The following is a 54,753-nucleotide window of genomic DNA, read 5'->3' as shown; positions in this document are numbered from 1 at the left end:
CTAGGTAATGGGGACCAGCAAACGGGAGGAGACCCATGAAGGGCATGATGATGCAGCGTCCGCTGCGGATCGCTGACATTTTGGAATTCGGGGCGGAGCAGTATCCGCGTGGCGAAATCATCTCGGTCCGGACCGAGGGCGACCTGCACCGCTACACCTATCCGCAGGCCGCGGCCCGGACCCGGCAGCTGGCGAACGGCCTGCTGGCCAAAGGCGTCGAAATGGGCGACCGGATCGCGACGCTGGCGTGGAACGGCTACCGCCATTTCGAGCTCTACTACGCGATCCAGGGCATCGGCGCGATCTGCCACACGATCAACCCGCGCCTTTCGCCGGAACAGCTGATCTACATCATCAACCATGCCGAGGACAAAATGCTGTGCCTCGACACGACGTTCATCCCGCTGATCGCGGCGGTGAAGGATCATCTGCCCAAGGACCTGACCTACGTGATCATGGTCGACAAGGACAAGATGCCCGCCGACCTGCCGTTCGAGGCGCTGTGCTACGAGGACCTGCTGGACGGCCAGCCCGACACGATCGAATGGCCCGAGTTCGACGAGAACACCGCCTGCGGCCTGTGCTACACCTCCGGCACCACCGGGAACCCCAAGGGCGCGCTCTACACGCACCGCTCGACCGTGCTGCATGCGATGATGATCGTGGTGATGCAGACCTCCAGCTTCGTCGAGGGCGGCAAGGTGCTGCCCGTGGTGCCGCTGTTCCACGTCAATGCGTGGGGCCTGCCCTATTCTGCCCCGCTCGCGGGCCTGTCGATCGTCTTCCCCGGCGCGGCGCTGGACGGTGAGAACCTGTTCAAGCTGATGGACAGCGAAGGCGTCTATTCCGCCTGGGGCGTGCCCACGATCTGGATGGGGCTGATGGCCGAGATCCAGAAGCAGGGCCGCATGCCGAACGGCTTCAAGGACGTGGTCGTCGGCGGGTCGGCCTGCCCGCGTTCGCTGATGAAGGCCTTCGAGGAACGCGGCGCGTCCGTCAGCCACGCCTGGGGCATGACCGAAATGAGCCCCGTCGGCTCGCACGGGGTCATCCCGGCCTGGATGAACGATGCCCCGCTGGAAGAGCGGCTGGACATGAAGCAGCGTCAGGGCCGCCGTTGCTTCGGGGTCGAGTTCAAGATCGTCGACGAGGATGGCAAGCGCCAGCCGCATGACGGCAAGCACTCGGGCGAGCTGTTCGTGCGCGGGAATACCGTCGTGTCGGGCTACTTCAAGAACGAGGAAGCAACCAAGAAGGCGCTGGATGCCGAGGGCTGGTTCGGGACGGGCGACGTCGCCTCAATCGACCACAACGGTATCCTGACGATCTCGGACCGGGCCAAGGACCTCGTGAAGTCGGGCGGGGAGTGGATTTCCTCGATCGACCTCGAGAACCTCGCCATGGCCCATCCGGCCGTCGCCAACGCCGCCGTCATCGCGGTGCCGCACAAGAAGTGGGACGAGCGCCCGGTTCTGGTCGCCGTGGCGCGGGGCGAGGAGAAGCCGTCGCTGGAGGCGATGCAGGAGCACATGTCCGAGCATTTCGCCAAGTGGCAGTTGCCGGACGACATCCTGTGGGTCGACCAGCTGCCGCTGACGGCGACGGGCAAGGTGTCCAAGCTGACTTTGCGGCAGACGTTCAAGGATTATGTCCACCCGGACGAACGCTGAGACGTTGCGCGGCGGGGGGCCAGCCCCCCGCACCCCCCGGCATATTTCGGGCAAGATGAAGCCAGGGAGCCGGGACATCGTTCGACCCCGTGCGGGGCGAATTGATGGGGCGTAAGGTGCTGTGGTTCTGAGCCGATGGTGTCCGGTGGGGACCCCGGGGGCGCTGCCCCCGGACCCCCGGAGTTTATTTGGCCAGATGAAGCAGGGGATCCGCTTGCGGGTCCCCTTTCTTTTGGCGAGTGTCCGGGCGTGACTTCACGGGGAACATGACATGAGCACCGACGATCTGGCCGCGCGCCTGCTTCACCTTCATTCCGAGGGCCTCGCCAAGGGTGCGCCGGTGGCGCCGCAGGTCGAGATGGCCTCGATGTTCCACCTGCCGGGCGATCCCGCCGGGGTGCCGGGCTATGGCCGGATGGACAACCGCACGTGGTCCGCGCTGGAAGAGGCGCTGGCGGCATTGGAGGATGCGCCCTGCCTGTCGTTCCCGTCTGGCATGGGGGCGATATCGGCGGCGCTGTTTTCCTGCCTGAAGGCCGGGGACCGGATCCTCGTGCCGACTGACGGCTATTACACCACGCGGGTGCTGTCGGACCGGTTCCTCAAGGCGCTCGGCGTCGAGATGGTGCTGCGCGAGACGGCGCGGTTCGCCGAGGGCGGGTTCGAGGGCTTTGCGCTGGTGTTCCTGGAAACGCCGTCCAATCCGGGGCTGGACCTGTGCGACATCCGGTCCGTGGCGGATGCGGTGCATGCGGCGGGCGGGCTGCTCGTGGTCGACAATACGACGATGACGCCCTACGGGCAGCGGCCGCTGGACCTGGGGGCGGATATCGTGGTGGCCTCGGACACCAAGGCGCCGAACGGGCATTCGGACCTGCTTATGGGGCATGTGGCGACACGCAACGCCGATCTGCTGGCGGCGATGCGCGACTGGCGCAAGCTGGCAGGCGGGATACCGGGGCCGTTCGAGGCCTGGCTGACCCTGCGCGGGCTGGCCACGCTGGAACTGCGGCTGAGCCGGATGGTCGCCAGTGCGGAGGTGATCGCAGGGCGGCTGGCGGAGCATCCGGGTGTCACGGACCTGCGCTATCCGGGCCTGTCGAACCATCCGGCACGGGCGCAGATGGCGACGCCGGGGTTCCTGATGAGCTTTACGCTGAAGGACGAGGCCACGGCGGAGCGGTTCATCAACGACTGTCCGCTGATCCAGCCCGCGACCTCGTTCGGCGGCGTCCACACCAGCGCCGAGCGCCGCGCCCGTTGGGGCGATGCGGTGGCGCCGGGCTTTGTCCGTCTGTCGGTGGGGATCGAGCCGGTCGAGACCCTTTGGGCCGCGATGGCGAAGGTGCTGCCGTAGGGCGAAGAGCCCCTCACCCTCAGAGACCACCGCAAACGAAAACCCCCGCCGATGGCGGGGGTTTCCATTTGGTCCGTCAGGTGCGGCTTATTCGCGGTTGCCGAACAGCTGCAGCAGGAACATGAACATGTTGATGAAGTCGAGGTAGAGGTTCAGCGCGCCCATGATGGCGGCCTTGCCCAGCCACTCCGTATCCCCGTGCGCGGCATGCGCGAGGTAGGTGTTCTTGATGTTCTGCGTGTCGTAGGCGGTCAGGCCCGCGAAGATCAGCACGCCGAGGATCGAGATCGCGAACATCAGCGCCGGCGAGCCGAGGAAGATGTTGACGATCGACGCCACGAGGATGCCGATCACGCCCATGATCAGGAACGCGCCCCAGCCGGAGATGTCCTTTTTCGTGGTGTAGCCCCAGAGCGACAGGCCTGCGAAGGCGATGGCGGTCACGAGGAACACCTGAGCGATCGAGAAGCCGGTGAAGGCCACGAAGATCCAGGACAGCGACAGGCCCATCACCGCCGCGAAGGCGTAGAAGAACAGCTGTGCGCCGGCGGCGGAAAGGCGGTTGATCGCCGCGCCGAAGCCGAAGACCATGGCGAGCGGGGCGAACATCACGATCCAGCCGAGGATGTTCGGCTGCAGCGTGGCCGGGTCGCGGAAGATGGACAGCAGCGCATCATTCGACCCGACGGCCCATGCGACGAGGAACGTCAGCAGCATGCCGACGGACATCGTCCCGTAGACCTTGTTCATGTGGGCGCGCAGGCCCTCGTCGATCGCAGCGGTCCGTGCACCGGCCCCCTGACGGATCGTGTCGAATTGTGCCATTCCTTCCTCCGTTTGGACTATCCACACCCCGGACGTGGGGCGTCGGATCGAATATCGGGAACGCCAGTCATCTTTTCAAGAGTTTCCCAAAGCAAAACCGCGCCCGGATGGGGCGCGGTTCAGTTTGTTTCCAGATCGGGCCCTTTTCGGGGTCCCTGTGGTCCGGGCTCGGCGGTCATGCGCGCCAGTTGGTCGGCACGTCCCAGATCGGGCGGCGGGCTTCTTTGTGCGCGTCTTCGCGGCTGATGCCGATGTCGCGCAGCAGCGCATCGTCGAGGCGCGACAGGCACTGGCGGCTCTGGTGCAGGCCGAGCAGCGAGAGGGCGCGTCCAATCAGCGAGGCGGGGCGCTGTCCGGCGGGAGCGTAACCGGAGCGGCGAGACGTGAGGGTGGTCATGTTCTCATCCTTTCCTGAATTTGATGAACATTTTGGTCTTCATGATTTCTGTTGATGCATATGGACCTATGTGATCATAATTGAAAATGAATGTTTTTGGCCGATCACATCAACAACGGTGATGATATGCGAAATCTCGACATGACCGCCCTCCGCTCTTTCGTGGCCGTTGCCGACCATGGCGGCGTGACCCGTGCCGCGGGGCTTCTGAATTTCACCCAGTCTGCCGTCTCGATGCAGTTGAAACGGCTGGAGGAAACGCTGGACGTCGCGCTGTTCGACCGGACCAACCGGCGTATTGCCCTGACCCCGTCCGGTGAACAGTTGCTCGGCTATGCCCGCCGGATCGTCGAACTCAATGACGAGGCGATGTCGCGCCTGACCAGCCGCGTGTTCGAGGGCGAGGTCACGATCGGGGTGCCGCATGACATCGTCTATCCGGTGATCCCCCGCGTGCTCCAGCGCTTCAACGCGGAGTTTCCGCGCATGAAGGTGCATCTGGTGTCGTCCTATACCTCCGGGCTCAAGGCGGACTTCGGGCGGGGCGAGATCGACGTCATCCTGACGACCGAAAGCAACCCGGACCCCGAGGCCGAAGTGCTGGACGAACGCCCGCTCTGCTGGATCGGCGCGCCGTCGGGCAATGCCTGGCGGCAGAGGCCGATCCGCTATGCCTCGGCCAAGACCTGTATCTTCCGCGCCGGGGCGATCCGGGCGCTCGAGGCCGCAGGCATCGACTGGGAAAGCGCGGTCGAGACCCAGCAGGACCGGACGGTCGAGGCGACGATCTCGGCCGATCTCGCCATCGGGGCGATGATCGAAGGGACGGAGCCGCTGCAGCTGGAGCGCATTCACCACAACGGCGATCTGCCGGAACTCGGCAGCCAGAAGATCTGCCTCTATCACCAGGATCGCGGCGCAGGCGAGGTGGTGGAGCGGCTGACCGAGATCCTGCGCAACGCCTACACCGGCATCGACGGCAACATCCTGCCCCTGACCGACAGCCGCCGCCTCAGGGGGTGATGACCACCTTTCCGGTTGATTTGCGGTCGCGCAGCAGGGCCAGCCCTTCGGCCGCGCGGTCGAGGGGCAGGACGTTGCTGATATGCGGCTTGATCCGGCCCTCGGCGTGCCAGGCCAGAAGCTGGGCGAGCGAGCGGGTCACGACCTCGGGCCGGAACTTCAGGTAGCCGCCCCAGTAGAAGCCCAGCACGTCGACGTTCTTGACCAGCATGTGATTGGCGCGCACCTCGGGCACGGTGCCGCTGGCGAAGCCGATCACCAGCATCCGCCCCTCGGGCCGCAGCGCGCGGAAGGCCGCGTCGAACTGCTCGCCCCCCACCGGGTCATAGACCACGTCGGCGCCGCCGAGCGCCTTGACCGTCTCGCGGATGTCCTCGGTACGGGCGTCGATCAGGTGGTCCGCCCCGGCGGCCTTCGCGGCCTCCAGCTTGTCCGCGCCGCGTGCGCAGGCGATGACACGGGCCCCCATCAGCTTGCCGATCTCGACCGCCGTCAGGCCGACACCACCCGCAGCCCCCAGGACCAGCAGCGTCTCACCGGGCATCAGCCGCGCCTTGTGGTCCAGTGCCACGTGACTGGTGCCGTAAGCGATCTGCAGGGCGGCGGCGTCTTCGTGGCTCATGCCCTCGGGCAGTTCCACGAGCCGGTCGGTCGGAAAGGCCCCGAACTCGGCCAGACCGCCATACCCGCCATACGCGGCGACGCGGGTGCCGACGGCGGGGCCACCCGCCGGGTCCGCTTCCTTGACCACGCCCGAGATTTCCATGCCGAGCGTGAAGGGCGGTTCGGGTGTCTCCTGGTACTTGCCTTCGGTCATCAGCAGATCGGCAAAGTTCAGGCCGCAGGCATGAACCCGCACCAGCGTGCGGCCCGCCACCGGGCGCGGCACCGGAACCTCGATCAGCTCCGCCGCCCGGCCGATTTCATTCACAACCATGGCGCGCATCGCGTTCCCCCTGCCCGTCGGTCCGAGCGTCTTGGATAGTCGCCCGTCCATTCACCTGTCAAACACAGCGAGCCGGGGACGGGACTGTGGCAAGCGAATGGCGAAATGCGGAAAATCCGTGACGTTGCGTAAAGTCATCGTTTACGGCCGTTTCAAACGTCCGGCCGGTCGGAACCCATTGGCGACAGCCTTGATCCAATAGGAATAACTGCTATCGTGGCTGAGCGCTGTAGGGATGCGCGGCGTTACAAAAACAATGTTTGGACCAGCCTGCACTCATTGCCGGGGGCAGACTGTGTCTTATGAGAATGAGATTTGAAGGAGCCGCGCGAATGACCCACCCGGTAGACGTGCATGTCGGAAAGAGAGTCCGGCACCGTCGTTGGCTTGTAGGCATGACCCAGCAGCAATTGGCAGAGCGAGTGGGTATTAAGTTTCAGCAGATCCAGAAGTACGAAACCGGTGCGAACCGGATAAGTGCTTCCAGACTCTGGGATATTGCCGATGCCCTGGATGTTCCGATCAGCTTTTTCTTTGAAGGGCTGGACAGCGATGCCGAGGCGCGGGAAACCGTGAATGTCCCGGCTGACCTGATGGGCGACAAGGAAGCGCTGGACCTGATCCGCTCTTACTATGCGATCCCGGAAAACCAGCGGCGCCGGCTCTTTGAACTGGCACGGGTCCTCAGCGACGTCGCTTGAGTAAGGGGTCAGCCTGCGGTAGCCCTCGGTCATTCTGGAAGAGGTGCCGCACATGCCCGGTCAAGACGAGATTCGCGACATCATGGCCACCGCGAACGCCCTGGCGGACGCGGCGGGTGCCCAGATTCTGCCACATTTTCGCACAACCGGGGGTTTGACTGCTGAAAGCAAAGAAACAGAGCGTTTCGACCCTGTGACCGTGGCCGACCGCGCCGCCGAGCGTGCGATGCGGGAGGTTCTGGCGGCCCGCAGACCCCAGGACGCTATACTTGGGGAAGAGTACGGCCGCAGCGAAGGCACCAGCGGACTGACCTGGGTGCTGGACCCGATCGACGGCACGCGCGGCTTCATGTCGGGCACGCCGACGTGGGGTGTGCTGATCGCCGTGGGGCCCGACAGCGGCCCGGCCTTCGGCATCATCGACCAGCCTTATACCGGCGAACGGTTCTGGGGCGGCTACGGCGAAGCGGCGATGACCGGCCCGCTCGGCAAGCGCGCGCTTGCGACCCGCCGGACCGAGCGGCTGGAGGATGCGATCCTCTTCACCACCTTCCCCGAGATCGGCAGCTGCCGCGAAGCCGCCGCGTTCCGGGCCGTCGCCGACCGCGTCCGCCTCGTGCGCTACGGGACCGACTGCTATGCCTACGCCCTCGTCGCCGCCGGTCAGATCGACCTCGTGATCGAGGCCGGGCTGCATGCCTATGACGTTCAGGCCCCGATCGCAGTGATCGAGGCGGCGGGCGGCGTCGCCACCGACTGGACCGGCGGCCCTGCGCATCAGGGCGGCCGCATCATCGCCGCCGCGAATCCGGCGATCCACCGCGCGGCGCTCGACCTGCTGGCGCCGATCATCGCGGAGGAGGCATGACCGAGCTCCTCATTCGCGGCGCCGACCACATCCTGACGATGGATGACGGCCGCCGCGAACTGGCCGGGGCCGACATCCTGATACAGAACGGCCAGATCGCCGAGATCGGCGTGGCCCTGTCGACCATGGGCGAGGTCGTGAACGCGTCGGGCTGCGTGGTCACGCCCGGTCTCGTGAACACCCACCACCACCTCTACCAGACGCTGACCCGCGCGGTGCCTGGCGGTCAGGACGCGCTGCTGTTCGGCTGGCTGCGGACGCTCTATCCGATCTGGGAGCGCTTCGGCCCCGAGGAACACTTCAGCTCGGCCCAGACCGGGTTGGCCGAACTGGCGCTGTCGGGCTGCTCGCTGACCTCGGATCATTGCTATGTCTTCCCGAACGGCGCCCGGCTGGACGACACCATCGCGGCGGCCATGGAAATCGGCCTGCGTTTTCACCCCACGCGCGGCGCGATGAGCATCGGCGAAAGCGCGGGCGGCCTGCCCCCGGACAGCCTTGTCGAGCCCGAGGCGGCGATCCTCGAGGACTGCATCCGGGTCATCGACGCCCATCACGACCCGCGCCCCGGCGCGATGGTCCGTGTCGGCGTCGCGCCCTGCTCGCCCTTCTCGGTCAGCCGCGACCTGATGCGCGAGGCGGCGGCGCTGGCCCGTGACAAGGGCGTGATGCTGCACACCCATCTGGCCGAGAACGACGAGGACGTCGCCTATTCGCTGGCCAATTTCGGCTGCCGCCCCGGCCAGTATGCCGAAGACCTCGGCTGGACCGGCGCGGACGTCTGGCATGCGCACTGCGTCCGGCTGGACGGGCAGGAAATCGACCTGTTCGCCCGCACCCGGACCGGCATCGCGCACTGCCCCTGCTCCAACTGCCGCCTCGGGTCCGGCATCGCGCCGGTTCGCGCCATGCGGGACGCCGGCGCGCGGGTCGGGCTGGGCGTCGACGGTTCGGCCTCGAACGACGCGGGCAACCTGATCGCCGAGGCCCGGCAGGCGATGCTGCTGCAACGGGTGTCGCACGGGGCCGATGCCATGTCCGCCCGCGAGGCGCTGGAAATCGCGACACGCGGCGGGGCCGAGGTGCTAGGCCGCCCGGACTGCGGCCGGATCGAAACAGGCGCCCGCGCGGACGTCGCGGTCTGGGATGTCTCCGGCATCGAAAGCGCGGGAAGCTGGGATCCGGCCGCCCTGCTGCTTACGGGGCCGACCAAGGTGCGGGACCTGTTCGTCGAAGGGCGGCAGGTGGTGCGCGATGGCCAGATCACGACGGTCGACCTGCCCCGCGTCGTCGAGCGTCAGAACGCCCTCGCCCGCGCGCTGGCCGGCTAGGCCCGCTCCGCCGCGCCAAGCGCCAGCGTGTGGCCGCGCAGCCAGTTCATGAACCCGCGCGGATCCTTGTCCAGCAGGCGCAGCCGCTCCTCAGGGATCGGAGCACCGATCACAGGGGCCTGCGGCTTGTTCACGGCATGCACGATCTCGTGCAGCAGCAGACCCTGCCGCAGCGTGGCCGAGATCTGGTTGGCGATCTGATACCAGCGCGAATTCGACCCGCGGAAACAGATCGGCACCACCTGCGCACCGGACCGGCGGATCAGCTGGGCAGTAAAGACGTTCCACTCCGCCTCAACCGCGGGCCCGAACATCGTCTCGGACGATGCGACCACGCCCGAGGGGAACAGCCCGACGACGCCCCCGGCCTTGAGATGGGTCATCGCCCGCGCCCGCATCTCGACCGACTTGCGCTGCGAGTCGGCCTCGTGCGGGAAGGGCACCGGAATCAGAAACCCCGACGCGACCTCGTCGATGCCGGTCAGCACGGTGCGGGTCAGGATGCGGTAGTCCAGACGGCGGCGGCGGATCAGGTCACCCAGCACCATGCCGTCGACCATGCCGTGCGGGTGGTTGGCCACGACCACCACCGGACCCTTTTCGGGAATGTTGGCGATCTGCTCGGCCGGGGTCTGGATCTCGATCCCCATGACGTCCAGGCATTCCGCCCAGAACCGTTCCCCGCCCGGCGAGCCGCGGCGCTCGAATTCCCGGATCAGTCGCAGGATGGTCAGCTTGCCGGTCATCCACTCCATCGCGCGGATGACGTTGCGCTTGAACGGATCATCGAAGCTGTTGGAATAGGTCAGGCTGCGGCGGTCGTATTTGACAGCGCCACCCGCTTGCGAGGCCGCCGTCATGTGCTCCTGCTGCGTGCCGTCCACCAAATCCGTTCCCGTTTCCGCGCGCCCCTCGGGGCGGTGCTACATGTCTTCGCCGAAGCGGTCGGCCACCAGCGCCTGAAGCGCATCGGCGAGCGGCTCCGCATCGGGGCCCGAGGTTTCGACCTCGATCATTGAACCTTTCGAGGCCGCCAACATCAAGAGCCCCATGATGCTGTCGCCCGGTGCCGTCTCGCCGTTGCAGCGCACCTCGGCACGGGCATCGAAGCCTTCGACCACCTCGACCAGCTTGGCCGAGGCCCGCGCGTGCAGGCCCTTCTCATTCACGATCTTGAGCGTGCGGGTGATCCTGTCCCCCATCGGTCCCTGCCCCTTCTTCAGCCGTGCCGGCTTACGTTCTGGCTGTCGATATACTTGCGTCCCGCATCTGTCGCAGCCCGGACCGCATCGGACAAGGCCATGTGGCGCGACTTCGCCAGTTTGATGAGCAGGGGCAGGTTGGCCCCGTAGAGGATCCGCCGGTTGTCCGGCTGGCAGGCCAGCAGCGACAGGTTGGAGGGCGACCCGCCGAACATGTCGGTCACGACCACAACGCCGTCGCCGGTGTCGACGGAATCGGCCGCCGCGCAGATCTCGCGCTGCTTGCCCAGACGGTCATGGGTCGGTTCGATGGCAATCGCACGGACACCGTCCTGCGTTCCCACGACGTGTTCCATCGCGGCCAGGTATTCCCTGGCAAGCCCCCCGTGGGCGACGATGACGATGCCGATCAAGCCCGGATGTCCTTCCTTATGGGGCGGCACTAGGTGCCTGTGGCGCCTTGGCGGCGCTCCAGCTCCCGGTGTCTAATTGACACTTGCCAGCCATGCTGTGCAAGAGCCTTGGCCAGCTCTTCCGTCAGGGTAACAGAACGGTGTTGCCCGCCGGTGCAGCCGAACCCGATTGCCAGATGCGCCTTGCCCTCGGCCACGTAGGCCGGCAGCAGCATGTCGCACAGGTCGAGGATCTTGTCGAAGAATGCCGTGAACCGGGGGTCCGCGCGGACATAGTCCTGAACCTGCGCATCGGTCCCGTCCGCCCCGCGCAGTGTCGGGTCCCAGTAGGGATTGCGCAGGAACCGGGTGTCGAACATCAGGTCCAGCCCCCGCGGCACCCCGCGCTTGTAGCTGAAGCTGTGCACCGAAACCGCGAGCCGCTGCCCCTTGGAGGTCGAGAACCAGCGGTCCAGTTCCGCCCGCAGGTCATGCGGCGTCAGGTCAGAGGTGTCGATCAGCATGTCGGCGCGCACGCGGATCGGCTGCAGCAGGTCGTTTTCCCGGTCGATCCCCAGCCCCGGGCTTTCCTCGCGCGCCAGCGGATGGCGGCGGCGGGTTTCGGAAAAGCGCTGCAGCAGCACGTCGGGGCGGCAGTCGAGATACAGCACCTCGAGCGGGGGATCGCCCCGCACGCCATAGGTGTCGATCAACTCGATCAGCGCATTGGCAGAGAAGTCGCGATTCCGCACGTCGATCCCGAGCGCCATGGGCCGCCCGGTCTGCGGCCCTTCGATCAGGCGCGGCACCAGCGAGAGGGGCAGGTTGTCGATCGCCTCGTAGCCCTGATCCTCGAGCGCCCGTATCGCCGTCGAGCGTCCGGCGCCGGACGGGCCGGTGACCAGGACGAGGCGGGGGTTGGGGTGCATGTCGGACATCAGCGGCGCGGGCAAAGGGTTCGGGTCAATCGGCTCTGCCAGCCTTCAGATATTGAAGAATCGAGGCCGGGAAATGGGGTCTGTCGACATTGTGAAGCAACGGAACCGGGCATCCCAGCAGAATCGTGCTGCGGCGCGGCGGGAGCCGCTGTGCTTCCGTCACGTCAAGGTCAACCACCAGCGCGATCAGGGTCGGGCCGGCCGCCTCGGCATGCAGAATGCCCACGTGGCGCGCTTCTATCCGGCCCCGGATTGCCTCGGGCGCGGTGGCGATCACCGTGTCGCCCTGCCGCGCCAGCTCGGTCTGGTCGTCGCTGACCAGCCGCGCGCCCCGCGCCATCAGCTCCAGCGCCAGCGCGGATTTCCCCGCGCCGGAGCGGCCGAGGATCAGGACGCCGCGGCCTTCGTAGGCGACGGCGCTGGCATGCAGCCTGAGCGGTCTGTCGTCTGAAGAGGCAGGGTCGGGGTCGTCCACCGGATCAGACCGGCAGACCGACCACGAAACGGGCGCCGAGCGGTTCGGACGTGATGTCGGCGTCGGTGGGGCGGATGTTCTCGGCCCAGATCACGCCGCCATGCGCCTCGACGATCTGCTTGGAGATCGCAAGCCCGAGGCCCGAGTTGTTGCCGAAATCGTTTTCGGGACGGTGCGAGTAGAACCGTTTGAAAACCTTGGTCAGCGACTGGTCGGGGATGCCCGGCCCGGTGTCCTCGACCACGATCAGCACGCGGTTCTCGCGGCGGCGGGCCCAGACCCGGATCGCGTCGCCATCCTCGCAAAACGAGATGGCGTTGGTGATCAGGTTCACGAAGACCTGCGCCAGCCGCGCCTCGAGCCCGCGCATCTCGATCCGGCCCTTGGGCAGGTCCGAGATGAAGTCGATACCCTTCTCGGACGCCTGCTGGCCGAGGTATTCGTTCAGGTTCGTCAGCATGTTGAGCAGATCGAACTGCTCTTCCTCTTCCTTTACCAGCTCGGAATCGAGCCGCGAGGCGTTGGAGATGTCGCTGACCAGCCGATCCAGCCGCCGCACATCGTGTTCGATGACGTCCAGCAGCTTTTCGCGATGTTCTTCCTTCTTCACCATGCGCAGCGAGCCGACGGCGGAACGCAGCGAGGCGAGCGGGTTCTTGATCTCATGCGCCACGTCGGCGGCGAACTGTTCGTTCGCGTCGATCCGTTCGTAGAGCGCCGAAACCATGCCCCGGAGTGCGCCGGACAGGCGCCCGATCTCGTCCGGGCGGGCGGTCAGGTCGGGAATACGCACGCGGGACGGCGACACCTTGCCCCGGTCGCGGTCGCGCCCGATCTCGGCGGCGGCGGCCAGGTCGGCCAGCGGGTTCGCGATGGTCGAGGCCAGCACGAGGCTGAGGCCGATCGAGACGAGCGTCGCGATGACGAACATCTGCAGCACGCGTTCCCGCTCGCTGCGGACCATCGCGTCGATCTCGCCCGAGCCGGAGACCAGCGCGACGGTGGCGATGGCCTGGCCGTTCTGCAGGACCGGAGAAGTGACCGCAAAGAACGCGCCGTCCTCGCCCTTGCCCTGGGTGATCTGGCTGGGAGTCGCGGGGTTGTCGGCCGCGATGCTGCGCAGCTGGTCCACCACCGGAACCGGCGTGACCTCGCGCCGGCCCGACGAGAACAGGGCAGCCGCCCCGTTCCACAGGCCCGACAGGAAATCGGTGATGATCGTGCGTCCGGCCGGTTCCGCCTGCGCCGCGGCGCCCTCGAACCCGGTGCCGGTCGCCTTGCCGACCAGACCGCCCGTATTGTCGAAAACGTAGAGCTCCAGCCCCTCGCGCAGGTCCAGACCGGCAAGGGTGGTGCCGACGTTGACGCCGTCACCGGTCGCCACGTTGACCGAGCCGCGCGCGGGCAACTGCGCCTCGAACACGTCCGAGACCAGTTCGGCCTGTGCGGCCAGCGCATTCGCGCGCTGCAGCGCGAGACTGTCACGCGACGCATTGAGATAGAGGATACCGGCGACGAGGACGTTCAGCGCGATCAGGTTGAAGATGATGATCTTGCGCGTCAGCGGCGACTGTTTGAGCGAGAAGAAGCCGCGACGCTCACGGTGAGCGCGCAGCTCTTCCTCGACGATGGCATTCGGCGCGACGAAGTCGTCGCCGAGGACGACATCGCCGCTCCTGTCAGGCGCATTGTCGCGCAAGCTGATCCCCTCGACGAGAGCCATTTACTCTTCGTTGTATCTGTAGCCGATGCCGTAAAGCGTCTCAATCGCGGAGAATTCCGGATCCACGCTCCGCATCTTCTTGCGCAGTCGCTTGATGTGGCTGTCGATGGTGCGGTCGTCGACATAGACCTGGTCGTCATAGGCCACGTCCATCAGCTGGTCCCGGCTCTTCACGAAACCGGGGCGCTGCGCGAGCGCCTGCAGAAGCAGGAACTCGGTCACGGTCAGCGACACGTCCTTGCCCTTCCACGCCACGGAATGGCGCAGCGGGTCCATGCGCAGCTGCCCGCGCTCCATCACCTTGGTGTCCTCGGTGTCGCCGACGACCTCGCCCGCGACCGCGTCCTGACGGCGCAGCAGGGCGCGAATCCGCTCCACCAGCAGGCGCTGGCTGAACGGCTTTTTCACATAGTCGTCCGCCCCCATCCGCAGGCCGAGGACCTCGTCGATCTCGTCGTCCTTGGAGGTCAGGAAGATGACCGGCATCGAGGTCTTCTGCCGCAGGCGCTGGAGCAGGTCCATGCCGTCCATGCGGGGCATCTTGATGTCCAGAACCGCCATGTCCGGCAGCTTCTTGTTGAATGCGTCAAGGGCGGCCTGACCGTCGTTATACGTCTCGACATCGAAGCCTTCGGCCTCAAGCGTCATCGCGACCGACGTCAGGATATTCCTGTCATCGTCCACAAGGGCGATCTTCGACATGTCCCGAATTCCTTCGTGCTGCTCTATATTTGTTATGTTTTTCCAAGACTATCCGCACATTTGTCCTTGCCGATCAATACCCAAACGCGAATCAGCGCCGGAAAGCTGGCCAAAATGTGGCGAAAATGTCTTACCGCGCGTTTAAATCGGAACGCCGCCGACGCCGCGTCGGCGGGTGTTTGCGTTAAACCCGACTTGGTTGCGCTAACTGTGTAAAACCGTCCTGTTACATCCCGCGGGCGACGTGCTAAGACGCGCCCACTCGGCCCGGCAGACCCTTTTACTGCTGGCCGATCAAGGACCAACGACGCGCCCCCGGCGCGGACATGAGGAGCATTGGTATATGGCATTTGGACGGGTGAACCCGAAGTTCAAGCTGGAAGATCAGGGGATCGAAGGGCTTGGCCATGTCTATTACAACCTCAAGGAGCCCGCGCTCGTCGAAGCCGCGCTCAAGAAGGGCGAAGGCACGCTCGGCAAGGGCGGCGCGTTCCTCGTGACCACCGGCAAGTACACCGGCCGTTCGCCCAAGGACAAACACGTCGTGCGCACTGCCTCGGTCGAAGACAAGATCTGGTGGGACAACAACGCCGCCATGTCGCCCGAGGGCTTTGACGCGCTCTACGAGGACATGCTCGCCCACATGAAGGGCGGCGACTATTACGTCCAGGACCTGATCGGCGGTGCCGACCCGGCCTACGCCATCAACGTCCGCGTCGTGTCGGAACTGGCCTGGCACAACCTGTTCATCCGCCACCTGCTGCGCCGGCCCGAGGCCGAGGCGCTGGCCGACTACGTGGCCGATTTCACGATCATCAACTGCCCGTCCTTCAAGGCCAACCCGGAGCGTCACAACTGCCGCACCGACACGGTCATCGCGCTGAACTTCGACCGCAAGCTGATCCTGATCGGCGGCACCGAATACGCGGGCGAGAACAAGAAATCCGTGTTCACCCTGCTGAACTACCTGCTGCCGGAACAGGGCATCATGCCGATGCACTGCTCGGCCAACCATGCGCACGGCAACCCGGTCGACACCGCGATCTTCTTCGGCCTGTCGGGCACCGGCAAGACGACCCTGTCCGCCGACCCGAACCGCACGCTGATCGGCGACGACGAGCATGGCTGGTCCGACCGCGGCACCTTCAACTTCGAAGGCGGCTGCTATGCCAAGACGATCAACCTGAGCGCCGAGGCAGAGCCGGAAATCTACGCCACCTGCTCGATGTTCGGCACCGTGATCGAGAACATGGTCTACGACCCCGAGACCTTCGAACTGGACTTCAAGGACAGCTCGCTGACCGAGAACATGCGCTGCGCCTACCCGCTCGAGGCGATCTCGAACGCGTCGGACACCGCGCTCGGCGGGCACCCCAAGAACGTGGTGCTGCTGACCTGCGACGCCTACGGCGTTCTGCCCCCGATCGCGCGGCTGACGCCGGCTCAGGCGATGTACCACTTCCTTTCGGGCTTCACCTCCAAGACCCCCGGCACCGAGCGTGGCGTGGTCGAGCCGGAGCCGACCTTCTCGACCTGCTTCGGCGCGCCCTTCATGCCCCGCCGCCCCGAGGTCTACGGCAAGCTGCTGCAGGAAAAGATCGCCAAGCACGGGGCGACCTGCTGGCTGGTGAACACCGGCTGGACCGGCGGTGCCTACGGCACCGGCAAGCGGATGCCGATCAAGGCCACCCGCGCCCTGCTGACCGCAGCGCTCGACGGTTCGCTGAACGAGGCCGAGTTCCGCAAGGATCCGAACTTCGGCTTCGACGTGCCGGTCGCGGTGAACGGCGTCGACACCCAGCTTCTGGACCCGCGCCAGACCTGGGCGGACCCGGCGGCCTACGACAAGCAGGCGCAGAAGCTGGTGCAGATGTTCTCGGCCAACTTCGAGAAATACGTCCCCTATATCGACGAGGACGTGAAAGCGGCCGCCATCGGCTGATGCTGCGTTCCGCGCTCCTGATACTCCTGATTGCCGGCCCGCTGCCAAGCGCGGCCGGCAATCTCGTCAAATCGCCGATGATCCTCGAGGAATTCGGCGTCTACTGTCCTGACGAGGCCACCGGCCGGGTCGAGGCACCGGATACCGAACGCGGCTTCATCGACCTGATCCAGGGCGATCCGCGCGTCGATTTCCAGACCGATGTGGTGCCCGGCGAACTGGGCCTCGGCTTCGGCATGCGGTTCCGGTTCGAGGACGGGCATGGCGTCCGGATGGGCCGGGTCATCATCACCCATCCGCCCTTCGGCAATCCGCCGGTGACGCGCGAGAGCTATTCCATCACCGTGGAAAGCGACGTCTCGTCGATGACGCAGTTCGATTTCGACGACGACTACGAGATCCAGTACGGCACATGGACGCTGGCGATCGAGGTGGACGGGGAAATCCTGCTCAGCCGCGACTTCCACGTGGTGCCCAAGGAACAGAGTCCGATCTCGACCAAGCTCTGCGAAGGGCCGTCACTGCTCAGCTAGGGGCCGCTCTTCCCGCCTGACGGCGCACCTCGCGAGGCGCGCGCGTCAGGGCGCGATGAGCGCGGGTCAGGCGAAGATCGCCCGGCGCAACAGGTTCACGCCCGCCACCGCCAGCACCATCAGCGTCAGCTTGCGGAAGGTCGCCTGATCGGCCCGGTCATGCAGCTTCAGCCCGATCCACATCCCGACCATCGCCGGAACCAGAAGCGCGAAGGAAAACGGCAGCGTCTCGGTCCGGACCACGCCCGACGCGATATGTGCGAAGAACAGCGCCACCGCGCCAAGGCCATAGATCACGCCCTGTATGCGCAGCTGCTCCGTCTTGCCCGTGTCGAGCGCGGTCAGGTAGGCCACCGTCGGCGGCCCCCAGACGCCCGAGAATCCGCCGATGAAACCGGCGAAGGCCGCCACGCTGAACTCCACCCTACGCGACGCGCTCGGCACCCGGAGCGGCACGCCCGCAAGCTGCATCGCCGCGAAGATCGTGATCGGCACCCCGATCAGCGCCAGCATCAGCCGTTCCGGCATCACCCGCACCAGCTGGGCCGAGATCATCAGCGCCACGAAGCCCACGATCAGGAACAGGCGGAACCGTTTCACGCTGTCCCACGCCGCGCGCCAGCCCTGCCGCATCGCCTGCCAGCCGTTGGTCAGCAGCGTCGGCAGGATCAGCCCCGCCAGCGCAAGTTCCGGCCCGACGATGGAGCCGAGGCCGGACACGAGGATCATCGGCATGGCGAAGCCCACCATCCCCTTGATCACGCCGGCAAAGACCGCGATTCCCAGACAGAGCGCGAAGACGCCCGGCGACATCAGCGAAAAGATCGTATCCATTCCCTGCCTCTACGCCCGGCACCCGCTCTCTGCCAGCGAAATTTGTGACGCAACAAACGGCAAGCGGGCCCTGTGTCGCGGGCATATTCGTTGCGCTGCACCTGCGAAATGGCTATGCCCGATCCGAACAGTGAAAGGTGAGATTCATGGCCCACGACGGACAGGACCTGACGACGCGCCCGGCGCTTCTTCCCGATCTTCTCGCGCTGACCGGCGCCGCCATCGCCCCCGCCGAGGCGGTGCTGGACCGCGCCATCGCCGTGCTCAAGGACGCGCTCAGCGAAAACGGCCGCATCTCGGCCCGCGCGGTCGAGGCGAACCAGACCGCGACGCACGGCCTCGCGTGGCTGGCCACCTATGTCGAATCCCTGCGCCAGATGCAGAAATGGGCCGAGAAGCTCGACGCCGCCGGCAGTTTCGGCGAGCTGGAACAGCTGCTCCACCAGATCGCCTTCGGCGAATACCTCTGGCAGATGTATGGCGGCATCCAGATGTCGCAGAACGAGATCGTCCGCCTGCAGGACCTCGGCCTGTCGCAGGACGACCAGCGCGCCCTGATGACCGACGCGGTGATGACCCTGACCCAGGGCGGCAACACCCAGTCCGCCCGCTCGCGCCTGGCCGAGCTGATGGTCGACCAGCAGGGCGCGACGATGTTCGGCGCCTCGGGCCTCGACGAAGAGCTCGAGATGATCCGCGACCAGTTCCGCCGCTACGCGGTCGACAAGGTCGAACCCTATGCGCATGAATGGCACCTCAAGGACGAACTGATCCCGCTGTCGGTGATCGGTGAGCTGTCCGAGATGGGCGTCTTCGGCCTGACGATCCCGGAGAACCTCGGCGGCTTCGGCCTGTCCAAGGCGTCGATGGTCGTCGTCTCCGAGGAACTGTCGCGCGGCTATATCGGTGTCGGCTCGCTCGCCACCCGGTCCGAGATCGCGGCCGAGCTGATCCTCTGCGGCGGCACCGACGAGCAGAAGAGCCACTGGCTGCCCAAGATCGCCGCCGGCGAGATCCTCCCGACCGCCGTCTTCACCGAGCCGAACACCGGCTCCGACCTCGCCGCGCTGCGCACCCGCGCGGTCAAGGACGAGAACGGCGATTACAAGGTGACCGGCAACAAGACCTGGATCACCCACGCCGCCCGCACCCACGTGATGACCCTGCTGGCGCGCACCAACCCGGAAACCAAGGACCACACCGGCCTGTCGATGTTCCTGGCGGAAAAGACCCCCGGCACGGACGAGGCGCCCTTCCCCACCGAAGGCATGACCGGCGGCGAGATCGAGGTGCTGGGCTACCGCGGGATGAAGGAATACGAGCTCGGCTTCGACAACTTCCACGTCAAGGGCGAGAACCTGCTCGGCGGGGTCGAGGGTCAGGGCTTCAAGCAATTGATGCAGACCTTCGAAAGCGCCCGCATCCAGACCGCCGCCCGCGCCATCGGCGTGGCGCAGTGCGCGCTGGACCTCGGGATGCAGTATGCGCTCGACCGCAAGGCCTTCGGCAAGGCGCTGGTCAACTTCCCGCGCGTGTCCGGCAAGCTGGCGATGATGGCGGTCGAGATCATGATCGCCCGTCAGCTGACCTACTTCTCGGCCTACGAGAAGGACAACGACCGCCGCTGCGATCTGGAGGCCGGCATGGCCAAGTTGCTCGGCGCCCGCGTGGCATGGGCCTCGGCAGACAACGCGCTGCAGATCCACGGCGGCAACGGCTTCGCGCTGGAATACACGGTCAGCCGCGTGCTCTGCGACGCGCGTATCCTGAACATTTTCGAAGGCGCCGCGGAGATCCAGGCGCAGGTGATCGCCCGCCGTCTGCTGGGGTGAGGCTGATCGCAGGGAAACGGTTGGGCCGTCCCCGAGGGGGCGGCCTTTTTCATAGCAAGGTTTTGGGCCGGAGTTGCGGGCAGGCCGGTTATCGGACTTGAGCGTCTAAGCTAAGCCTCGGGGCTGGTTTTGGTGGACGTCGGCACGGCAGACCCAACTGCAATTTGCGGCGTCTGCTCGGTGTATGCCGCACCCGCGAAAGCTATCGGCAGAATGGACGGAGAGCGGTAGTTGCCAGTGAATCGCATGAATGACCGCCATACCAAGAAACCGGGTTATACTCATTCTGGTAGTTAGTCTTCACTGGCCGTTGAATCCCGGACAAAGCACCCCCATATTGCAGCCTAACCTCAACCAATTTTAAATGTTTTTTGAAGAAGTTCACAAGAGCAATGAGTATGAAATATAAGGCGCGAAAGCCCTTCGGCAAGGTATCCCTTTGGCTGATGCTTAACGCTTTACTTTTCGCAGGCCTTTTGGGAATTGATTTATCAGCACTTTCCAAGCCTCCTTGGTGGGATGATGTTGTTCCCCTGGCAACCAGCATGCTCTCCGGAGGGCTTGTCTCGTTCTTTTTTTATTGGCTAGTTGTTTACGAACCAGAGCGGAGAAAGCGACGCATAATTAAAAACAATCTCGCGAAGATGTACTTAAGTTTAAAAGAGGACATTCTATATTCTGTTGTTTTCGCAAGCATGAAAGGCGGCAGAACTGATCTCGACGCAAGTCCAGACACTATTAACAAGCTGCTATCCGTGGAAGGCTTTAAAGAATCATTCTCTGGCGGACGCGAGGCAGATGAAGGCTTCTACGCGTTTGAAAATCAGATGAGTGACGATACGCCGGAATTTCAGGACATAGTTCTGAACCTAGAAATTCTAGCGAGGCAAATCGAATTCGTGCTGCACAATCAAACTATAGATGATCAGAATCTTTTTGACTTCTTCAAGCGCCTCGAGCTGGTATTACTCCGGCTAAGATACTCTTCTCCCGGCTACGACGAATCTAAGCCGTTGTGCAGCTTCATATATCAAATTTTCTCAGGGTGGAGTCCGATTGACGGATACCTTGGCTACGATGTGGTCGATAAAATGATTGACGATATTTAAGATCTAGGCACGCACTTGAGAACGGGAACCGGACTTTGCATTTCGGTCTAACCTTTTGCGCTTTGGGCTGAGACCGATCATCTGCAGCTTCCCAGGCGAACGGCGGCTCATGGCCGGAAGCGACGACCGCCCATGCGGCACCAGCAAAGTCTCCCAAGAGCGTCTTGGTCGATCCAGGCTCGGAGTAGTCATCGCGCTTAGGACCACTTTGCATTTCCTCGTAAATCACTTGCCGCACGACCGACCGCAAAGAGCGGACCCATTCGGTGCGCCGCCCCCAACCGGATCCCCACCTCCACATCCCGAACCACCCAAACCGCACCATTGCCAGCAGCAGCCCCACAAGCCACACTCCCCTGCATGTTTGACACCAGCCGGTTTCGCACCACGTGAAGGGTACACCCAACCCGACCCGCAGACGGACAGCCCCCGCGCCCGACAGGCCGCAACGGGATCAAAGGTCCGCATGAAGGAGACCGAGAAGGGAGCACGCCCATGCCACCCCAGATGATTGCCGCCGTCATCCTGACGCCGTTCGCGCTGGCGTTCCTCTATGCCGGCATCCACGAATACAAACGCTACAAGTCCGACGGTCGCGCGACCTATGGCCTCGTCTACAACGAGGAAACCGGGACGACACACGTGACCGGCATCGCCGAGGCCGAAGATGCCTTCGACCCCGACGATTACGACCCCGGCAACTACCGCGATCTCGACGTGCACGGCACCGACGACGACAGCGACACAAAGGCCTGAGCCGCAACACCGCAGGTCACGGCCAGACAGGCGCTCCGCCCAGCCCCGCCGTCGCGGACAGCCCGCAGATCAGGTTCGCGTTCTGCACCGCCTGCCCCGCCGCCCCCTTGCCCAGGTTGTCGACCACGCCGAGCGCCATCACCAGATCACGCTCGGGATCGGCGGCGTAGCTGACGAATGCCATGTTCGACCCGCTGGCCCACTTGGTCTGCGGCGGCCGGTCCGTCACCCGGACGAAGGGCCGGTCCGCATAGAACGCCCGCGCCGCCTCCAGACACCGCGCCGTCGTCGCCTGCCCCCGGCAATAGATCGTCGCCAGCAGCCCGCGCGTCATCGGCACCAGGTGCGGGGTAAAGACCAGCCCTGCCGCGCTGCCGCCGCCGATCGCCTCGATCGTGCGCGCCATCTCGGGCATGTGGACATGCTGCAGCAGGCCGTAGGGCTGCAGGTTCTCGTTCGTCTCGGCAAAGCCGAACCGGCTGTCTCCGCCGCCCCGCCCCGCGCCTGACACACCGGTCTTGGCGTCGATCACGATATTGCCCGGCGCGATCAGCCCTGCGGCCAGCAGCGGCGCGAGCGCGGTCAGCACCGCCGCCGGAAAACAGCCGGGATTGGCGATCCGGCTCTGCCCCGCGATACGCTCCGGCCAGACATCCGCCAGCCCGTAGGTCCAGCTATCGACATAGCGGTGATCCCCGCCGATATCGACGATCTTCACCCGGTCTGGCACCCGCGCCAGCGCCTCGGCGGAGGTCCCTGTGGGCAGCGAGGCGAACAGCACGTCGATCTCCGGCAGCGCCTCCGGATCCCATTTCTCGATCCTCAGCCCGGCCAGCCGCGCGGGCACGCCGGGAAACCGCTCGCCCAGCAAGGTCCCCGCGCTGCCCTCGCCCGCGGCGTGAACCAGTTCGAACTCGGGATGTCCCGCGATCAGGCGCAGCGCCTCGCCGCCGCCGAAACCGCTGATGCCGACAATGCCGACGCGAATACTCATGGTGATGTCCTCTTGTGTCAGGAAACAGAAAACCCCCGGAGCCGGGGGCTGCGGGGGTCGGGGAGGTGGGTCGGAGGTATGCCTGCGGGCGGTCTATAGGGCCTTATGAGGCACCGCACCGGACAAAACCGATCGACCCGCAGCCGAAAACCGCCGCAGGAAAGCACGGCGTCGGCGTCGGTCGAAAAAGGTTTGGGTCCCGGACATGGCCGGCATCCATGCAGCCGGACACGGCCCCGGTCAAGCGCAATCGCGATACGCTTCCCGCCCCGCCCGCGCCTTGCTAGGCTTCACCGGCAAAGCCAGAGGGGGCAGAGACGTGCAGGAAACCAGCTTCGACCGTCCGGACGGGATCCTCGTCGCGGGCGTGGGCATCCTGATGATCGCCGCCGCCTCGGTCGGGATCGTGGCGCTGATTGTCATGTCCGGCGGGCTCGACCTGAAGACCTACGCCCTCGCGCTGATCGGTTGGACCGGCGCCTGCGCCCTCGGCTGGGCCTTCGTCAACGCCTGGCGCACGCCGATGCTGACCGTCCGTCCCGACGCGCTGATCGTGCCCTCGTGGTTCGCCAGCCGCACCATCCCGATCCGCCCCGGCCATCCCATCGGCGAACTGCTCGCCATTCCAGATTTCGGCGGCCACCGCCCCGGCAATGCCGAGGGCAACAAGTTCGCCCATATCTACACGCTCGACGACGCGGGCAAGCTGACCCTGCTCACTGCGCTCCACCGCGATGCGCCGGCGCTGACGATGATCCGCCGCGCCCTGACCGAAACCGCCGGCCTGCGTCTCGAGCGACTCGAAAAGGACCTGAACGCCCGGAGAACCCTCCCGGAGATATCCCACTGGAAACGCCCGCCCCGCGCTTGACCCTGCCGCCCCCGGCTGGTCATCTGCGCCCAACCCAAGGCCGGAGCCTCCCATGACCGATCTCTCCACCCTCCGCGGCGTCGTCCCCTACCTGCCCACGCCCCTCACGGCCGGGGGAGAGGTCGACGAAGCGGCGCTGAAACGCCTCTGCGACCACCTGATCGCCGAGGGCGTGCACGGCCTGACCCCGCTCGGCTCCACCGGCGAATTCGCCTATCTCGACTTCGCCCAGAAGGAACGCGTCGTCGCCGCCACGGTCGAGGCCGCGGCGGGCCGCGTTCCGGTCATCGCCGGTGTCGCCTCCACCACCACCCGCGATGCGGTGGCCCAGGCGAAACGCTGGCGCGCGCTCGGCGCCGACGGCATCCTCGCGGTGATGGAGGCCTACTTTCCCGTCCCAGACTCCGGCGTGATCGACTACTTCACCGCCGTGGCCGACGCGACCGACGCGCCCGTCACGCTCTACACCAACCCCAATTTCCAGCGCTCCGACCTGACGCTCGACGCGATCGACCAACTGTCGCACCACCCCAACATCCTGTTTCTCAAGGACGCCTCGACCAACACCGGTCGCCTGCTGACCATCCTGAACCGCACCGAGGGCAGGATCGGTCTCTTCGCCGCCTCCTCGCACATCACCACCGCCGTCATGCTGATCGGCGGGCGCGGCTGGTTGGCCGGACCCTCCTGCCTGATCCCGCGCCAGTCGGTGCAGCTGTTCGAGCTCTGCGAGGCGGGCAAGTGGGACGAGGCGATGACGCTCCAGCGCGACCTCTGGTCGGTGAACCAGGTCTTCGCCCGCTTCAACCTCGCCGGGGCGGTCAAGGCCGGGCTGAAGCTTCAGGGCTTCGACTGCGGCGCCCCGGCCGCCCCCCAGCCCGCGTTGTCCCCCGAGCAGGTGGAGGCCGTCCGCCGCGCCCTCGAAAAGGTCGGCGCGCTCTAGCCGTCCGTCACCCGCCCGTCACCCGCCCGTCACATCCCCCCGCTACACCGCCCGAAACCGGAGCGGAGAGGGTGATGCCCGACTACGACCTCGACAATGCCTACCGTATCGACGGCCCCGACAGCGCCCGCCGCCACTACGACGCGTGGGCCGGGACCTATGACGACAGCTTCGCCCGCGACTGGGGCTACATCGCCCCGCGCGAGATCGCGGCGCTGTTCCGCGCGGGATTCGACGGCAGCGGACCGGTGCTGGACATCGGCGCGGGCACGGGCGAGGTCGCCCGTCACCTGGACGGCCTGACCGTGGACGGTATCGACATATCGCCCGAAATGCTGGCGCAGGCCGAACGCAAAGGCCTCTACCGCCGCCGCATTCTTGGCGACCTGACGCGGCCCCTCGACATCCCCGACGCGCGCTACGCAGGGGTGATCTCCTGCGGGACCTTCACCCATGGTCACGTCGGCCCCGAGTGTCTGCCCGAACTGCTCCGCATCACCCGCCCCGGCGCCCGCTTCACCTGCGGCACGATCCCGGCGGTGCTCGACGGCGCGGGCTTCGGCTCGGCCCTCGCCCTGCTCGTCGCGCAAGGACAGATCACCCCGGTCCGCTTCCACGACATCGCCATCTACGACGGCAGCGACCACCCCCATGCCGCCGACCGGGGCCTTGTCATGGACTTCATCCGCCTCTGACCCCTTCCATCCCGCGTCGCTCTGACCCATCCTGCCCGAAACACCAAGGACAGGAACCGCGATGCCCCGCCCGATCATCCCGCCCGACCTGCAGGCCGTGCACGACCAGTGGCACTTCGCCCCGGCATTCGAAGCGACCGGCCTGATCTTCTGCTCGGGCATCATCGGCACCAGCCCCGACGGCAACCCGCCCGCCTCCGGCCTGTCCGGCGCACAATCGACCACCGCCGACCCCGACGCCCCCGTGGCCGCCCTGCAGGCCGTCCGCGACCCCGAGGCACAGTTCGCCACCGCCTTCGAAGCCCTCGCCGCCATCCTCGCCGAGGCCGGCGCAACCCTCGCGGATGTGGTCGAACTCACCACCTACCACGTCGACATGGCCCGCCACATGCAGACCTTCACCGAGGTCCGCGACCGCTACCTCTCGGCCCCCTACCCCGCCTGGACCGCCATCGGCGTCGCCGAACTCCTCGTCCCCGGCGGCCTCGTCGAACTTCGCGCCATAGCCGCCCGCCCAAACACCGGCAGCTGACTCCAGGTCCCCTGCTTCTTCTGGTCAGAAATACCTTGGGGGAGCTCGAGGGGGCAAAGCCCCCTCGTCAGCATACAAGTGATGGCATGCGCCGCAGGCGCGCACTCAGGTCAGGACCGGCCCGTAACGCCCCTCAGGCCGCATACCCCAGTCGCTGCACCATGTCCCCGACTGTCGCGGGCGCCCCGCCCACGCTGACCGTCAGCTTCGCCTCGATCAGCTCGCGCTCCGGTTCCGCCATCACCTGCGCCTCCGCCTGCGACCGGTGCGAGGCGATCCGCATCTCATCGCCGCTGAAGTGCTTCAGCTCCACCGCATCGGGCACCTCGAAGACCTGCCGGAACGCCGCCTCGTCGGCCAGGATCTCCTCCATCCGCACCGCATCGGCACCGGTCTCAAGCGCGGCGAGATTGAAGGCACAGACATGCTGCACCGCATAGGCATAAACGATGTTCGGCAGGCTCGCCCGGATACCGACGGCGGGCAGCTTCGGCAGGCTCTGCTTCAGCATCGTCAGGAACGACACGTCATCCCCGTCCAGAACCTTCTTCGACGCCCAGGCGTAACAGGAATTGATCTGCGCCCGCGGTTCCCGCGCCAGCAGGCTGTAGCGGATGCCCTGCGTCTCGCAGGCGGGGCGGAAACGTCGCGGGTCGAAATTCGTATGAACCGCCACGGGCCGCGCCCCTTCGGCCGCAGCCTGCGCCATGCTGGCGGCAAAGGCCTCGGGCGTCTGCGACCCGACGCCGATCGGCCCACCGGTCTCGAAATTCTGCGACCCGTGGCTCACACGGAACCCCGGCACCTCCGAAAGAATGGCGGTGATGGTGTGCGTGGCCGCGAAGCCGATGGAATCCGTGACGATCATGCGCTTGCCCTCTGCCCTCTTATCTGCGCCTCATGCGCGGGTGGCGGACGGACGCTTTCCCACCAGATATGCGATCCGCCCTTTCACCAGGGTTACAGCCGGGAAGGGCACGCGCCATGACGGATTACGACAGCCTGATCGACCCGGAGGTCCGGGCCTTCATCCGCCGCACCGAAGCCAGCTGTCCGCCCGATGCCACCGGCCTGACGATCGAGGACAACCGACGTCTCTACGACGCCATGTGCACGGTCTTCCGCCATCCGCGCCCGGCCGGGCTGACCATAATCGACGCCCCCGTCGGCGGCGTGCCCTGCCGCCGCTACGACCCGCCGTCGCCCGGTCCCGCAGTGGTGATCTATGCCCATGGCGGCGGCCATGTCCTCGGCGGGCTGGACAGCCATGACGACATCTGCGCCGAGATCGCGGACCGCACCGGCCTCGGCGTGATCGCGGTCGACTACCGCCTCGCCCCCGAGCACCCCCACCCGGCCCAGATAGACGACATGCTCGCAGTCGTTCAGGCCACCGCGCCCGAGGCGCCCCTGATCCTCGCGGGCGACAGCGCGGGCGGCAATCTCGCCTCGGCCGCGGCGCATCTGCTGCGCGGCTCGGACGTCCGGCTGAAGGGCATGGTCCTGATCTATCCCGGCCTCGGCGGCCCGCCCGGCGAAAGCCACGTCACCCACGCGCACGCCCCGATGCTCTCGGCGCAGGAAGTCGAGGACTACGGCACCATCCGCTTCGCCGGCGGCATCCGCCCGCCCGACGATCCCAGCTTCGCCCCCCTCGCTGATACGGATTTCTCCGGCCTACCCCCGGTCTTCGCCAGCGCCGCCGAATGCGACCCGCTGGCCAGCGACGTTCCGCGCTACTGCGACAAGGTCCGCGCGGCAGGCGGTCAGGCCGAGGCCGTCACCGAACCCGGCCTCGTCCACGGCCATCTGCGCGCCCGGCACATGTCGACCCGCGCCGCCGCCGCCTTCGACCGCATCGTTGCGGCCATCGCGGCCATGGCGCAGGCCACCTAACGCAGGAACACCTCGCCGGTCATGCTCTCCGGCACCGGCGCGCCGAGCCGCGACAGGATCGTCGGCGCCAGCTGCAGCTGGCCGATCAGGGTGTCCCGCTGCGGCCCCTCAGCCGGCCCGAAGTAATAGAGCGCCGTGTCCCGCTGCAGGTCGTCCGCCCCGCCGTGATGCCCGCGCGCGTCCTGCCCGTGGTCGGCGGTCACGATCACCTCGTAGCCCATCCCGCGCCAGCGCGTGATCCACGGCGCCAGCATCTCGTCCATCACCATGCAGGCATCGTCCATCTCGCGGCATTCGTGAAAGAACCGGTGCCCCATGCTGTCCAGCGTGCAGGTGTGCAGCATCCCGTAGTCCAGCCCGAACCGTTCGCAGAGCATGGTCAGCGTCGCGAACAGGTCCGCATCCGACGGCGTCATCTGGTTGATCAGCCCATACCCGGCCATCGTATGAAACCGCCCATGGTTGATCGTGGCGCTCTCGGGCTCGTCGTATTCCAGATCCCGCACCGGATCGAAGGGCGCGCGGTTGAAGAACTCCGACCAGAAGGAATGCGCCACCGCCCCCGTGACCCCGCCCGCGCGGCGCACCTCGGAAAACACGTCCGGCTGCGCCAGCCGGAACACGTTGCGATTGCCGGTGCAGCCATGCACCTGCGGGCTGACCCCGGTGTGGATCGAGGCATAGCACGAGGCCGAGATCGACGGCACCACGGCGCGGTGCACGAAACGCTGCGCCTCGCCCGCCGCGACCCAGCCTTCCAGGTTGCCGAACAACCGGCGGAAATTCCGCAGCGGCACACCGTCCAGAATGATGAGCAACAGCTTCGATTTCATGATCCCGTCCCTCCCGGATGCCTGCCGCATCTGAACCGCCGCGCCGGGCAAAAGGCAACGCCCCTTTCCCTGCATCGCCGGGCCTGCAATTGACAGCCTGCCGCCTGACCGGAACTCTGCGCGGGCCGAGGGGGAGAGGAGCCGCCACCGGATGAAACCCTATTCCGACAAGGCGTGGCTTCTGCTGCTGCCCGCCGCCGCGATCATGTGTTTCGTCGCCGTGATCCCGCTGCTGACGGTGTTCAACTACTCGTTCCACGACATCTTCACGATCGACAGCCGTTTCTGGATCGGCCCGGAGTGGTATCAGGAGATCGTCACCTCCTCGCGCTTCCACGCAGCCCTCGGCCGGTCACTCCTGTTCTCGGCCATCGTGCTGGCGGTGCAGATCCCGCTTGGCCTCTGGATCGCCGTCCTGCTGCTGCGCGCGGGGCGGGTGGCGACGCCGATGCTCATGCTGCTGGCGCTGCCGCTGGTGGTGCCGTGGAACATGATCCCGTCGATGTGGCTGACCCTCGTGCGCGACGGCACCGGCCCGGTCTGGCAGGCTCTCGACACGCTCGGGCTGACGCTCGACTACAAGTTCAACGCGCTGCACACATGGGCGCTGATCGTCGCGATGGACACATGGCACTGGCTGGGCCTCGTGGTGATCCTGTCCTACGCGGGCCTCGCCGCCATCCCGCAGGCCTACTACCAGGCCGCCGCCATCGACGGCGCCTCGCGCCTCGCCACCTTCCGGCACATCGAACTCCCCAAGATCGCGGGCGCGCTGTCCATCGTGCTGCTCCTGCGCTTCATGGACAGCTTCCTGATCTACACCGAGGCCTTCGGCATCAACGCGGGCGGACCGCAGGGGGCGACGACGTTCCTGTCGCTCGATCTGGGCGAGGACATCAAGGCCTACAGCTACGGCTCCGCCGCCGCCCGCGCGATGGTCTATTTCCTGATCGTCCTGTCGCTGGTCTTCGCCTTCGTCAAACTCCGCCAGACCCGCGAGGCCGCCACATGAGCGCCCGCGCCATCGTCCTGCGCACGCTGGTCTTCGCGGCCCTCGCGCTCTTCATCCTGCTGCCGCTGGCCCAGACCCTGACGCTCAGCTTCACCTCGACCCTGCGGCGCGAGGACATCCCGACCGGCAGCTACTCCCTGATCAACTATCGCAACATCTGGGAAAGCGCGGCGCTCACTTCCTCCATCGTCAACTCGCTGACCTATGTCCTGCTGAACGTCGCCCTCTGCCTCGCCGCCGCCCTGCCCGCGGCCTACGCGATCTCGCGCTACCGCTTCACGGGCGACCGGCATTTCCTGTTCCTGCTTCTGGCCTTCCGGATGACCCCGCCGGTGGTGCTGTCGCTGCCGATCTTCCTGCTGTTCTCCAAGGCCGGCCTCGTGAACTCGCCCGTGGGCATCGCCATCGTCCACTGCGTCTTCAACCTGCCGATCGCGATTTGGATCCTCGAAAGCTTCATCTCGGCCATCCCGCGCCAGTTCGACGAGACAGCCTTCCTCGACGGCTATTCCCTGCCGCGCTTCTTCGTGAAACTGCTGATCCCCGCCATCGCCCCCGGCATCGGGGTGGCGGCCTTCTTCTGCTTCATCTTCTCATGGGTCGAGGTCGTCTTCGCCCGCATCCTGACGGTCACGGCGGGCAAGCCGATCACCATGGCGATCAACGCGCTCTTCGGGTTCCAGACCGACATCGGGCTGGTGATGGCGATGACGGTGGTGTCGCTGATCCCCGGCGTGGCGATGATCTGGTTCGTGCGGAACCACATCGCACGGGGCTTCGTGATCCGGACGTGACATCCGCCCGGCACCCGCGCGGTTGGCGGGTGAGGGAGCCTCCGGCGGGAGTTTATTCGGCCAGATGAACGAGGGATCGATCCCATGCTTCATCTGGCCAGACAAACTCCCGCCGGAGGCAAAATTCTCTTAATGCCCCGCGCTTTCCATCCTGCGGTTCTCCACCACTTCCTCCAGCCAGCCGAGCCGCATTTCCGGCACCGACGACAGCAGAAGGTCCGTGTAGGCGTCGAACGGCGGGGCGAGGACCTCGCTCTTGGGGCCGTAGCGCTGGACCTTGCCCTGGTACATCACAGCGATGGAATCCGCGATCGCGCGGACCGTGGCGATGTCGTGGGTGATGAAGAGGTAGGCCACGTCCTCCTCCCGCTGCAGCTTCAGCAGCAGCTTGAGGATCCCGTCCGCCACCAGCGGGTCAAGCGCCGATGTCACCTCGTCGCAGATGATGACCTTGGGCTCAGCCGCCAGCGCGCGGGCGATGCAGACGCGCTGTTTCTGGCCGCCCGACAGCTCGGCCGGATAGCGGTCGGCAAAGCCCTGCCCCAGCTCGATCTCCTCCAGCAGTTCGGCCACCCGCGCGTCGCGCTGCTTGCCCTTCATGCCGAAGTAGAACTCCAGCGGCCGCCCGATGATCGTCTTGACGGTCTGGCGCGGGTTCATCGCCACGTCGGCCATCTGGTAGATCATCTGCAGCTCGCGCAGGTCGTCCCGAGACCGCCCGTTCAGGGCGGGCGAGAGTTCCCGCCCCGAAAACGTCACCTTGCCCGCGGACGGCGGCAGCAGCCCGGTGATCACCCGCGCCAGCGTCGACTTGCCGGAGCCGGATTCGCCCACCACAGCCAGCGTCTGGCCGGGGTGGAGCGCCACGGAAACGTCCGACAGGATGTCCCGCTTCAGTCCCGAATAGCGCGCCGTGATCCCCTCGACCTTAAGCACCGTCTCGCCGACCGGCGCCTTTTCCTCGTGGTCGATGGACCGGACCGAGACGAGGTCGCGCGTGTAGTTCTCGCGTGGGGCGTTGATGATCTGGTCGGTCGTGCCATGCTCGACCATCTTGCCGTGCCGCAGCACCATGATCTCGTCCGAGACCTGCGCCACGACCGCCAGATCATGCGTGATATAGAGCGCCGCGACACCGGTGTCCGCGATCGCCTCCTTGATCGCCGCCAGCACGTCGATCTGCGTGGTCACGTCCAGCGCCGTCGTCGGTTCGTCGAAGATCACCAGCTCCGGCTCGGGGCACAGGGCCATCGCGGTCATCACCCGCTGCAGCTGCCCGCCCGAGACCTGGTGCGGATAGCGTTTGCCGATCCGCTCCGGATCCGGCAGGCCCAGCTTCCTGAACAGCGTCACCGCCCGCGCCTCGGCCTGCGACCGGCTGACGCCGCGCGCCGCGACGGTCGTCTCGATCACCTGGTCCATCAGCTTGCGCGAGGGGTTGAAGCTGGCCGCCGCCGACTGCGCGACGTAGGTCACGACCTTGCCCCGCAGCCGCCTCAGTACGCCCGGCCCGGCCGCGCGGATCTCCTGCCCGTTCAGCACGATGTCGCCCGCCGTCAGCCGCACGCCGCCGCGGCCGTAGGCCATGGATGACAGGCCGATGGTCGACTTGCCCGCACCGGATTCCCCGATCAGGCCCAGCACCTTGCCCTTCTTCAGGCTCAGCGACACGCCGTCCACGATCACGATCTCCTGCGGCGGCTCGCCCGGCGGATAGGCCGTGGCCTCGATCCTCAGCCCGGTAATCTCCAGCAGCGTCTCGCCCTCGGCGACATGGCTGACGGGAACGATCTCATCGTCGTTCATCCGCGGCCCCCTTTCAGGCTGGTCGTGCGGTTCAGGATCCAGTCCGCCACGAGGTTCACGGAAATCGCCAGCGTCGCGATGGCCACCGCCGGGTAGAGCGCGGCGGCGATGCCGTAGACGATGCCTTCCTTGTTCTCCTTCACGATCCCGCCCCAGTCCGCCAGTGGCGGCTGGACGCCGAGCCCGAGGAACGACAGCGTCGAGATGAAGAGCACCATAAAGATGAACCGCAGCCCCGCCTCGGCCACCAGTGGCGACAGGGCGTTCGGCAGGATTTCACGGAAGATCACCCAGGCCGAGCCTTCGCCGCGCAGGCGGGCGGCCTCGACATAGTCCATGACCACGATGTCGGCGGCCACGGCGCGGGACAGGCGGAACACGCGGGTCGACTCGATCAGGCCCATGACGGCGATCAGCACCGGCATCGTGACAGGCATCACCGACAGCACGACGAGGGCAAAGATCAGCGCCGGGATCGACATGATCAGGTCGACCATCCGGCTCAGCGCCTGATCCACCCAGCCCCCGGCCACGGCGGCGGTGAAGCCGAGGATGGAGCCGGTGACGAAGCTCAGAATCGTCGCGGCGGTCGCCACGAAGATGGTGATCTGCCCGCCATAGATCATCCGGGTCAGCAGGTCGCGCCCGATGCTGTCGGTGCCCAGCCAGTGCTCGGCGCTCGACGGCTCCCACACGTCGCCGACGACCTCGGCCATGCCGTAGGGCGCCAGCCAGCCGGCGAATATGGCGGCGAGGAAATAAACCGAGGTCAGGATCAGCCCGATCAGGGCGGAAAGGGGAATGCGCATCATCTCGGGTGCCTCAGCCTCGGGTTGGCCACGATGGCGATGACGTCGGCGAGGATGTTGAACCCGATGTAGATCGCGGCGAACACCAGCCCGCAGGCCTGCACCACCGGCACGTCCCGCTTGGCGACGTGGTCGACCAGGTATTGCCCCATGCCGGGATAGACGAAGACCACTTCGACCACCACGACGCCGACGACGAGGTAGGCCATGTTCAGCATGACCACGTTGACGACCGGCGCGATGGCGTTCGGAAAGGCGTGTTTCCAGATGATGGTGAAGGGACGCAGGCCCTTCAGCTCCGCCGTCTCGACATAGGCCGACTGCATCACGTTCAGGATCGCCGCGCGGGTCATCCGCATCATGTGGCCCAGCACGACCATGACCAGCACCATGACCGGCAGCGCGATGGCGTTCAGCTTGGCCCCCAGCGTCATCCCGTCATAGACGGTCGAGACCGAGGGGAACCACCGGAACTGCACCGCAAGGTAGAACATCACGATGTAGCCCAGCAGGAATTCCGGCACCGACACCGTCGCCAGCGTCACCGCCGAGATCAGCCTGTCCGGCCAGCGCCCGTTGTAGCGCACCGCGATCAGCCCGAGGATGATCGCCAGCGGGACCGAGATCAGCGCGGCCCAGCCCGCGAGGAACAGCGTATTCCCAAGGCGGCGGCTCATCGCGTCCGCGATGTCCTGCCCGTTCGTCAGTGCGGTCCCCAGATCGCCCTGCAATGCGCCGCCCAGCCAGGCGAAATAGCGCGAGACGACCGGCTCGTTCAGACCCAGCTCCGCGCGCAGGTTCGCGAGGGCGGTCTCGGTGGCCGATTGTCCGAGAATGGATTGCGCCACGTCGCCCGGCAGGATCTGGGTGCCCGCAAAGATCAGCACCGACGCGGCAAGAAGGAGCACGAGGCCCAGAGCGATCCTCTGGGCCACGAATTTCAGGATCGGATGCACGACCCGGACCTCACGCGATCCAGCACTTGTGCGTGACGTAGCCGTTCATGTTGTCCTGGTTCGGATCGTCGATCCAGCCGACCAGATCCTCGCCATGCGCGGAAACGAAGTCGTTGAACATCGGGCAGATCAGGCCGCCCTCGTCGCGGACCAGCATCGCCATCTCGCGATACATTTCCTTGCGCTTGGCCTCGTCCAGTTCGCCCTTGGCCTGCCGCAGCAGTCCGTCGAACTTCTCGTTCTGGAACCGGGTGTCGTTCCAGTCCGCCGTCGACAGGTAGGCGGTGGAATACATCTGGTCCTGCACCGGACGCCCGCCCCAGTAGGAGGCGCTGAAGGGCTGCACGTTCCACACGTCGGTCCAGTAGCCGTCACCCGGCTCGCGCTTTATCTCCAGCTCGATCCCGGCGGCGGCCGCCGACTGCTGGAACAGCGCCGTCGCATCCAGCGCGCCCGAGAAGGCGACATCAGAGGTGCGCAGGGTGATCGGACCGGAGTGGCCGGACTTTTCGTAGTGGAACTTGGCCTTGTCCGGATCGTAGGTGCGCTGCTCGATCCCTTCGGGGAACAGCGGATAGGCCGCGTTGATCGGGAAGTCGTTCCCGACCGAGCCATAGCCGCGCAGGATCTTCTCGACCATCTCTTCCCGGTTGATCGCGTATTTCAGCGCCAGCCGCAGGTCGTTGTTGTCGAAGGGCGCCGTGTTGCAGTGCATGATGAACACGTAGTGGCCCTTGCCCGACGCCTGCGTCACGGTGACGTTCGGCGCCCGGTCCAGCAGGCCCGCGACCTTGGGGTCGATCCGGTTGATGTAATGCACCTGTCCCGACTGCAGCGCGCTGGTCCGGGCGGTGTTGTCGTTGATCACGGTGATCTCGACCGTGTTCACGTGCCCCATCGAGTCGTCCCAGTAGCCGTCGAACTTCTCGAACACGTGGCGCACGCCCGGTTCGTTCACGACGACCTTGTAGGCGCCGGTGCCGATGCCGCTGGTCGGATCGTCCTTGCCACCGTTCGGCTGCACGACGAGGTGGTAGTCGGCCATCAGGTAGGGGAAGTCGGCGTTCGGGCCGTTCAGGGTCATCACGACATTGTCGCCGTCGACCGTCATTTCCTTGATGCCCTTGACCACGCCGAGCGCGCCGGACTTCGACTCCTCGTTCGAATGCCGCTCGACCGTGGCAACCACGTCGGCGGGGGTCATCGTCGCACCGTTGTGGAAGGTGACGCCCTTGCGGATCTTGAAGGTCCAGACAGTGGCGGTGTCGTCGCTCGTCACCTCTTCGGCCAGACGCGGAATCACCGGGCCGCCCTTGGGATCGAGCTCGACCAGCGTGTCGCCGATCAGCTTGCAGATCTGGAAGGTCACCTGGTTCGAGGCGAGACCGGGATCGAGGCTGTCGGTGGACCCGCCGCCCTGCATCCCCAGCTTCATCGTCCCGCCCTTCACCGGCTCCTGCGCGCGCAGGCCCGAGGACAGCATCAGGTTCGCACCCGCCGCCGTCATGCCAAGCGCCATCGCGCGGCCAAGGAAGGCGCGGCGCGGCATCCGGCCCAGAACGGTGCGGTTGAGATAATAGCGAAGCTCGTCGCTCATGGTCTTCTCCCTGTTTTACCGGAGGGTGCCCCGGCGTTTTCTTGATTGGTGAGTCAATAAACCCGCTTTACGGGCCGTCATGCAAGGATTTCCCGCAGCTTTTCGCGGCGGGAGGTCACATCATGTCGCGCGGCACCTCCGTTTTGACGTCGCGGTCATATATCAGGCGGTCGCCCTCCCATGCCTCCAGCCTTGCGCTGAAGTGGAAGGTGGTCGCGTCCGAAGTCATGGTCGAATAGGTCTCCGTCCTCAGCCGCAGGCCGTCGCGCTCGATCACCTCGGTCCAGTGGCAGTCGCCCCTTGCGCTAAGTGGGTCGTCGGGATGGATCGTCCAGCGTTCGCGGGCGATGCCGCCCGAGATCAGCCCGTGATCGAGGTTCTCCGCCTCGCCGAAGTCGTCCTCGATCACCAGTGTCACCGCGCCGGTCTGGCGATCCGTCTCAGTCCGCCGGACGTGGCTGTCCTCACGGACGATACGCTGCCGCAGGGCGGGCGCGGCTTCGGGGCCGGGGAACGTCACCTCGTCACCCTGCGCCGCGGGGCGGACCGGCAGGTCCAGCGCGCCGCCGGTCAGGGTCAGCGTCGCCGCCTCGGGCTGTGGCCAGAGCATCGGCCAGTAGCTGGTGGACACCGCAACGCGCAGCCGGTGCCCCTCGGGCAGGCGATAGGCGATGTGGTCCAGCGGGACGGTGATGTCACAGCTCTCGCCGGGAACCAGCGGCTCCGGATCGGCCATCGAGTCGCGGCGGGTCAGGTTCAGCACGCCCCAGGTGATCCGGGTCGAAGCCCCGTCCGGGTGGACATGGTTCAACCGGACGGCAATCTGCGCCGCGGGCCTGTCCGAGCTTAGCCGCAGGCGTAGCGAGGGCGCCCCGACGATATCGGTCTGCGCCAGCGGGCCGGAGTCGAAACACGCGGAAAAGGCATCGTCCGGCCGCTGGTCGCCCGGCATCTCCGGCCCCAGCCAGATCGCGCAGAACTCCCCGCCCTCGGCCCCGCAGTGCTGGGGCGAGGCGAGCGAAACCGTGAATCCTTCGCCCAAACCTGTGGGGTCATCCCCGCCCGGACCCGTGGTCCGGGCAGCGCCCGACCCGCCCCCCAGGGCGGGCGCTTTCTGCGCCCCCCCTCGGGCCGGGCGCTGCCCTGCGTCGGACATCAGTTCACCCGGCACGAGCCTGAAAACCTCGGTCCCGATCCCCGCCGACGGCCAGCCGCCCTCGGCGATCCACCGTCCCGGCCGCTCCGCGTACCACGTCGCGGGCCGCACCCCGTCCATCAAGTAAAGCGCCAGCGCCGGATCCTCCTCGACCCCGGTCTCGACGCCCTTCAGCCAGCGATCCCACCACCGCAGCGCCTCCTGAAGGAACCCGATGCGCGGCTCCGGCACCGCGAAATGCGGATACTTGTGCACCCACGGCCCCACGATCCCCTTCGCCCCCGGCAGGTTCCGGACGATCTCCGGCACCGCGTTCTTGTAGCTGTCGCCCCAGCCCCCGACCGCCATCACCTTCGCCTTCAGCGCGGAATAGTCCTCGCACACCGACCCGTGCCGCCAGTAGGCGTCCCGCCGCTGGTGCCTCAGCCAGAGGTCGGGCAGGAACGGCTCCGCCTCCAGCCGCAGCATCCACTGCTGCCGCCAGTCCTCGCGCAGCGCCGGATCGGGCGGACGCGAGGAATAGGCCCACATCGTCGCCCCCCAGCCGAGGTTCTCGTTCAGCAGGCACCCGCCCTTGAAGTGGATGTCGTCCGCGTAGCGATCCACCGTCGAACAGAGCGTCACCACCGCCTGCAGCGCCGGCGGCTCAAGGGCCGCGACCTGCAACCCGTTGAACCCGCCCCATGAGATGCCCATCATCCCGACGGTCCCCGAACACCACGGCTGCGCCGCGATCCATGCGATCACCTCGCAGGCGTCTGACAGCTCCTGCGGGGAATACTCGTCGTCCATCACCCCGTCGCTGTCGCCATTGCCGCGCATGTCGACGCGCAGGCAGGCATAGCCATGTCCGGCGAAATAGGGATGGGTCAGCGCATCGCGCACCGTGGTGCCGTCGCGCTTGCGATAGGGCAGGAACTCAAGGATCGCCGGAACCGGGTCGTCGCCCGCATCCTCCGGCATCCAGACCCGCGCGGACAGCCGTGTGCCATCCGCCAGAACGATCCCCATGTCCGGCTCTTCCCGGACCTGTCTCGGAAACTCGGTGACGGTCTTCACGCCGTGCCTCCCCATTTGGCGCCATCATGCACCCCCCGGCCACAATGACAACCGGCCAATCCTGCGCACCCGCGGCCCGACGCCCTTGACATGACCGTCCCGGAACGCGACCCCTGCCCCACCCACGCCGGACAGGAGTCGCCCGATGACCTTCACCCTCGCCACATGGAACATCAACTCGGTCCGCCTGCGCGAGGCGCTGGTCTCGCGCCTGATGACCGAGGAACTGCCGGACGTGCTCTGCCTGCAGGAATGCAAGTCGCCGGTCGACAAGATCCCCTTCGCCACCTTCGAGGCACTTGGCTACCGCCACATGATCGCGCGCGGGCAGAAGGGCTACAACGGCGTCGCCATCCTGTCGAAACTGCCGATCGAGGACGTGGGCGACCGCGACTTCGCCGCCCTCGGCCACGCCCGCCACATCGCAGGGCGGCTGGAAAACGGGGTGACGATCCACAACTTCTACGTCCCGGCGGGCGGCGACATTCCGGACCGCGAAAAGAACGTGAAGTTCGGCCAGAAGCTCGACTACCTCTCCGAGATGCGCGACTGGTTCCACGCCGAACGCCCCGAAAAGGCGATCCTCGTCGGCGACCTGAACATCGCCCCGCGCGAGGACGACGTCTGGAACCACAAGCAGCTGCTCAAGATCGTCTCGCACACCCCGGTCGAGGTCGAGGCGCTCGGCGCGACGCAGGACGCGGGCAAGTGGGTGGACATCACCCGGCAGGACCTGCCCGAGGGCAACCTCTATTCCTGGTGGTCCTACCGCAGCCCTGACTGGGACGCCGCCGACAAGGGCCGCCGCCTGGACCACATCTGGGCCACGCCCGACATCTCGAACGCCGCCCACTCCTCGCGCATCCTGCGCGCGGTCCGGGGCTGGGAACAGCCGTCGGACCACGCGCCGGTCTTCGCGACCTTCGACCTCTGATCCCGCACAGGAGACACCCGATGCCGAACGATGCGATCTACGGAAACTGGAAGCTGCTCGCGGTCAAATGGGTCTTCTCCGACAATGGCGAGGTGATGGTCCCCTTCGGCGACACCCCGGTCGGCTATATCGCGATCACCCGCGACGACCGCCTGACCACGGTCATCACCGCGCAGGACCGCAGCCCGAACGCAGGCGAAACGCCCGAGGCGGCGATGATCCGCACCATGTTCGCCTATTCCGGCGCCCTGCGGATCGAGGGGAGCCGTTTCATCGCCACCGTCGACGCGGCATGGCACCCCGACTACGTGGGCACCGAGCAGGTCCGCAACTTCGAGATCGACGGCGACAGGCTGACCATCGCGACGTCGGAAACCATCCTCCCGGCGGTTCCCGACCGCCTGGCGGTCGCCTATCTCGAATGGACCCGCGCCGCCAAAGGGTGACGCGCGGGCCGGATCTACAGCAGGAAGTCCGAGAACTCCGACAGGTCGGGCGGCACGTTGTCGTCCCACTGCAGTTCGTTGTCGGTCGGCGGGTTCGGATCCCGCACCCCGCCATGGGCCTTCCAGTTGTGGTCGGGCGCCTGGTAGTAGAAATGCGCGGGGAAGGTTTCATTCGGCCAGAACAGCTTGTCCGCCGCCCTGTCGAACGCGATCTCGTTCACGCGTGAACGGGCATCTTCCCAGAACAGAAATCCAATTCCATCTTCGGGCATCGCAATCTCCTCGTTACACCTGCCAGTGCAGTCGGACGTGCGGCCTGCACCGGACGGCACCAGCATACCTTACCTTAGGTCAATTCAGGAGTCCGTTTACCGGTCAGCCCCGCCCCCGGAAACGAAACCGCCCGGCAACGGGGGCCGGGCGGTTCGCGATGTCGGTTGATCCGGGCTAAAGCAGGAAGCTGAACTCGTCCGTCATGTCGGGCGGCACGTTGTCCTCCCACTCGGGCGCGGCGAAGTCCGTCTTGGTGTCTTGCGAGTCACCGGTCTTGTAGGCGTCGTAATAGGTCCCGACCGAGAACCGGCCGGTGTCGAACGAAAAGCCGTCATCGGTTTTGTCGGTGTCCGCGGTCTTGCGGAAAAGGAAGCTGATTCCGTCCTCGGGCATTGTAATCTCCTCTCTGAAAATTCTGTGCCGGAGCGGCTATCCCTGTGCTCCGAACACCTGAGAAGTTACGCCGCCCCGCAGGTGACGCACAGTCATGAATACCAGACCCCGGCCCTACGCCGCCCAGCTCTCCGGCAGCGCCGCGCCGAACCGTGCGCGGCAATACGCATACTGTCCGTCCAGCGCCTCACGGATCGCCGCCCGTGCGTCCTCGGGCAACGGCGTCCGCACCTGCGTCTCGTTCTCGCGCTCGACCGAGAGCGGGGGCCGATACGCCAGCCCCGCGAATTCGCACAGCCGCCGCAGGCTGTCCTCGGCCAGCAGGTCCTCGTAGAACAGCACCTGCACCGCCTCGGGCGGCAACACCGCCTCCAGCGCCTCGATCGTCCCCCGGTAATCCGCCCGCGCCATCAGCGGGGCCGAGCGCAGCGCATCCGGCCACCGCCTTAGCGCGTCGTTCTCCGCGTTCATCTGTTCCAGCTGACGCAGCTGCGACCAGAACCGCGTCACCGGATCGCGCAGGATGAACAGCACCTTCAGCGTCACCGCCTGCGAGGCCGCGAAATCCTGCATGAAAGCGAACCCCTCCGCCCCGATCGCCGCATAGGCCGGGGTGATGTCGCTGAAGACCCGCGTCTCCGGCCCGCAGAGCCGCGCGAAATGTCCGAAATAGGCGTTGTCGTCATAGACCATCTGCGCCCGGTCGATGCTGGCCGCGAAATTCGGCCGCGCCGCGAGGTTCGCCCTTACGTCGCCCGGCTGTTCCAGATGGAACTTCAGCCGCGCCAGCGCCAGCCCCTCCATGTCGCCCATGGCATTCTGCGGGAACCTGGCGTTGAAGAAATGAACCTCCTTCAGCGGCGACACCGCGACACCCAGCGACGCCAGGTAGCCATGCAGCCAGCTCGTCGCGCATTTCGCCGCGCCGATGCAGACGAGGAAGGTCTTGCCGTCCAGCGACGGATACCTCAGCAACGATGGCACGGCAGTGGTCAGCTCCGGCCCTCCTGCGCCAGCGATACCCCGCCAGCCTGCCACAGCCCGCGCCGCCGCTCAACGCGCGGCTGACGCGACGTCCGCGCGGATTTACCAAACTGACATGGCCCGGCCATATCGCCGTTACGCACCACCTTTACCCGCACGTCATCCACACCAACAAACGGATGAACGACATGCGTCACACCCTCTCCGCCCTTGCCCTCGCCGCCGCGACCGCCACACCGGCCCTCGCCCAGGATGCATTCGAGGCGACCCTCGCCGGTCACGCCTTCCTTCCCGCGATGTCGCTGGTCGAACCGCCTGCGGACGCCCCGCGCGACGCGTGGATCTCGGGCAAGTTCACCGGCGGCGCCCGCAACGCCGCGCCGATGTCCGTCATGGGCAACACGGGCAAGGCCTACGGCGGGCACGAGACGGGCATCGCGCTGCCGTTCATCGGCCAGCCGATGCAGGGCATGTCCGGGTTCGCCATGACCCCCGCCGAGGACGGCAGCTGGTACACGCTGACCGACAACGGTTTCGGCAACAAGCGCAACTCGGCCGACGCGATGCTGTTCTTCCACCGCATGGCTCCCGACTTCGCCGCCGGCACCGTCGAGCGGCGCGAGACGATCTTCCTGCGCGACCCCGACAACAAGGTCCCGTTCCGCATCGCCTACGAAGGCACCGAGGGCCGCTACCTGACCGGCGCCGATTTCGACCCGGAATCGATCCAGGTGGTGAACGGCGAGGTCTGGATCGGCGATGAATTCGGCCCCTACCTCATCCGCGCCAGCCTCGACGGCGTGATCCGCGAGGTCTACCCGACCCTGCTCGACGGCAAGGAGCTGCGCGGCCCGGACACCTATACCGTCTATGTCCCGGCCACGGCGGGCAAGGACTATCAGGTCCAGCGCTCCGGCGGTTACGAGGGCATGGCGCACCAGCCCGGCACCTCGATGCTCTGGGCGATGCTCGAAAAGCCGCTGCTGGCCGAAACCGGCGAGATCGAAGGCCCCTTCCTGCGCGTGATGCAGTTCGACACCGCCGCAGGCGCATGGACCGGCGAAAGCGCCCGGTTCCAGCTGGCCGAAGGCGCGACCGCCATCGGCGACTTCAACTTCATCGACGAAACCCGCGCGCTGGTGATCGAGCGTGACAACGGCGAAGGCGACCCGTCCCGCGCCTGTGCCGAGGGCGCGACCGACACCTCGGCCTGCTACCCGAACCCGGCACGGGTCAAGAACATCGTGCTGGTCGACATGGCCGACATGGACGAGGACGGCTACATCCGCCGGATCGGCCACATCGACCTGATGAACATCGCGGACCCCGACGGGCTGGCCCGCGAGGGGATGAAACCGGCGCAAGGCAATTTCTCGTTCCCGTTCTTCACCATCGAGGACGTGGCCCGCGTGGACGAAACCCACATCATGGTCGCCAACGACAACAACCTGCCCTTCTCGGGCGGGCGCGAACCCGGCGTCGCCGCGCATAACGAGTTCATCCTGCTCTCGGTCCCGGAACTGCTGGCGGCCCGCTGAGCGGTCCCGCACAAGGCGTCCAAGCACGCCCCTGAGATCGCGCCGCCCACGCGGCGCGATCCGCCGCTCAGACCACCCGGCCGCTCACATCGGTCGCCTCGCACATCCAGCGATAGGCGTCGATCACCAGATCCCTGACCCACTTGCTTCCCGGATCGGCGGCCAGACGCGCGCTCCAGAAGAAGCGGAAGGTGATGTCGGGCACCTCCACCGGCGGATGCCGCACCACCAGCCCGTATGTCGCGATATCGCCCCCCACGAACGGGGCAGCCGTCGTCATCAGCATGTTGGACGAGGCCAGCAGCGGTGCGATCCCCGAGAATTCGGGAATATGCGCCCCGATCCGCCGGTCCAGACCGTCCCGCTTCACCGCCGCCTCGACCGTCTGGCGGGCGGCACTCGACATGCCCACCATCACATGCGGCCAGTCCAGCCATGCCTGCCTGTCCCACCTGTCCAGCGCCGGGTGGCCCTGCCGCATGAACGTGTATCGCCGGAGCGGCGGCAGCACTTCATCCACCACGCCCTCGGGCAGCGGCGTATCGGTTCCGAGGAAGGCCAGGTCGATCTCCTCGTCCGCCACCGCCTGATACAGATGCGGCCCCAGCCCCGACCATTCGATCGCCACGCCGGGCGCGTTCTCGGACAGACGCTAGAAAACCCGGTTGATCCACATCGGAATGGCCGGCACTGCGATCCGGAAGGTCCGCGTGCTGGTCGCCGGATCGAAGCTCTGGGGTGGCGCGACGACTCGCTGGATGCTGCGCAGGATCGGCCGCACGTCCTCGATCAGCGACAGGGCGAAGGGCGAAGGGCGACGGCTCCATCCTGCCGTTCACCTTGACCATCAGCGGATCGCCGACCTGCTCGCGCAGCCGCGCCAGCGCATGTGACACCGCCGAAGGCGTCTTGCCCAGCTTGTCCGCCGCCTTGGCGACGCTGCCCTCGGCCATCAGGACCTCGAACACGACCAGCAGGTTCAGGTCCAGACGGTGCAGCGGGAATCCCGTCATGTCCTCCCCTCGCTCAGCGGTGCAAGGCGCGCGGCCACCATTGCCTCCGCCGCCAGATCGGCCTCGCGATAGGCCGACATCACCAGATCGCGCAGCCAGACGGATGCCGGGTCGTTCGCGGTCCGCGACGACCAGAAGAACCGGACCCGGAACGGCGCAAGCGGCACGACCGGCGGCAGCGGGACCAGACCGTATCGCTCCATGTCCCACGCCATGATCAGCGAAGGGAGCGTGGCGATGAGGTCACTGGAGGCCAGCAAAGGCCCGACACCGGCAAACTCCGAAATCCGCGCGGCGATGTGACGGTCGCCCGCGGGCACCTCGTCCACGGGGCTGCGCACCTCGTTGTCGATCGCGACCTTGACGTGCCCGTGGCTCCGCCAGGCCCTCAAGCCCCAGTCGGACAGCGCCGGGTGCCCTTGTCGGACAAAGCTCACGAACCGCAGCGGCGGCATTTCGGCCATGTCGAGCCCGTCCGGCAAACTGCGTTCGCCGCCAAGGTGAGCCATGTCGATATGCCCCTCCGCCACCGCCGCATAGACCTGACGCGGCGCCGACAGCCAGTCGATCGAGATATTCGGCGCCGCCGCCCCGATCCTGGTCACGACATCCGCCAGCACCCGCGCGGCAATGGGGGAAGCGATGCGAAAGGTCCGCACGCTCGATCCGGGATCGAAAGGTTCGGGCAGTTGCAGCACCCGCTTGATGCTGCCGAGGATCGGCACCACCTCTTCGATCAGCTGCAGCGCGAAGGGGCTGGCCTGCAGCCGTCCGCCCACCTTGACCATCAGCGGATCACCGACCTGTTCGCGCAGCCGCGCCAGCGCATGGGACACCGCCGAAGGCGTCTTGCCCAGTTTGTCCGCCGCCTTGGCGACGCTGCCCTCGGTCATCAGGACCTCGAAAACGACCAGCAGGTTCAGGTCCAGACGATGAAGCTGAATTTCCTTCACGACCCCTGAAATCCTTTCGTTTGCGCGATGCACGAGGATGGCGCAACTTCCTGTCAGTCCACAACGAAATTCGCGTGGCGGACCATCCCGAGACCCTGACGCGGACCAAACCGGCCCCGGCCGGACAGGAAAGCTCTGCCTTCATCATCCCGCATCCACGACGGACGCGGACACCAGACTTGCACCGAGGAGAAACGCAATGTCCCTGAAAGTCATCGGATCCGGCTTTGGCCGCACCGGCACCATGTCGACCAAGATCGCGCTGGAACAGCTGGGCTTCGGCCCCTGCCATCACATGACCGAGGTCATGGCCAACCCGTCCCAGCCCGCGTTCTGGGCGGCCCACCATGCTGGCGAGGAGGTCGACTGGGCCGAGGTCTTTGCCGACTACCAGTCCCAGGTCGACTTCCCCGGCGCGACGGTCTGGCACGAGCTCTCCATCGCCTTCCCCGACGCCAGGGTCATCCACACCGAGCGCCCGGTCGAGGACTGGTGGGCCAGCTACTCCAAGACGATCAACAAGTTCTGGATGCACAGCGACAAGCTGGAGCTGCCCCCGCCGATCCGGGCGATCTTCGACACGATGCAGCCGCTGATTTCGGACGGCGTCTTCGGCGGCACCGACCGCGCAAGCTGTGTCGCCGCCTACAAGCGGAACAACGAAAAGGTGCGCGACACGATCCCGGCGGACCGGCTTCTGGTATTCACACCCGCCGACGGCTGGGACCCGCTCTGCCGTTTCCTGGAGGTCCCGGTCCCCGCGACCGCCTTCCCGCGCAGCAACGCCCGCGACGAGTTCTGGGCGCTCTTCGGCGGCGAACCGGCCGAGGCCTGACCGCTCCGGCGACCTGCCCGGCGTCCGTCAACAAGACGGGCGCCGGCTCGCGCGTGGCGCGCCTGTATCCGGGTTACGGCGACGTTCCGCACCGACGCGATACCGGCATCCGGAAAGTCCCGGTTTTCAACGGAATCCCGCCTCTTCCGCCCCGTCGCGGCGGCGAGCTTTCTCCGCACCGGAGTTCGCAGGGGTAACACCTTCACAATCCGGGGCGCGGGGTCCATATAGGGGAAAACCTCTCGAAAGGGATGCCAATCATGCTGGAACTGGGTCAGAACCAATCCTCCGCGGCGCCCAAGGGCGACCTGATCAAGGATGTGACCGAACAGAACTTCATGGAAGACGTCGTCGACGCCTCCATGGAAGTGCCCGTCATCGTCGACTTCTGGGCGACATGGTGCGGCCCGTGCAAGACGCTGGGCCCGATGCTCGAAGCTGCTGTCACCAAGGCCAAGGGCGCGGTGAAGATGGCCAAGATCGACGTCGACCAGAACCAGCGCCTCGCACAGGCGCTGGCGCAGCAGGGCCTGCCGCTGCAGTCGATCCCGACCGTCGTCGCCTTCGTCAAGGGCCGCCCCGTGGACCTGTTCCAGGGCGCCGTCCCCGCCTCGGAAATCGACGCCTTCATCAAGCGCGCCATCGAACAGGCCGGAGGCGATCCGTCGAACGGCCTGGACGAAGCCGTCGCGGCAGCCGAGGAAATGCTGGCCGAAGGCGCGGCCGAGGATGCCGCCCAGACCTTCGCCGCGATCCTGCAGCAGGAACCTGAACACGCTGCCGCCTACGGCGGGCTGGTCCGCGCCCATATCGAGATGGGCGATCTGGAGCAGGCCGAGGCGGTGCTGAACGGCGCCCCGGTCGCCATTTCCAAGTCCCCCGAGGTCGAAGCGGCCCACGCCCAGCTTGAGCTCAAGAAACAGGCCGCGGGCGCAGGCCCGGTCGAGGAACTGCGCGCCAAGGTCGAGGCCGATCCCGCGGACCTCCAGGCCCGGTTCGATCTGGCCAAGGCCCTGCACGCGCACGGAAAAGTCCAGGAAGCCGTGGATGAGCTGCTGGAGATCTTCCGCCGCGACCGGGAATGGAACGACGGGGCCGCACGTGCCCAGCTGTTCACCATTTTCGACGCCCTGAAACCGCAGGATCCGATTGTCCTGAACGGGCGCAGAAAACTCAGCTCGATGATATTTGCCTGACCCTGCGCCAGCGCTAGCTCTGGGCCATGGTGCATATCGTCGACCTTCCCGACATCATTCCGGTCTTTCCGCTTCCGGGCGCGCTGCTCCTGCCGCGCGCCCGCCTGCCGCTGCATCTGTTCGAGCCGCGCTATCTCGCGATGCTGGACGACACGCTCAAGACGTCGCACCGGATGATCGGCATGGTCCAGCCCTACGACAAGCCGAACGGCGAAACCGCGCTGCAGTCCATCGGCTGCGCGGGCCGCATCACCCAGTTCTCGGAAACCGAGGATGGGCGCTACATGATCACGCTCAGCGGCATCTCGCGCTATCGCCTGCGGGACGAGGTGTCCGGCTTTACCCCCTACCGCCGGTTCGAGGTGGAGTGGTCCGGCTTCGACCGCGACCGCGGGCCGACCGACCACGACACGGGCTTTGACCGGGACATGTTCTTCGACCTGTTGGGCCGCTACTTCTCGGCCCGCAGCCTCGACACCGACTGGAACTCGCTCCGCGACGCCGAGGACGAGCTGCTGATCAATTCGCTCTCGATGCTCCTGTCGTTCGAACCCGAGGACAAGCAGGCCCTGCTCGAGGCGCCGTCGCTGACCACCCGCCGCGAAACGCTGGTGACGCTGATCGAATACGCCCTGCGCAGCGGCGAGGAAAAAGGACGCATGCAATGACCGACACGACGGCGCCCGGCGCGCCCGACGCCCTGCCCGAAGCAGTGGCACCGCAGCCCGCCGCCTTCGACCGCCGCATGCTCGAGGCGCTGGTCTGCCCGGCCAGCCAGGGCACGCTGTCCTACGACGCCGAGGCGCAGGAACTGGTCAGCAAGACCGCGCGGCTGGCCTATCCGATCCGCAACGGCATCCCGATCATGCTGATCGACGAGGCGCGGCGGCTGGACGGCTGATCGCCAGGCCCGGTCACTCCGGCACACAGATTTCGCCGCGCGACATCGCGCGCAGTGTCCGCAACACCAGACCCGCGATCACCAGAACCAGCAGACCGAGCAGCACAAGGCCGGCGGCCTCGTGCGCCGTGGACCCGATGCGCGCGCCATAGGTCAGCGTCGCCACCGTCAGCGCCGCCAGCGGAAAGCTCAGCGCCCAGAAGCTCAACGCGAACGGCAGGCGCATCAACTTGGGCACCTGCGTCGCCACCACCAGCGCAAAGAACCACGCCCCATTGACCAGTATCCGGGCAAAGGCGTCGACCTCGCCCGTCAGGCGCAGCCATGCGACGAAGGCGACGGCGGGCGGGGCGATCAGGATCACCAGCGTCGGCTGCAACCGGCCCGGCAGCGGATCGTGAAAGATCATGCGGTTCATCACCAGCGTCAGCAGCACGATCCAGAACAGCACCCCGACCGAGAAGAAATACCAGCTCAGTTCCACGAACCCGAGCGGGACACCGGCCAGCGGGGCAATGACGTTGCCGACCGCCGGGATGAACCACGCCGGGTTCAGCGCGCCCTGCTGGAACGCCCGCGTCCCGATCCATCCCGAAACCACCGCCAGCGTCAGCACGAACTGCCCGGCCGCGCCCAGCATCCAGATCACCGGCGCGATGGCCATGTCCCGTCCGACGGCCACCGCAGCGATCAGCAGCAGTGAGATGGAGATCGCCGGAAAGAACGCCAGCCGGACGGGATGGTGCCATTCCGCCCGCACCGCCTGCGGATACAGCATCGCCTTGGCCAGATAGCCGAGCGCGATCGCCGCGAAAACCAGCACCGTCGCGACACCCGCGATGCCGGAGAGCTGCCCGGACCAGCCCCGCGCCGCTTCGCCCGCGTGAAGCGCCAGCGTCAGACCCGCCAGCCCCATGGACACGGCGAAAAAGCTGACGGGGTAGTGCTGCAACCCGCTTTCGTGCGCGATCTCTGCCGCCTCGGTCATGGCAATCCTCCGTTCCTGTCCATTCACATTCGACATCATGAATGCAAAAAGCACCACATGCATTGCGCTGGATCAAGCCGGATCGTCAGTGCCGCGTCCGGACGATGCGATCAGATCAGCCCCAGCAGCCGGGCGGCGTTGTTCTTGGTGATGTCCTCGCGCAGTTCGTCCTTGATCGCGATCTTCTCGAAATCCGCCAGCCAGCGCTCGGGCGTGATCATCGGCCAGTCCGACCCGAACAGCACCTTCTTGCGCAGGATCGAGTTGCAGTAGCGGACGAGGATGTCGGGGAAATACTTCGGCGACCAGCCGCTGAGGTCGATGTAGACGTTGGGCTTGTGCTGCGCGACCGACAGCGCCTCTTCCTGCCAGGGGAATGAAGGGTGCGCGAGGATGATCTTCAGATCGGGGAAATCGACGGCCACGTCATCCATGTACATCGGGTTGGAATACTTCAGCCGCATCCCGTTGCCGCCGGGCATGCCGGACCCGACACCCGTCTGTCCCGTATGGAACAGCGCGATCGCCCCGCCTTCCTCCAGCGCCTCGTAGAGCGGATAGGCCATCCGGTCGTTGGCAAAGAAGCCCTGCATCGTCGGATGGAACTTGAAGCCCTTGATGCCGTAGTCCTGCATCAGTCGCTTCGCCTCGCGCACGCCCATCTTGCCCTTCCACGGGTCGATCGAGGCGAAGGGGATCAGGACGTCGTCGTTCTCCTTCACCAGTTCATGGACCTCGTCGTTGGAATAGCGGCGATAGCCGGTCTCGCGCTCCGCATCGACGGGAAAGATCACGGCGGCGATGTTCTGTTCGCGGTAATGCGCGGCGGTCTGCGGGATGGTCGGCGGATGCTGCCATGGCGCGCCGAAGTATTTCGCCATCGTGGACTGCAGGTCGTCATAGCCGTCGTCGGCATGACAGCCGCAGGGTTCCTCGGCATGGGTGTGGATGTCGATGGCGCGGACCTTGGAAATATCGACCATGTTGGGCCTCCTCAGATAATGATGACCGCCGGGTCGGACCCGTCGGCGGCATAGAGCCGCGCCACCATATCGGCGCGGCGGTCGAGCATCTTGCGATTGTTCAGGTTGCCTTTGGCCGTCATCTCGTGATCGGCCAGCGAAGGCGGTTCGGCCATGACCACCGCACGGGAGATCCGGTTGGACGACCCGGTCGCTTTTGCCGCCAGCCCCTCCATCCGCTCACGTATCCTCGCCAGCAGCGCCGGATCGGCCAGCACCTCGCCCGGCCCCTGCAGGCCAGTCACGGGCGGTTGCGCGGGGATCAGCAGCGCGCCGACCTCGCCCCGGTCGTGCCCGGTGATGACGGCATCGACGGCCAGCCCCTCCAGCGCCTTGAGCAGCTCGATACGGATATTCGCAGCCCGCACCCACGTGCCCGAGGTCAGCTTGAAGTCCTCGCTGATCCGCCCGTCGAACCGCAGCCCCCGGTCGGGGTCCGCGGGGTCCACGAACTTCACGGCGTCGCCGGTGATCAGGAACCCTTCGTCATCGAATGTTTCCTTCGTCTTCTCCGGATCGCGGTAATACCCGGCCATCACGTTCGGCCCAGCGACCCGCAGCTCAAAGCGCGGGCCGTCCTCAGGGATCAGCTTGATCCGCACGCCGGGCACCGGCGCGCCGACGATGCCGCTTTCGGCCACAGGCTCATGCACCAGCAGGCAGGCGGGCGCGGTCTCCGTCATACCCCAGGACGACACGAACAGCAGCTTGCGGCCCAGCTCGGCCAGCGCCATCTCCTCCAGCGCCGTCCAGATCTCCTGCGGCAGCGATGCACCGGCGTAGAAGAAGAACTCCAGCCCGTCGAAGAAATCCCGGCGCAGGTCGGCGTCGGCCTTCAGCGCCTCGAGCACTCGGGCGTAGCCGACCGGCACGTTGAAGGCGAGCGTGCCGGTGACGCTCTTCAGCGCCTCCAGCGTGCGGGGAAAATGCAGGTCCGTCGGCTTGCCGTCGTCGATGTAGATCGCGCCGCCGTTGGCCAGCATCATGTTGAAGTTGTGCGACCCGCCGAACACGTGGTTCCACGGCAGCCAGTCCACGATACGGTGACGTTTGGCGGACAACAGCGGAAAGCAGGCGGCCAGCTGCGCCTGGTTCACGCACATCATCCGGTGCGTCGTCGGCACCCCCTTGGGGTGGCTGGTCGAGCCCGATGTGAACAGGATCTTGGCCAGCGTGTCCGGCCCGGTCGCGGCACGGGCCGCATCGACTCCGGCATCGTCATGATCCAGCGCCGCGGCCATAGCCGACACGTCGCGCGGCGCCCCCGCGGTCCGGCTCGCCAGCACGGGAATGTCACGCGCGGCGGGCAGCATCAGCCCCTCGCCATACCGCGCCGCATCATCCACGTAGATCAGCCGGGGCGCTACGAGGTCCAGCACATGGGCCAGCCGGTCATGCGCGCCGGGGATCAGGGTGTATTGCTCGGCCACCGCCGCCGAGGCCAGCCCGACATACTGGCAGGCCAGCGCAAGCAGCCCGTGATCCACGCCGTTGCCCGACAGGATCGCCACCGTGTCGCCCTGGCGCAGCCCCTGCGCCAGCAGCCAGCCCGCGATCGAGCGCACCCGGCGCCGCGCCTCGGCATAGCTGACCTCGCGCCAGCCCGCGCCCTCGCGTTCCGCGATGAAGACGGCGTCCGGCGTCTCCTCCGCCCACCGGTCCAGCCAGTCCCCCGTCGTCGCCGCGACCGGTGGCAGCGGGTGCGGGCTGGTCAGGATCAGCGTCCCGTCCGCACGCCGTTCGACCTCGACCCTCTGCGGGACCAGCCCGTCGCGCGGTTCAGCCCCGGACACCGTTCGCCCCCGTCTCGTCTATCTTGTGCAGCAGCCGCATCAGTTCCTCCCTCTCGCCGGCGTCGAGCGCGCCGAGCATCTCGTCCTCGTGCCGTTCCAGCGCCGCGGTCGCATCGGTGAACAGCCGTCGCCCCGCCTTGGTGGCCCGCAGCGCATAGGACCGCCGGTCATGCGGGACGCGGCGGCGTTCGATCAGGTCCGCCTGTTCCAGCGTGTCGACGATCACCACGGTGTTCGACCGCTCCATCGACAACGCCTCGGCCAGCTGGCTCTGCCGCAGGTCGGGCGTCGCGCAGATGACGCTCAGCGCGGAATAGGTGGTGATCCGCAGGCCGAAGCCATCCAGCACCCGCGCGGCGTCGGTCTGCAGGCGATTGTAGGCGCGCTTGAGGGAATAGCCGGTCAGGCGCCTGAGCGCGCGGTCGGGGACCGGGCCAGCGCCCTCCGTCACTGTATCCTCCCCGTCGCGCGCCATGGTCAGCGGAACTCGGGCGCGCGCTTGTCGAGGAAGGCGCGCAGGCCCTCCTCGGCATCCGGGCTGGTCTGGGCGATGGCCGCCGACAGGCTCTCGGTGAACAGCCCGTCCGCCCGGCTCATGTCCGAGATCCGGGCGATGGCGTGGATCATGATATAGTTCGACAGGCTGGCGTTCTGCGCGATCTTGCCCGCGAGGTCGAGCGCCAGCGCCATCCCCTCGCCCTCGGCCACCGCGTAATGGCACAGACCCAGGCGCAGACCCTCTTCGGCACCGTATTTACGACCCGTCAGCATCATCTCGGTCATCCGGTCGGCGCCCAGAATGCGCCCCACCCGGACCGACGCCCCGCCGCCGACATAGATCCCGCGCCGCCCCTCGGGCAGCTGGAAGATGACCGAGGGCTCCGCGATGCGCACGTGGGTCGACGTCGCCAACTCCAGCCCGCCGCCGATCACCGCGCCGAACATGTTGCTGACGACCGGCAGGCCCGAATACTGGATGCGGTCCATCACCGCGTGCCATGCGCGCGAATGGCGCAGGGTGCCCTCGGCGTCGCGGCTGACATGCTCGGACAGGTCGAGGCCGGAACAGTAGTGTCCCGCGACGCCGCTCAGCACGACCGCCTTCACCCCTTCGGGCGGGGCCGAAAAGAACGCGTCCAGCGCGCCCAGCAGGGCATCGTTCATCGCGTTGCGCTTGTCGGGGCGGTTCATCGTCAGGACGGCGACGCGATCTCGGATTTCAATGGTCAGAACGTCGGACATCGGCTTACCTCGGGCTTGGGGACTGGGGATCATGGCGGCGGGCGAGCGCTCCGTCCGGATGCGTATGCCGGGCTGTCGGGCCCTTGCGGGCCAACGCTGCGATACAGATCGGAACCACGGTCCGCTCCTTTCCGGCGCCATAACAGTTATGCGCCATAACAAATATCTCGCACCGCCCCCGTCGGGGGACGGGGCACGGCCCCTCAGCCCGCGGAGATGCGCAGCAGGAAGAGCGTGATGCCGGGGAACAGGACCAGCAGGATCACCCGCACAATGTCCGACCCGACGAAATACATGACCGCCCCGTAGGTCCGCGAGATCGGCGTCTCGCGGTCCATCGAGTTGATGACGAAAAGGTTCATCCCCACCGGCGGCGTGATCAGCCCGACCTCGACCACGATCAGCACGATGATCCCGAACCAGATCGCGAATTCTTCGGGGTTCAGGCCGAAATCCATGGCCGAGACGATGGGAAAGAAGATCGGGATGGTCAGCAGGATCATCGACAGGCTGTCCATCAGGCAGCCGAAGATCAGGTAGAGCACGAGGATGATCGCCAGCACCGTCCACGCGCTGAAGCCCTGCTCCACCACCCAGCGGCTCAGCTCCTGCGGGACCTGCGTCCGGGCGAGGAAGCCGTTGTAGAACGCCGCGCCGAGGACGATGAAGAAGATCATGCCGGTGCTTTTCGCCGTCGCGATGAAGCTGTCGCTCCACGCCCGGCCGCGCAGACCGCCGTTCAACAGGGCGATCAGACCGGTGCCGAATGCGCCGACCGCGGCGCCCTCGGTCGGGGTGAACCAGCCGAAGTAGATGCCGCCGACCACGGCCATGAAGACCAGCAGCACCGGCCAGACCTCGACCAGCGCGCGCCAGCGTTCGGCCATCGGCTGCGGCGGGCGGGTGCCCGCGCTGGCCGGGTTCAGCCGGACGTAGATCGAGATGGTGATCATGTAGCCGATCGCCGCCAGCACGCCGGGGATGAACGCGGCGAGGAACAGCTTGGCGATGTTCTGCTCGGTCAGGATGGCGTAGATCACGAGGATCACCGAGGGCGGGATCAGGATCCCCAGCGTGCCCCCCGCCGCCAGCGTGGCGGTCGAGAAGCCCCCGGAATAGCCGTAGCGGCGCAGCTCCGGCAGGGCGACCTTGCTCATCGTCGCTGCGGTGGCCAGCGACGACCCGCAGATCGCGCCGAAGCCCGCGCAGGCCCCGACCGCCGCCATCGCCACCCCGCCGCGCCGGTGGCCCAGCCACGATTCGGCGGCGCGGAACAGCGCCTGGCTCATCCCGCCGAGGGTCGCGAACTGCCCCATCAGCAGGAACATCGGAATGATCGACAGCGAGTAGTTCGAGAAGGTCGTGAAGGTTTCGCTCTTGAGCTTGGCGAGCGCGACGTTGGGCGAGCCGCCGGATACGATGGTCAGCCCGGCAAAGCCGACGGCGAACATCGCCAGACCGATCGGCATCCGCGCGAAGATCAGCAGCAGCAGGATGGGAAAGGACAGCAGCCCGGTTTCGAAGTTGCTCACGCGCCGGACCCTCCGTCGGCCAGCACCGCGCGTCCGGTCATCAGCTCGACCCCGCGCATCACCGCCACGTAGATGCCGACCACCGCCGCGACGCAGGCCCCGGCGAGGCTGGCGGCATAGGACCACCAGACCGGGAACTGCAGGATAAAGGTCGTTTCGCCATAGCGCATCTTGCCCGCCATGCCCTCCTGCAGCTTCCACGCGATCACGACCAGCGCGACGGCGAACAGGGCTTCCCACAGGAACGCCAGCGCCCGGTTGGCCCGGACCCCGAGCTGCGAGGTGAAGATGTCCACCACCGCGTGGGCGCCCGTGATCTGGCAGATCGGCAGAAAGGCGAAGATGACGAAGGCCATGCCCGCCTCGGTCACCTCGATGTCGCCCGGCACCGGCGCGATCCCGGCCTCAAGCAGTCGCGCGGTCAGCGCGGGGGCCAGTTGCTCCAGCCAGTCGAAATGCAGGATCGTGTTGCCCGACCGGCCAAGGATCGACACGCAGGTCAGCAGGATCAGCGCGGTCAGCACCACGCCGCCCAGAATGGCCATCGCGCGGGCCAGCCAGCGAAACAGGTCATGGATCATGGGATGCTCCGGCCTCGGCGCTCGGACAGGGGGCTAGGGACTGGGGGTTCAGGATGGGGCCCGGACCATCGGTCCGGATAGGGGGGCGCAGGCCGGAACCCGCGCCCGCACCGTCACTTCGTGTGCTGGGCGATCAGGGCCTTGGCCTCTTCGACCAGCGCCGCGCCGTCCATGCCCTTGCCGTTCATCTCTTCGATCCAGGCTGCCTCGACACCGTCAGAGGCCTGACGCCACACATCCACCTGCTCGGGCGTCAGCTCGATGATGTTGTTGCCCAGGTCGACCGCGATCTTGCGTGCAGGGGCATCGCCCTCCTGCATCACCTTGCCCGCGAAGGCCGAGAAGTCGGCGCCCGAGTTGTCGTCGATCACCTTTTTCAGATCGTCGGGCAGGCCGTCATAGACGCCCTTGTTCATCGCGAAGATGAAGGTCGCGGTATAGAGCGCCTCGCCCCCGAACTCGGTGTGGTTCTTGACCAGTTCGCTGACCTTCAGTGCGCTCGTCACCTCCCACGGGATCACGGTGGCGTCGATCACGCCCTTGGACAGCGCCTCGGGCACCGCGGGCACCGGCATCCCGACCGTCGTCGCACCGAGCTGCGTGAACAGCTGGTTCGTCAC

Annotated in this window: 58 protein-coding genes and 1 pseudogene (1 of these 59 only partly in view); 26 read left to right on the top strand and 33 right to left on the bottom strand. The window is 66.5% G+C overall.

The window, feature by feature from the left end:
• Window positions 1-35: 35 nt before the first annotated feature.
• Both ATO6_RS07220 and ATO6_RS07215 read left to right on the top strand, forming a co-directional pair.
• Window positions 36-1,670, top strand: coding sequence for a long-chain-fatty-acid--CoA ligase (locus ATO6_RS07220; protein WP_088623210.1), 1,635 nt, complete (start codon window positions 36-38; stop codon window positions 1,668-1,670).
• 271 nt (window positions 1,671-1,941) lie between these two features.
• Complete coding sequence (locus ATO6_RS07215) at window positions 1,942-3,027, top strand: cystathionine gamma-lyase (protein WP_088623209.1); 1,086 nt, start codon at window positions 1,942-1,944, stop codon at window positions 3,025-3,027.
• A gap of 87 nt (window positions 3,028-3,114) precedes the next feature.
• Here the strand turns inward: ATO6_RS07215 and ATO6_RS07210 are convergent, their stop codons facing one another.
• Both ATO6_RS07210 and ATO6_RS07205 read right to left on the bottom strand, forming a co-directional pair.
• Window positions 3,115-3,852, bottom strand: a complete 738-nt coding sequence (locus tag ATO6_RS07210) for a Bax inhibitor-1/YccA family protein (RefSeq protein WP_088623208.1) — start codon at window positions 3,850-3,852, stop codon at window positions 3,115-3,117.
• Window positions 3,853-4,027: 175 nt separating this feature from the next.
• Entirely contained in the window at window positions 4,028-4,249 is a 222-nt protein-coding gene (locus tag ATO6_RS07205; RefSeq protein ID WP_088623207.1) for a DUF1127 domain-containing protein, read from the bottom strand.
• A 126-nt stretch (window positions 4,250-4,375) separates the two neighbouring features.
• Here ATO6_RS07205 and ATO6_RS07200 point away from each other — a divergent pair, with 126 nt between their 5' ends.
• Window positions 4,376-5,272 carry a LysR family transcriptional regulator gene (locus ATO6_RS07200; protein ID WP_088623448.1) on the top strand — a complete coding sequence of 299 codons (897 nt, stop codon included), beginning with the start codon at window positions 4,376-4,378 and terminating at the stop codon, window positions 5,270-5,272.
• Here the strand turns inward: ATO6_RS07200 and ATO6_RS07195 are convergent.
• Window positions 5,262-6,218, bottom strand: a complete 957-nt coding sequence (locus tag ATO6_RS07195; RefSeq protein ID WP_088623206.1) for an NADPH:quinone oxidoreductase family protein — start codon at window positions 6,216-6,218, stop codon at window positions 5,262-5,264. The genes ATO6_RS07200 and ATO6_RS07195 overlap by 11 nt on opposite strands.
• Window positions 6,219-6,550: 332 nt before the next feature.
• Between ATO6_RS07195 and ATO6_RS07190 the strand changes: the two genes are divergently transcribed.
• The 3 genes from ATO6_RS07190 to ATO6_RS07180 are packed head-to-tail and all read left to right on the top strand — an operon-like array spanning window position 6,551 to window position 9,118.
• Window positions 6,551-6,919 (top strand): helix-turn-helix domain-containing protein, encoded by a 369-nt coding sequence (locus ATO6_RS07190; protein WP_088623205.1) that lies wholly within the window; start codon window positions 6,551-6,553, stop codon window positions 6,917-6,919.
• 52 nt (window positions 6,920-6,971) lie between these two features.
• Window positions 6,972-7,787, top strand: a complete 816-nt coding sequence (gene hisN / locus ATO6_RS07185) for a histidinol-phosphatase (protein ID WP_088623204.1) — start codon at window positions 6,972-6,974, stop codon at window positions 7,785-7,787.
• The gene (locus ATO6_RS07180; protein ID WP_088623203.1) at window positions 7,784-9,118 is read left to right on the top strand and encodes an 8-oxoguanine deaminase; all 1,335 of its coding nucleotides are present in this window, start codon (window positions 7,784-7,786) and stop codon (window positions 9,116-9,118) included. Before hisN ends, ATO6_RS07180 begins: the two co-directional genes overlap by 4 nt.
• Here ATO6_RS07180 and ATO6_RS07175 read toward each other — a convergent pair.
• From ATO6_RS07175 to ATO6_RS07145, 7 genes are all read right to left on the bottom strand, one after another.
• Window positions 9,115-9,978 carry a lysophospholipid acyltransferase family protein gene (locus ATO6_RS07175; RefSeq protein WP_088623447.1) on the bottom strand — a complete coding sequence of 288 codons (864 nt, stop codon included), beginning with the start codon at window positions 9,976-9,978 and terminating at the stop codon, window positions 9,115-9,117. The two genes, ATO6_RS07180 and ATO6_RS07175, sit on opposite strands and share 4 nt — an antisense overlap.
• A 63-nt stretch (window positions 9,979-10,041) precedes the next feature.
• Window positions 10,042-10,320 carry an HPr family phosphocarrier protein gene (locus tag ATO6_RS07170; RefSeq protein WP_088623202.1) on the bottom strand — a complete coding sequence of 93 codons (279 nt, stop codon included), beginning with the start codon at window positions 10,318-10,320 and terminating at the stop codon, window positions 10,042-10,044.
• Window positions 10,321-10,337: 17 nt separating this feature from the next.
• The gene (locus ATO6_RS07165) at window positions 10,338-10,733 is read right to left on the bottom strand and encodes a PTS sugar transporter subunit IIA (RefSeq protein ID WP_088623201.1); all 396 of its coding nucleotides are present in this window, start codon (window positions 10,731-10,733) and stop codon (window positions 10,338-10,340) included.
• A 29-nt stretch (window positions 10,734-10,762) separates the two neighbouring features.
• Window positions 10,763-11,650: an RNase adapter RapZ gene (rapZ, locus tag ATO6_RS07160; protein ID WP_088623446.1), complete on the bottom strand. Its 888-nt coding sequence runs from the start codon at window positions 11,648-11,650 to the stop codon at window positions 10,763-10,765.
• Window positions 11,651-11,675: 25 nt separating this feature from the next.
• Complete coding sequence (locus ATO6_RS07155) at window positions 11,676-12,125, bottom strand: HPr kinase/phosphorylase (protein ID WP_088623200.1); 450 nt, start codon at window positions 12,123-12,125, stop codon at window positions 11,676-11,678.
• Between the two features lie 4 nt (window positions 12,126-12,129).
• Window positions 12,130-13,848 carry a sensor histidine kinase gene (locus ATO6_RS07150; protein ID WP_088623199.1) on the bottom strand — a complete coding sequence of 573 codons (1,719 nt, stop codon included), beginning with the start codon at window positions 13,846-13,848 and terminating at the stop codon, window positions 12,130-12,132.
• Window positions 13,849-14,550 carry a response regulator transcription factor gene (locus ATO6_RS07145; protein ID WP_088623198.1) on the bottom strand — a complete coding sequence of 234 codons (702 nt, stop codon included), beginning with the start codon at window positions 14,548-14,550 and terminating at the stop codon, window positions 13,849-13,851. It lies immediately after the preceding gene.
• 343 nt (window positions 14,551-14,893) lie between these two features.
• On the opposite strand from ATO6_RS07145, the gene ATO6_RS07140 reads away from it, so the two are divergent.
• Together ATO6_RS07140 and ATO6_RS07135 are read left to right on the top strand one after the other, a co-directional pair.
• On the top strand, window positions 14,894-16,492 hold the full coding sequence (locus ATO6_RS07140; protein ID WP_088623197.1) for a phosphoenolpyruvate carboxykinase: 1,599 nt from the start codon (window positions 14,894-14,896) through the stop codon (window positions 16,490-16,492).
• 77 nt (window positions 16,493-16,569) lie between these two features.
• Entirely contained in the window at window positions 16,570-17,025 is a 456-nt protein-coding gene (locus ATO6_RS07135) for a DUF3859 domain-containing protein (RefSeq protein ID WP_176440852.1), read from the top strand.
• A 66-nt stretch (window positions 17,026-17,091) separates the two neighbouring features.
• On the opposite strand, the gene ATO6_RS07130 is transcribed toward ATO6_RS07135, so the two are convergent.
• Complete coding sequence (locus tag ATO6_RS07130) at window positions 17,092-17,859, bottom strand: sulfite exporter TauE/SafE family protein (RefSeq protein ID WP_088623195.1); 768 nt, start codon at window positions 17,857-17,859, stop codon at window positions 17,092-17,094.
• Window positions 17,860-18,005: 146 nt separating this feature from the next.
• Here ATO6_RS07130 and ATO6_RS07125 point away from each other — a divergent pair, with 146 nt between their 5' ends.
• From ATO6_RS07125 to ATO6_RS07115, 3 genes are all read left to right on the top strand, one after another.
• Entirely contained in the window at window positions 18,006-19,691 is a 1,686-nt protein-coding gene (locus ATO6_RS07125; RefSeq protein ID WP_088623194.1) for an acyl-CoA dehydrogenase family protein, read from the top strand.
• A gap of 398 nt (window positions 19,692-20,089) precedes the next feature.
• Window positions 20,090-20,800 (top strand): hypothetical protein, encoded by a 711-nt coding sequence (locus ATO6_RS24785; protein ID WP_141101947.1) that lies wholly within the window; start codon window positions 20,090-20,092, stop codon window positions 20,798-20,800.
• Window positions 20,801-21,295: 495 nt separating this feature from the next.
• Complete coding sequence (locus ATO6_RS07115; protein ID WP_088623192.1) at window positions 21,296-21,556, top strand: hypothetical protein; 261 nt, start codon at window positions 21,296-21,298, stop codon at window positions 21,554-21,556.
• A gap of 16 nt (window positions 21,557-21,572) precedes the next feature.
• Here the strand turns inward: ATO6_RS07115 and argC are convergent, their stop codons facing one another.
• Window positions 21,573-22,550: an N-acetyl-gamma-glutamyl-phosphate reductase gene (gene argC, locus ATO6_RS07110; RefSeq protein WP_088623191.1), complete on the bottom strand. Its 978-nt coding sequence runs from the start codon at window positions 22,548-22,550 to the stop codon at window positions 21,573-21,575.
• A 319-nt stretch (window positions 22,551-22,869) separates the two neighbouring features.
• Between argC and ATO6_RS07105 the strand changes: the two genes are divergently transcribed.
• The 4 genes from ATO6_RS07105 (at window position 22,870) to ATO6_RS07090 (ending at window position 25,591) form a co-directional block, all read left to right on the top strand.
• Window positions 22,870-23,421 (top strand): hypothetical protein, encoded by a 552-nt coding sequence (locus tag ATO6_RS07105; protein WP_088623190.1) that lies wholly within the window; start codon window positions 22,870-22,872, stop codon window positions 23,419-23,421.
• Between the two features lie 52 nt (window positions 23,422-23,473).
• Window positions 23,474-24,364: a dihydrodipicolinate synthase family protein gene (locus ATO6_RS07100; protein ID WP_088623189.1), complete on the top strand. Its 891-nt coding sequence runs from the start codon at window positions 23,474-23,476 to the stop codon at window positions 24,362-24,364.
• Between the two features lie 74 nt (window positions 24,365-24,438).
• Entirely contained in the window at window positions 24,439-25,059 is a 621-nt protein-coding gene (locus ATO6_RS07095) for a class I SAM-dependent methyltransferase (protein ID WP_088623188.1), read from the top strand.
• Window positions 25,060-25,120: 61 nt separating this feature from the next.
• Window positions 25,121-25,591 carry a Rid family hydrolase gene (locus ATO6_RS07090; protein ID WP_088623187.1) on the top strand — a complete coding sequence of 157 codons (471 nt, stop codon included), beginning with the start codon at window positions 25,121-25,123 and terminating at the stop codon, window positions 25,589-25,591.
• A 133-nt stretch (window positions 25,592-25,724) separates the two neighbouring features.
• Here the strand turns inward: ATO6_RS07090 and ATO6_RS07085 are convergent, their stop codons facing one another.
• On the bottom strand, window positions 25,725-26,459 hold the full coding sequence (locus tag ATO6_RS07085; RefSeq protein WP_088623186.1) for a hypothetical protein: 735 nt from the start codon (window positions 26,457-26,459) through the stop codon (window positions 25,725-25,727).
• 116 nt (window positions 26,460-26,575) lie between these two features.
• Between ATO6_RS07085 and ATO6_RS07080 the strand changes: the two genes are divergently transcribed.
• Window positions 26,576-27,487 carry an alpha/beta hydrolase gene (locus ATO6_RS07080; protein WP_088623185.1) on the top strand — a complete coding sequence of 304 codons (912 nt, stop codon included), beginning with the start codon at window positions 26,576-26,578 and terminating at the stop codon, window positions 27,485-27,487.
• Here the strand turns inward: ATO6_RS07080 and ATO6_RS07075 are convergent.
• Window positions 27,484-28,320 (bottom strand): alkaline phosphatase family protein, encoded by an 837-nt coding sequence (locus ATO6_RS07075; RefSeq protein ID WP_088623184.1) that lies wholly within the window; start codon window positions 28,318-28,320, stop codon window positions 27,484-27,486. The two genes, ATO6_RS07080 and ATO6_RS07075, sit on opposite strands and share 4 nt — an antisense overlap.
• A gap of 151 nt (window positions 28,321-28,471) precedes the next feature.
• On the opposite strand from ATO6_RS07075, the gene ATO6_RS07070 reads away from it, so the two are divergent.
• Both ATO6_RS07070 and ATO6_RS07065 read left to right on the top strand, forming a co-directional pair.
• Entirely contained in the window at window positions 28,472-29,332 is an 861-nt protein-coding gene (locus tag ATO6_RS07070; protein ID WP_088623183.1) for a carbohydrate ABC transporter permease, read from the top strand.
• Window positions 29,329-30,126, top strand: a complete 798-nt coding sequence (locus ATO6_RS07065; RefSeq protein ID WP_088623182.1) for a carbohydrate ABC transporter permease — start codon at window positions 29,329-29,331, stop codon at window positions 30,124-30,126. The genes ATO6_RS07070 and ATO6_RS07065 overlap by 4 nt, the downstream gene beginning before the upstream one ends.
• A 129-nt stretch (window positions 30,127-30,255) precedes the next feature.
• Here the strand turns inward: ATO6_RS07065 and ATO6_RS07060 are convergent, their stop codons facing one another.
• From ATO6_RS07060 to ATO6_RS07040, 5 genes are all read right to left on the bottom strand, one after another.
• Window positions 30,256-31,932 carry an ABC transporter ATP-binding protein gene (locus tag ATO6_RS07060; protein WP_088623181.1) on the bottom strand — a complete coding sequence of 559 codons (1,677 nt, stop codon included), beginning with the start codon at window positions 31,930-31,932 and terminating at the stop codon, window positions 30,256-30,258.
• Entirely contained in the window at window positions 31,929-32,744 is an 816-nt protein-coding gene (locus tag ATO6_RS07055) for an ABC transporter permease (protein WP_088623180.1), read from the bottom strand. Before ATO6_RS07055 ends, ATO6_RS07060 begins: the two co-directional genes overlap by 4 nt.
• Window positions 32,741-33,697, bottom strand: a complete 957-nt coding sequence (locus tag ATO6_RS07050; protein WP_088623179.1) for an ABC transporter permease — start codon at window positions 33,695-33,697, stop codon at window positions 32,741-32,743. Before ATO6_RS07050 ends, ATO6_RS07055 begins: the two co-directional genes overlap by 4 nt.
• A gap of 10 nt (window positions 33,698-33,707) precedes the next feature.
• Complete coding sequence (locus ATO6_RS07045) at window positions 33,708-35,294, bottom strand: ABC transporter substrate-binding protein (protein WP_088623178.1); 1,587 nt, start codon at window positions 35,292-35,294, stop codon at window positions 33,708-33,710.
• A gap of 115 nt (window positions 35,295-35,409) precedes the next feature.
• On the bottom strand, window positions 35,410-37,461 hold the full coding sequence (locus ATO6_RS07040) for a CocE/NonD family hydrolase (RefSeq protein ID WP_176440865.1): 2,052 nt from the start codon (window positions 37,459-37,461) through the stop codon (window positions 35,410-35,412).
• A 193-nt stretch (window positions 37,462-37,654) separates the two neighbouring features.
• On the opposite strand from ATO6_RS07040, the gene ATO6_RS07035 reads away from it, so the two are divergent.
• Complete coding sequence (locus ATO6_RS07035) at window positions 37,655-38,443, top strand: exodeoxyribonuclease III (protein ID WP_088623176.1); 789 nt, start codon at window positions 37,655-37,657, stop codon at window positions 38,441-38,443.
• Window positions 38,444-38,463: 20 nt separating this feature from the next.
• Window positions 38,464-38,889 (top strand): lipocalin-like domain-containing protein, encoded by a 426-nt coding sequence (locus tag ATO6_RS07030; protein WP_088623175.1) that lies wholly within the window; start codon window positions 38,464-38,466, stop codon window positions 38,887-38,889.
• Window positions 38,890-38,903: 14 nt separating this feature from the next.
• Here ATO6_RS07030 and ATO6_RS07025 read toward each other — a convergent pair whose 3' ends face one another.
• The 3 genes from ATO6_RS07025 to ATO6_RS07015 all read right to left on the bottom strand — a co-directional run bounded on the left by ATO6_RS07025 (window position 38,904) and on the right by ATO6_RS07015 (window position 40,539).
• On the bottom strand, window positions 38,904-39,161 hold the full coding sequence (locus ATO6_RS07025; protein ID WP_088623174.1) for a hypothetical protein: 258 nt from the start codon (window positions 39,159-39,161) through the stop codon (window positions 38,904-38,906).
• Between the two features lie 175 nt (window positions 39,162-39,336).
• Complete coding sequence (locus tag ATO6_RS07020) at window positions 39,337-39,555, bottom strand: hypothetical protein (RefSeq protein WP_088623173.1); 219 nt, start codon at window positions 39,553-39,555, stop codon at window positions 39,337-39,339.
• Between the two features lie 114 nt (window positions 39,556-39,669).
• Window positions 39,670-40,539: a sulfotransferase gene (locus ATO6_RS07015; RefSeq protein WP_254919083.1), complete on the bottom strand. Its 870-nt coding sequence runs from the start codon at window positions 40,537-40,539 to the stop codon at window positions 39,670-39,672.
• 188 nt (window positions 40,540-40,727) lie between these two features.
• Here ATO6_RS07015 and ATO6_RS07010 point away from each other — a divergent pair, with 188 nt between their 5' ends.
• The gene (locus ATO6_RS07010; RefSeq protein ID WP_088623172.1) at window positions 40,728-42,077 is read left to right on the top strand and encodes an esterase-like activity of phytase family protein; all 1,350 of its coding nucleotides are present in this window, start codon (window positions 40,728-40,730) and stop codon (window positions 42,075-42,077) included.
• A 67-nt stretch (window positions 42,078-42,144) separates the two neighbouring features.
• Here ATO6_RS07010 and ATO6_RS07005 read toward each other — a convergent pair whose 3' ends face one another.
• Window positions 42,145-42,726, bottom strand: coding sequence for a LysR substrate-binding domain-containing protein (locus tag ATO6_RS07005; RefSeq protein WP_088623171.1), 582 nt, complete (start codon window positions 42,724-42,726; stop codon window positions 42,145-42,147).
• A gap of 16 nt (window positions 42,727-42,742) precedes the next feature.
• Between ATO6_RS07005 and ATO6_RS25400 the strand changes: the two genes are divergently transcribed.
• A complete protein-coding gene (locus tag ATO6_RS25400) occupies window positions 42,743-42,970 on the top strand; it encodes a hypothetical protein (protein WP_176440776.1) in 228 nt (75 codons plus the stop codon).
• Here the strand turns inward: ATO6_RS25400 and ATO6_RS25575 are convergent.
• Both ATO6_RS25575 and ATO6_RS06995 read right to left on the bottom strand, forming a co-directional pair.
• Window positions 42,947-43,030: pseudogene (locus ATO6_RS25575) on the bottom strand (LysR family transcriptional regulator); the annotation flags it as partial. The gene ATO6_RS25400 and the pseudogene ATO6_RS25575 sit on opposite strands and share 24 nt — an antisense overlap.
• Before the next feature lie 56 nt (window positions 43,031-43,086).
• The gene (locus ATO6_RS06995; protein ID WP_088623169.1) at window positions 43,087-44,043 is read right to left on the bottom strand and encodes a LysR family transcriptional regulator; all 957 of its coding nucleotides are present in this window, start codon (window positions 44,041-44,043) and stop codon (window positions 43,087-43,089) included.
• A gap of 199 nt (window positions 44,044-44,242) precedes the next feature.
• Between ATO6_RS06995 and ATO6_RS06990 the strand changes: the two genes are divergently transcribed.
• From ATO6_RS06990 to ATO6_RS06975, 4 genes are all read left to right on the top strand, one after another.
• Complete coding sequence (locus tag ATO6_RS06990) at window positions 44,243-44,878, top strand: sulfotransferase family protein (protein WP_088623168.1); 636 nt, start codon at window positions 44,243-44,245, stop codon at window positions 44,876-44,878.
• Between the two features lie 260 nt (window positions 44,879-45,138).
• The gene (locus ATO6_RS06985) at window positions 45,139-46,074 is read left to right on the top strand and encodes a co-chaperone YbbN (protein WP_088623167.1); all 936 of its coding nucleotides are present in this window, start codon (window positions 45,139-45,141) and stop codon (window positions 46,072-46,074) included.
• A 26-nt stretch (window positions 46,075-46,100) separates the two neighbouring features.
• Window positions 46,101-46,742, top strand: a complete 642-nt coding sequence (locus ATO6_RS06980; RefSeq protein ID WP_088623166.1) for an LON peptidase substrate-binding domain-containing protein — start codon at window positions 46,101-46,103, stop codon at window positions 46,740-46,742.
• Between the two features lie 77 nt (window positions 46,743-46,819).
• Window positions 46,820-46,975, top strand: coding sequence for a Trm112 family protein (locus ATO6_RS06975; protein ID WP_254919094.1), 156 nt, complete (start codon window positions 46,820-46,822; stop codon window positions 46,973-46,975).
• A gap of 13 nt (window positions 46,976-46,988) precedes the next feature.
• On the opposite strand, the gene ATO6_RS06970 is transcribed toward ATO6_RS06975, so the two are convergent.
• The 8 genes from ATO6_RS06970 to ATO6_RS06935 all read right to left on the bottom strand — a co-directional run.
• Window positions 46,989-47,963 (bottom strand): SLAC1 anion channel family protein, encoded by a 975-nt coding sequence (locus ATO6_RS06970; RefSeq protein ID WP_088623444.1) that lies wholly within the window; start codon window positions 47,961-47,963, stop codon window positions 46,989-46,991.
• A 110-nt stretch (window positions 47,964-48,073) separates the two neighbouring features.
• Entirely contained in the window at window positions 48,074-48,946 is an 873-nt protein-coding gene (locus tag ATO6_RS06965) for an amidohydrolase family protein (RefSeq protein WP_088623164.1), read from the bottom strand.
• A gap of 11 nt (window positions 48,947-48,957) precedes the next feature.
• Window positions 48,958-50,778: a feruloyl-CoA synthase gene (locus ATO6_RS06960; protein WP_254919082.1), complete on the bottom strand. Its 1,821-nt coding sequence runs from the start codon at window positions 50,776-50,778 to the stop codon at window positions 48,958-48,960.
• Complete coding sequence (locus ATO6_RS06955) at window positions 50,765-51,229, bottom strand: MarR family winged helix-turn-helix transcriptional regulator (RefSeq protein ID WP_217898975.1); 465 nt, start codon at window positions 51,227-51,229, stop codon at window positions 50,765-50,767. Before ATO6_RS06955 ends, ATO6_RS06960 begins: the two co-directional genes overlap by 14 nt.
• Before the next feature lie 26 nt (window positions 51,230-51,255).
• Window positions 51,256-52,020 (bottom strand): crotonase/enoyl-CoA hydratase family protein, encoded by a 765-nt coding sequence (locus ATO6_RS06950; protein WP_088623162.1) that lies wholly within the window; start codon window positions 52,018-52,020, stop codon window positions 51,256-51,258.
• Window positions 52,021-52,223: 203 nt separating this feature from the next.
• A complete protein-coding gene (locus tag ATO6_RS06945; RefSeq protein ID WP_088623161.1) occupies window positions 52,224-53,552 on the bottom strand; it encodes a TRAP transporter large permease in 1,329 nt (442 codons plus the stop codon).
• On the bottom strand, window positions 53,549-54,133 hold the full coding sequence (locus ATO6_RS06940) for a TRAP transporter small permease (protein ID WP_088623160.1): 585 nt from the start codon (window positions 54,131-54,133) through the stop codon (window positions 53,549-53,551). Before ATO6_RS06940 ends, ATO6_RS06945 begins: the two co-directional genes overlap by 4 nt.
• A 113-nt stretch (window positions 54,134-54,246) precedes the next feature.
• Window positions 54,247-54,753: the final stretch of a TRAP transporter substrate-binding protein gene (locus ATO6_RS06935; protein WP_088623442.1), read on the bottom strand. 528 nt of this gene lie beyond the right edge of the window; only the last 507 of its 1,035 coding nucleotides appear in the window; the start codon falls outside the window, past its right edge; it ends in the stop codon at window positions 54,247-54,249.

Source organism: Oceanicola sp. 22II-s10i, assembly GCF_002210105.1.
Taxonomy (GTDB): domain Bacteria; phylum Pseudomonadota; class Alphaproteobacteria; order Rhodobacterales; family Rhodobacteraceae; genus Pseudooceanicola.
Note: the sequence above shows the minus strand (reverse complement) of the source record. Positions and strands in the feature narration are given on the sequence as shown.

What these genes read in the sequence shown, in the direction of transcription:
- ATO6_RS07220 (WP_088623210.1), top strand. Translation starts at nt 36, where the DNA reads ATGAAGGGCATGATGATGCAGCGTCCGCTGCGGATCGCTGACATTTTG.
- ATO6_RS07215 (WP_088623209.1), top strand. Translation starts at nt 1,942, where the DNA reads ATGAGCACCGACGATCTGGCCGCGCGCCTGCTTCACCTTCATTCCGAG.
- ATO6_RS07210 (WP_088623208.1), bottom strand. Translation starts at nt 3,852, where the DNA reads ATGGCACAATTCGACACGATCCGTCAGGGGGCCGGTGCACGGACCGCT.
- ATO6_RS07205 (WP_088623207.1), bottom strand. Translation starts at nt 4,249, where the DNA reads ATGACCACCCTCACGTCTCGCCGCTCCGGTTACGCTCCCGCCGGACAG.
- ATO6_RS07200 (WP_088623448.1), top strand. Translation starts at nt 4,376, where the DNA reads ATGCGAAATCTCGACATGACCGCCCTCCGCTCTTTCGTGGCCGTTGCC.
- ATO6_RS07195 (WP_088623206.1), bottom strand. Translation starts at nt 6,218, where the DNA reads ATGCGCGCCATGGTTGTGAATGAAATCGGCCGGGCGGCGGAGCTGATC.
- ATO6_RS07190 (WP_088623205.1), top strand. Translation starts at nt 6,551, where the DNA reads ATGACCCACCCGGTAGACGTGCATGTCGGAAAGAGAGTCCGGCACCGT.
- hisN (WP_088623204.1), top strand. Translation starts at nt 6,972, where the DNA reads ATGCCCGGTCAAGACGAGATTCGCGACATCATGGCCACCGCGAACGCC.
- ATO6_RS07180 (WP_088623203.1), top strand. Translation starts at nt 7,784, where the DNA reads ATGACCGAGCTCCTCATTCGCGGCGCCGACCACATCCTGACGATGGAT.
- ATO6_RS07175 (WP_088623447.1), bottom strand. Translation starts at nt 9,978, where the DNA reads ATGACGGCGGCCTCGCAAGCGGGTGGCGCTGTCAAATACGACCGCCGC.
- ATO6_RS07170 (WP_088623202.1), bottom strand. Translation starts at nt 10,320, where the DNA reads ATGGGGGACAGGATCACCCGCACGCTCAAGATCGTGAATGAGAAGGGC.
- rapZ (WP_088623446.1), bottom strand. Translation starts at nt 11,650, where the DNA reads ATGTCCGACATGCACCCCAACCCCCGCCTCGTCCTGGTCACCGGCCCG.
- ATO6_RS07150 (WP_088623199.1), bottom strand. Translation starts at nt 13,848, where the DNA reads ATGGCTCTCGTCGAGGGGATCAGCTTGCGCGACAATGCGCCTGACAGG.
- ATO6_RS07145 (WP_088623198.1), bottom strand. Translation starts at nt 14,550, where the DNA reads ATGTCGAAGATCGCCCTTGTGGACGATGACAGGAATATCCTGACGTCG.
- ATO6_RS07140 (WP_088623197.1), top strand. Translation starts at nt 14,894, where the DNA reads ATGGCATTTGGACGGGTGAACCCGAAGTTCAAGCTGGAAGATCAGGGG.
- ATO6_RS07135 (WP_176440852.1), top strand. Translation starts at nt 16,570, where the DNA reads ATGATCCTCGAGGAATTCGGCGTCTACTGTCCTGACGAGGCCACCGGC.
- ATO6_RS07130 (WP_088623195.1), bottom strand. Translation starts at nt 17,859, where the DNA reads ATGGATACGATCTTTTCGCTGATGTCGCCGGGCGTCTTCGCGCTCTGT.
- ATO6_RS07125 (WP_088623194.1), top strand. Translation starts at nt 18,006, where the DNA reads ATGGCCCACGACGGACAGGACCTGACGACGCGCCCGGCGCTTCTTCCC.
- ATO6_RS24785 (WP_141101947.1), top strand. Translation starts at nt 20,090, where the DNA reads ATGAAATATAAGGCGCGAAAGCCCTTCGGCAAGGTATCCCTTTGGCTG.
- ATO6_RS07115 (WP_088623192.1), top strand. Translation starts at nt 21,296, where the DNA reads ATGCCACCCCAGATGATTGCCGCCGTCATCCTGACGCCGTTCGCGCTG.
- argC (WP_088623191.1), bottom strand. Translation starts at nt 22,550, where the DNA reads ATGAGTATTCGCGTCGGCATTGTCGGCATCAGCGGTTTCGGCGGCGGC.
- ATO6_RS07100 (WP_088623189.1), top strand. Translation starts at nt 23,474, where the DNA reads ATGACCGATCTCTCCACCCTCCGCGGCGTCGTCCCCTACCTGCCCACG.
- ATO6_RS07095 (WP_088623188.1), top strand. Translation starts at nt 24,439, where the DNA reads ATGCCCGACTACGACCTCGACAATGCCTACCGTATCGACGGCCCCGAC.
- ATO6_RS07090 (WP_088623187.1), top strand. Translation starts at nt 25,121, where the DNA reads ATGCCCCGCCCGATCATCCCGCCCGACCTGCAGGCCGTGCACGACCAG.
- ATO6_RS07085 (WP_088623186.1), bottom strand. Translation starts at nt 26,459, where the DNA reads ATGATCGTCACGGATTCCATCGGCTTCGCGGCCACGCACACCATCACC.
- ATO6_RS07080 (WP_088623185.1), top strand. Translation starts at nt 26,576, where the DNA reads ATGACGGATTACGACAGCCTGATCGACCCGGAGGTCCGGGCCTTCATC.
- ATO6_RS07075 (WP_088623184.1), bottom strand. Translation starts at nt 28,320, where the DNA reads ATGAAATCGAAGCTGTTGCTCATCATTCTGGACGGTGTGCCGCTGCGG.
- ATO6_RS07070 (WP_088623183.1), top strand. Translation starts at nt 28,472, where the DNA reads ATGAAACCCTATTCCGACAAGGCGTGGCTTCTGCTGCTGCCCGCCGCC.
- ATO6_RS07065 (WP_088623182.1), top strand. Translation starts at nt 29,329, where the DNA reads ATGAGCGCCCGCGCCATCGTCCTGCGCACGCTGGTCTTCGCGGCCCTC.
- ATO6_RS07060 (WP_088623181.1), bottom strand. Translation starts at nt 31,932, where the DNA reads ATGAACGACGATGAGATCGTTCCCGTCAGCCATGTCGCCGAGGGCGAG.
- ATO6_RS07055 (WP_088623180.1), bottom strand. Translation starts at nt 32,744, where the DNA reads ATGATGCGCATTCCCCTTTCCGCCCTGATCGGGCTGATCCTGACCTCG.
- ATO6_RS07045 (WP_088623178.1), bottom strand. Translation starts at nt 35,294, where the DNA reads ATGAGCGACGAGCTTCGCTATTATCTCAACCGCACCGTTCTGGGCCGG.
- ATO6_RS07040 (WP_176440865.1), bottom strand. Translation starts at nt 37,461, where the DNA reads ATGGGGATCGTTCTGGCGGATGGCACACGGCTGTCCGCGCGGGTCTGG.
- ATO6_RS07035 (WP_088623176.1), top strand. Translation starts at nt 37,655, where the DNA reads ATGACCTTCACCCTCGCCACATGGAACATCAACTCGGTCCGCCTGCGC.
- ATO6_RS07030 (WP_088623175.1), top strand. Translation starts at nt 38,464, where the DNA reads ATGCCGAACGATGCGATCTACGGAAACTGGAAGCTGCTCGCGGTCAAA.
- ATO6_RS07025 (WP_088623174.1), bottom strand. Translation starts at nt 39,161, where the DNA reads ATGCCCGAAGATGGAATTGGATTTCTGTTCTGGGAAGATGCCCGTTCA.
- ATO6_RS07020 (WP_088623173.1), bottom strand. Translation starts at nt 39,555, where the DNA reads ATGCCCGAGGACGGAATCAGCTTCCTTTTCCGCAAGACCGCGGACACC.
- ATO6_RS07010 (WP_088623172.1), top strand. Translation starts at nt 40,728, where the DNA reads ATGCGTCACACCCTCTCCGCCCTTGCCCTCGCCGCCGCGACCGCCACA.
- ATO6_RS06990 (WP_088623168.1), top strand. Translation starts at nt 44,243, where the DNA reads ATGTCCCTGAAAGTCATCGGATCCGGCTTTGGCCGCACCGGCACCATG.
- ATO6_RS06985 (WP_088623167.1), top strand. Translation starts at nt 45,139, where the DNA reads ATGCTGGAACTGGGTCAGAACCAATCCTCCGCGGCGCCCAAGGGCGAC.
- ATO6_RS06980 (WP_088623166.1), top strand. Translation starts at nt 46,101, where the DNA reads ATGGTGCATATCGTCGACCTTCCCGACATCATTCCGGTCTTTCCGCTT.
- ATO6_RS06975 (WP_254919094.1), top strand. Translation starts at nt 46,820, where the DNA reads ATGCTCGAGGCGCTGGTCTGCCCGGCCAGCCAGGGCACGCTGTCCTAC.
- ATO6_RS06970 (WP_088623444.1), bottom strand. Translation starts at nt 47,963, where the DNA reads ATGACCGAGGCGGCAGAGATCGCGCACGAAAGCGGGTTGCAGCACTAC.
- ATO6_RS06965 (WP_088623164.1), bottom strand. Translation starts at nt 48,946, where the DNA reads ATGGTCGATATTTCCAAGGTCCGCGCCATCGACATCCACACCCATGCC.
- ATO6_RS06950 (WP_088623162.1), bottom strand. Translation starts at nt 52,020, where the DNA reads ATGTCCGACGTTCTGACCATTGAAATCCGAGATCGCGTCGCCGTCCTG.
- ATO6_RS06940 (WP_088623160.1), bottom strand. Translation starts at nt 54,133, where the DNA reads ATGATCCATGACCTGTTTCGCTGGCTGGCCCGCGCGATGGCCATTCTG.